A 53,746-nucleotide genomic window follows, 5' to 3' on the forward strand; every position below is an offset into this window, starting at 1 on the left:
GTTCGGATGGGAAGTTGAATGAGATATTGATAGATAAAGCGCAAGTAACCACCACGATAGGTAGATGAGATGCTCTTGTAGAACTGGGTAATGAGGCTTGAATTGAGGATACCTAAAAGGTATTTATCATCAGTGGGTATGATATAGGTTGTATTTACTGAATAGTATTTCCCTTCACAATCAAAAGTAAAATTCCCTCGTGGTGAGATGTCAGGGAGAATAATCTTCGGCTTATCGAATTCTTCGAAGTAATCAATGGAATCCTGGATTTCAAACCATTGGTATGAACCCGGTTTTCGACCTTTCCACTTCCCGTCCTTCTTTTCGTTCCATTCTTTAGGCTTCGGCTTGAGTTGGGTTTTGAAGGTTTCTAGATATCTCTCAATGGCTGGGTATTGTTTGATATTGATTCCTCTTCTAGTGAAAATCAAGTATCGCTCGGTTGATAATGTTCCATATCTTTTAATATCTGAACCCGCTAAGAATGGTTTGATTAACACTTTGTTCTTAGGGTCTTCTTTGATTAATCGCTTGCGAGTTTCGGCATCAATGACAAATGCCTCGTTGAGGCCAGTCAGAACGCCTCTGTATATTTTACCATTGACATATTCGCCAAGTGGTACTCCTGTGGTTTTGAGTTTTGAAAGCACCATCTCATCTTTTGAATCGGATAGTGACCAGCCTTCATCACTCAAATTAGATTGATTAACCTTGTATTTTAACTTCTTTACATAACTGGACAAATCATGAAAATCAAGTCTTTCAATTTTGGCTGCATCAAATTCTTTGTTTGGTTTTGCCTTTGTGACTTTTAATATGCACGGATATGTTGTCGCGCCTTCAAAGACTGGAAGATCGCCAAAATCGAGCAACTCCTCAATCCGCAATTTCTTCAACCAGCGCCTGAGAGGCTTTCCATAGTTAGCACGTAGCCATTTGTTAGCAACAATAAAACTGAACACCCCTTCCCCCCTAAGTATGCTTATTCCCTTCTCGATGAAATAAGCATAAAGATCAGCAGTCCCTGCATACACTTGGTATTTCTTTGCAAAGTACTCCTTTTGTTCTCCAAGCCCTTCCTGCCGCACATACGGCGGATTGCCAATCACCGCGTCAAAGCCGCCCTGCGGGCTCGAGGCATCCTCGACAGAGATGCAGATGGAGTTGAGCACCGGCTCAAGCTTCTCGCGGGAGACAAGGGGTTTAACTCCGGGAGGGACAAGGGGTTTAAACCCCTTGTCTAATAAACGCCCCTTGTCTAATGAGTGCTTAAGGTGATTGTTCTGCACGTAGTTCATCATATCAGTAAGCGCCTTATCGTCCTTTACAGGTTTGCGGTTGAATTTCTGCGCCCATACGTGCTGACCCTTTTCCCAGCCCTGCGCTTCCTGATAAGCCCTGGAACTATACCCCTTAATCTTGTGAACGAGTTCGTTAAGCTCCTCTTCAGATTCGGCGGCAATAATCATGTGAACGTGATCGGAAAGAACGTTCCAGGCCACCACCGGCACGTCGTGGCGACGGCAGGCTTCAGCAATCTTGGCGGCTATCAATAACTGCTCCTCCGGCGTGAATATAAAAGGCTCTTTCAGAGAGACAAGGGGTTTAAACCCCGGAGGGACAAGGGGTTTAAACCCCTTGTCTAATAAACGCCCCTTGTCCAATAGGCGCTGCGATATGCGCGAGTTGTGGGTCACGAAAGTCACAAGCCAGAGCTGGCGGCTTTTTCCCCGCATAATCTCGCCGAAGCCGTGCTCCTTGCTGTACCAGTCGAAAGCGTTTATGCGGCGCGATTCTTTGGTATCGAACAAATTGCCTTGCTCGTTATAAAAGTCGGGACCTATAAGCGAGTTGCCGCAGCGGATATTGCGGCTCAGGTCGGGCAGCAGCTTCTTTAGCCTTGCATCTCGGGCAAAGTCCAAAAGGTACTGGTGCGCGCTGGCCTCGGTCTCGTCCTGCAGGAGCTTGAGGTAGAGCGAAAGCTGGCAGACCTCCACCGCCTGCGGGTCAATATCCACGCCGTAGATATTGTTCAATAGTATCTCGCGCTTTTTTGCGAGCGTAAGGTAAAGCTTGCCGCCGCGCTCCACGCAGTCGGCCTTCTGCGCCTTATCGGGATGGTCGTTGTAGTAGTGGCCGTGGTAGTCCAGCAACAAATCGTACACGGCCAAAAGAAACGAACCCGACCCGCAGGCAATGTCGGCAAACCGCATTTTTGCAATCTCGGCGGGGGTCTTCCCCTCTATGAGTTTTCCGACCGTGTTGGCAACAATGTAGCGGACGATGTAGGAGGGCGTGTAGTAGACGCCGCCCGCCTTGCGAACCTCGGGCTTTTCTTCAACCCTGGCGCGCTTATCGGTGGCAACGATGACCTTGCCAAGAAAGCGCTCGTATATTGAACCGAGGATATGAATGGGGATTGAGTTGAAGTCGTAAGGCGAGTTGGCGTGCGCCAGGCTGTCGCGTATCTGCGAGAACGCCTTGTCGTCAACTTGAAAATCCTTGCTGTCCAGGATGTCGTGATGTTTGTAGACGATGCCGTTGTAGATGCCGTCGAGCCTGCGGCTGGCCGCGATGAAGTCGTGCCACGCCGAACCTTTCGCGCCGAAGTTTTCAACGAGACGCGCAGGCTCAATGCCCTTGTCCTCGAGGAACCGCAGGAACACGAGCCGGTCAAGCGTGCGCTGTGCTAGCTCTGTCAGCGTCTCGCTTTCAAGTTCGGGATTATTATTCTTGAAGTTCTTTGCGAGCGACATGCGGTGTTCGTCGAGTTCGGCGAGGAACGAGGAGTCAATGCTCTGGTAGCCGCCTGAGAATAACCCGCGCTGGACTGCTTTCCCGCGAGGCTTGGGTAGTTCGGCCGCCCGCTTCTCGATGGAGCCTTGCTCGACCGCCTCGTGCGAGAAGAGCCAGTATATCTTTGCGAACTTTTCCTTGTCCGTGTATTCTGTATAGTAATACTTCTGCAATACCTGATTCGTAGCGGAGCCGATGTCGGGCTTGTAGCGGCAGTCGAGGACAAGGAACTGCTCGAAGTCGGTGAGAACGGCAAGCGGCGTGTCGGAGTTCCATGCGTAGCGGATGAGCTGGAAACAGCTCTCCGGCGTCGCGATGTCAACAGAAGGCTTCTTTGCCTCGACAAGGAACTTGACGTCGTGGTAGTTTGGCGCAAGGTAGAAGGCGTAATCGGCCCGGCGCTGCTTGCCTTCTGTCGTGACGCTGCGCTCGACCTTCACCTCCTGCTCGTAAGGGTTGGTCTGCACGTCATGATTAACGTCCCAGCCGAGCGCCATCCAGAACTTATCTATGAAATCCTTGCGCGCCTGCGCCTCGGTGTACTTTGGGGATTTGTAGTGGTTCAGATTGCTTTCAAAAGCTTCAACAAGGGAAGCGACTTTCTGAAATGCAGCGTCAAACCCGCCCATAAAAGATATTATACTAAGCTCTTACGATGTCAAGCTGTGGCGCCAATATTATCACGAACAGGCTGGGTAAAAAAAGAGCCGGCCCTTGCGGCCGGCTCTGTGAATGAAGATATCTTAGTAGACCTCGGGGTCGATAACCACTACCTTGCCGAACTCACTGACGTTGCCGTCGAGGCCGGTCGAGTCTCCAAGAATCAGTATTATGAGGCTGTCGGGTTCAAGAAACCGCTCCGCGAATGCGGAGACGCTCTCGCGGCTCAAGGGTTCAATCTTTGCAGGCATCTTGTCCCAGAAATCTACGGGAAATCCGAACGCGGCGTAGTTCATCCGGCTTGAAAGAATCTGGCGCGGGTCCTCGTAGTATGCGGGAAATGTAGCAAGCCAGCTCTCCTTGGCCTGAACGAGCTCCGCTTCCTTTATTCCTTCTTTTTTGAGGTCCCTTATTATGCCGAGTATGAGCCTGGTCGCCTTTATTGTCGATGTAGACTTCGTAAGGCATAAGGCGGCGAAAGATCCGGGTGCGGTGTATCCCGACGATATCCAGCCGTAAGGCGAATACGACAGGCCGTACTGCTCCCTTATCGTCATGTTTATCCGCGACGTTCTGCTCGTGCCGTAAACCTCTGAAAGCATAAGAGCCTCAGGGTACTGCGGGTCGCTCGCAAGTATCCCGAGATGCCCAAGCCAGATGGCGCTCTGCACTGCACCGGGCCACTGAATGAAGTAGACCCCTGGTCCGGATGAATTGGATATGAGAGGATACGGCAGAGACGGTTCTTTTTCAGGTTCCTTCCAGTCGCCGAAGCATTGTTCGAGAAGCTCTAGCATAACCTTGGGGTCAAAGTCGCCCGAAACGCCAATCATGAAAAGGGAGGGTCGGTAGTTTGCCGCATGATACTCCTGCATGGCTTTCCGTGTAATGAGTTCAAGGCTCGAAGGCGTAATCTCGCGAGACCTCGGACTCTCCTTTCCGTAAAGAAGCTTGTAGAATGCGCGGCTGGCTATCTCTTCAGGTTCCGAGTTGCGCGACATGTATGCAGTAAGGTACTGGCGCTTGTTGAGCTCTATCTGAGACTTGGGAAGCGCAGGCTCACGTATTGCGCCCGCGACAAGTGGCAGGAGAGCGGGTACGCTTGAAGCAAGCAGATGAAGGTTGTATCTTGAGCTTTCATTTCCGGCTTCGCTTCTGAATGTCGCTCCTACTTTTTGAAGGCTGTCCTCGAACGCTCTCTTGGGAACCTTTTTGCTTCCGCCTTCTACTACTAGGTCGCAAAGCAGATCGGATAATCCCGACTCTTTGGGCGCAACACGGTTCTCCCCCGTCTTGACAAGGAAATCAATATCTACTAGCGGTAGCTCGTGGTCTTCCGAGAAGAAGACCTGTATGCCGTTGGAGAGCGTGAAGCGCTCAACGTTCTGGGGCGTGAACTCCAATGTAAGAGGAAACCGCATGGTGCGTGGATCTTTTTTTGCGCCTGCAGCGCATAACGTGGCTAGGAGAATTGATGCGACAATCTTTCTAGTCATTCTCCACCTCCAGGAGTCCGACGGTTCGATGGTCGGGGTTCAGGTACTTTTCAGCGGCCCGCATCAGGTCTTCGGAAACAAGCTCCTTCATCGCCTTGGGCCGCTCGAAGTTCCGGCGCCAGCCTCCCTCATACTGGTTCCCGACGGATAGAGTAGCGGCCATGCCCATGTTCGAAGAAAATCTGTCGTAAAGGCTCACCTCCCAGCGTGCGCGGGCGGCATCGAGCTCGTCCTGAGTAACAGGATTGGTTTTGAGCCCGGCAAGCTCCTCCAGAACCGCTTTCTCCAGATCGGCAGAGGTGTAGCCCTTCATGGGCGCTCCGTAGATTGTGAACGACCCGTCAAAGCGCAGCACCATGTGATAGGCACTGATGTAGCGGGCAATCTTGCGTTCCTCGACGAGTTTCCGGCAGAGACGAGATGTTCTTCCCGAACCCAGTACGCTTGCAAGCATCGAGAGAGCGTTCTCATCCTGATCCCATTTGGGAACCGTGCGGAACTCCATGCTCATCAGGGGCTGGCTTTTGGATTTCATCTCAATGCGCCTCGTGTTTTTCTGTTCAGGCTCTCTCGTTATCACTTCGGGAGGATCAGGTTTTTTGGGGATAGCAGCGAAGTATTCATCAATTACGGGAATAATCTTTTCTGCATCAACGTCGCCTACGATGGCTACGGTTATTTTCTGGGGCGCGTAGTACGTCGAGCAGAAATTCTCTACATCCCTGCGGCTCAGATGCTCAATATCGCTCATGTGGCCGATTATGGGCTGGCCGTACGGATGAGCCTTGTAACTTATGCTGTTGCACTCCTCCCAGAAGAGTCCGGATGGGCTGTTGTCCGTGCCCATGCGGCGCTCCTCCATTACGACGTCGCGCTCCTCGTAGAACTGCCTGAATACCGGATTCATGAGCCTTTCCGACTCCATGGCGGCCCAAAGCTCGAACCGGTTGGAAGGAAGCGTTACGATGAAGGAGGTGTTGTCGTAGCTCGTACCTGCGTTGAGCCCGCTTCCGCCGTTCAACTCATATATCTTGAAGAATTCTCCCTCGACGATGTAGGAGGCCGCTTTCGCCTTCTTCGCCTCGAAGTCGTCATGGAGTTTCTCGATATAGGCGGAGTCTGCATCAGAATCCTTCAGCCTCATGTATCTTTCGTATGCGGAATCCAGTTCCACCGTGGCTCTGTATTCCGCCTTGTAATCCCTTGTTCCTACACTTTTTGTTCCTCTGAAGGCAAGATGTTCTAAAAGATGAGCCACGCCCGTTTTGTTGGTGACTTCGTTTACCGAGCCTGCCTCCACGCTCATGACGCAGGAGAAAAGGGGCGACTCATGTCGCTCGAATATCAGGAACTGCATGCCGTTTGCAAGCGTGTGTTCTACAACCCTTGCCTCAAGGTCGCTCCACGTATCGGCTGTCAGGGGAAGAAAAATGAAGATAAGAAGCAGGCTTCCTGAAATAGTTTTCATACGTTACTCCTTTTGTTTCCGCTATATTATTCCGAAATCATGGAATGTAAACCTAAAAAAGGGAATATAATCTCTTGAGATGATTCGGATAGTTGAAAGGATGTATGTTTTTCCTTCCAAAAAAGACCCCCCGAAAGGGGGGCCTTAGGACACTAAGTAGCGGGGGCTGGATTTGAACCAGCGACCTTGAGGTTATGAGCCTCACGAGCTGCCAGACTGCTCCACCCCGCAGTGTGGGTTATTGTAGCTGGAAAAGTTGAAATGTCAAGAAAAAAGTCCATTCCGCACTGAAGAAAGAGCGTCAATAATGACGTTAACCTTTTAAGAACTGCCTGCAGTTCATCTTGTCAGGCAACCCTGTCTTTATGTCCTTATTCAAATATATTTCCGAAGAGGAACAATACATCTACGTACTTTACCTGACTTACTGAACTCCAACATATGAATGGCATCATACAATGGGGGACGTGAACAGGTCAGGACGTGTATTCTATAGTTACGTAGAGCGATTCGAAGCACGTTTCCAAAATCATCCCCGTAAGATGAAGGGGTGAATGTTCTTCACCTTGACACGCCTGAGCTTTCAATTAAACTTGAGGTTATGAAAAATATCTTGTCTGGAATACTTATTATGGTATCGGGGATGATAGCATCGAGCGCATACCCTGTCTCCCCCATGCCTTTAAGCGAGGAGTTAATTGAGGAGCTAAGGGCAACCGGCGAACTTGAATCGGTTGTCAATGCCCTAAAAACCTTCAACCAGCAGAGCTTGTTGACCATGATGCCGGCACCTGCGGCCCCCGTAACGTCGGGCTCAGGGGTCGCCATACTCGTGGATTTTGTCGATAACAAAGCGGATACGCTAAACCATCCGCCTGCAAAGTACGACACCCTTCTCTTCAGCGTAGGCAAATGGCCCACAGGAAGCATGAAGGATTTTTATATCGAGAACTCGTACGGTTTGTTCAAATTCACGGGCAAGGTCGCCCCGCCGCCTGCGAAGGGAAGAAAGTGGTACAGGCTTCCCGAAAGCTATACCTACTGGTCAGAAAACTACGGCTTTTCGCACTCGGGCGAGCTTGCAATAGCCGCAGCTCAGGCTGCTGATGCCGACATCGACTTCAGCCAGTTCGATAACGACGGACCCGACGCAAAGCCCAACTCGGGCGACGACGACGGGTACGTGGACGCCCTGTATGTCGTTCACGCAGGTCCTGGCTACGAGGAGAATCACTGCGGAAAGATATGGTCGCACATGTCCGGCACCGACTTTGAGACAAACGACAACGCCAAAAACGGCGGCAAGATACGAATCGGAAGGTACTCGCACCAGCCCGAGGAGCGCTGCGACGGCGCGCTAATCAACATGGGCGTCTACGCCCACGAGTACGGACACATACTGGGGCTGCCCGATTTGTACGACTACGGCTACGACGCGGAGGGCGCCGGACGCTGGACGATAATGGCTTCCGGTTCCTGGAACGGCGGCGGCGCCACGCCCGCCCATTTCGACGCATGGAGCAAGTCCCAGCTGGGCTGGATCGAGCCGGAGTTGATCAAGGACTATAAGGTAAACGCACCCATTCCTGCGGCAGAGTACACTCCCAAGGCCTACCGGCTCTGGACGGACGGCGATACGGTGCCCAGGCAATATTTTCTGGTGGAGAACAGGCAGAAGATAGGCCGTTTTGATAAAAACCTTCCCGGCGAAGGCTTATTGATATACCACGTTGATGATTACAAATGGAGCAACGACGATCAGTACATTCCGGGTGAAGGCTCCGCAGCCCTGCACTACCATGTAGCAGTCGAACAGGCGGACGGCAGGTTCGATCTTGAGCGCAACTCCAACCAGGGCGATCCAGGCGATGCGTTCCCGGGCACGAGTCTTCGCAAGGAGTTTGCGGGCTTCCTGCCTTATCCGACCAGCCGCGACTACCACGAGGAAGAAACCAAGGTTGCAGTGCTTTCGATAAGCAACTCTGACAGCGTCATGACCGCGAACCTGGATGTCGGACGGCATCTGCCTTATTTCAAGTTGGAGTCTTTAAGCCAGCAAAGCCCTGGAGCAGCGAGGATCGAAAAAGGCGAAACCGGTTCAATCTATATCACGCTGACCAACTCCTGGGGAAGAGGCGAAAACGTAGAGGCCGAACTTTTTATAGACAATCCCTACATCACAATTGGAAAAGCTACAAGCGTTATAGGTGCTGTAGAATCGGGAGAAACTGTTTCCAATAATTCGGATCCCTTCTCGGTTACGATCTCAGCGTCCTCACCGGGCTGCATAAAGACCGACGCAGAGATTGTATTGAGGGAATTGAATACCGGCGCGGAACAGAGCTTTACGGCCGAGATAGTCTTCGGCTGGCCCGGCGTCATTATCGTAAACGATGCCGACAACGACGATATTCTGTCGATGTACGAGGACGTACTCGACAAAATAGGCGTGCCTTACGAAATCGCTAATTCGGATGACCTCGATGGAATTGAGGAAATAGTCCTGAATCAGGGAATTCGTGATTCCGTTGTCGTATGGTTCACGGGCAAGAAATCGGAAACACTCGATGACGATGAGGAAGGGCTTCTTTCCGCACTCCTCGATAGCGGTGGAAAACTCATAATATCGAGCGAGAACCTTGGCGAGGAAAGGAGCGGATCCGCCTTCTACGACAACTACCTTCATGCGGAGTTCAGACACGCTAAAGAGGATGAGGTGCTCCTTGCAGGGACGCCCGGAAATCCTATTGTAGGTGAAGATGAAAAGATAGCCGTTCTGCCTTCATACTCGGATTCAAAAGACGCGGTATTCGGCCTCGAGGGTGCCGATGCCATACTCCAGTATTCCGACGGCGACGCCGGAGCGCTGATTGTCAAGAATGACACGTTCCAGGTCATTTATCTTGCCTTCCCGTTCGAGGGTGTCGGTGGGAATCCTTCCGTTGTCTTGTCGCAGGACGTATTGATGAAACGCTTCTTCGAGTGGTTCGGCTACCATATCGGCGTATCGGAACCGGCTGGACCAGGGAGCATGAAGAATGAAGCAACACTCCTTTCCTCTATCGTCTCGGGCTCAGATAAGGTTCTTATGAACATCGCAGTATCATCGGACATAAATCTGCGCTTTGCCCTGTACGACGCTTCAGGAAAGAGAATATCCAGTAAAAATCTCGGCATGCTACAAAGAGGCGTCCACAGACTGGAAATAACTACGGCTCCGCTACCTTCAGGCGTTTATTTCGCGACGCTTGATACAGGTAACTCCGTCTGCAAAGAACGCTTCGTTTTAATTAAATAGGCTAGCCGCCCAGCTTAAGGGACGTGAGGTATTCGTAAAGAAAGAGCGAAGGTGTAGGGTTCAGTATTACGCGACCGGACATCCTCTGGGTCAGGAGAATGTTTTCGAGCAGCGAGGGATGCGGAATACGCTGTGAGAGATTTGAAACAATCGAATCGAGCCTCTTCCAGCGCGGCCTGCGGCCGGTCTGCGACCTCAATACCCACTTGAATACAAGCATGAATGAGCCGATGATGACATCCAGTCCGGCCCTGTAGCCGAGCTTCTCCATGAGTCTGATTCTGTCTATTTCGGAAAGCGAGCCCTCAAGAAAAGCCATAACGTCTTCCGAGATAACGCTTGACTTGTCCGAGAGGAAAAGCAACGCGCGCTTGAGGTTGCCCGACGAGAAATCGGCTGCAGTGACAGCTTCGTCCTCACCGAAGCCCCTGTCAATTAAAACGTTCTTGACTTCCTCGTCCTCAAGCATATTGAACCTGACCATCTTGCATCGTGACCGGATGGTTGCAGGAAGGGAAAAAGGCCTCGAAGTGGTCAAGATGATTACGCTGTCGGCCTGGGGCTCCTCCAGAGTCTTGAGAAATGCGTTCGCGCCCTCGTCACGGACGCGGTCGAAATCGAATATCATCACTACCCTGCGGTTAAGCACGCGCGGAGGATAAAGCATCTCCTTGCGGAGCTCGCGGATTCGCTCGATTGAAACCACCCATGAAGGGTTCGGATCAGGCGAGATACTGCCCAGAGTGTAGCTTGACCTTTCTCCAACGAGGTCGGCAAGCCAGGATTCCTTTCCTGACTGGGGCTCAGCCTTGAACGGGAAAAGAACTGCCACATCGGGATGGGAAAGCGAAAAAATCTCTTGCGCCGCGCTCGGCGAATTGATTGAAGCCGCGAAGAGAAGGGCTGCCGTTCTCTTCCCCACTCCGTCCGGACCGTGAAATATGTATCCCCCCCTTGGAGAGAGCGCCGCTTTTTCGAGGAATGAAAGAGCCTGCCTTTGACCCGAAAGCATCCTGAGTACGGATGAGTTGGCTGCCTGCATTACTTCAGATAGTCAATCGGGTTGCGAGAAGACGTTCCCTGCCTGATCTCGAAGTGGAGATAGTCGGATGACGAACCGAGAGTCTGCCCCTGCGATACCGACTGGCCGTTCTTTACGCTGATGTTATCCAGGTTGCCGTAGATGGTGTAATAGCCGTCCTGGTGGTCAACGAGTACGAGGAGTCCGTAACCGCTCAAGTTCTCGGCGTACACGACCTTGCCCTTGTTTATGGCTTTCACGGTCTGGCCACCCGAACAGTCTATATCTATACCGTCGTTCCTCGTCTTCGTGTTGTATCTCGGGTGAACGTTTATGCCGTAGTTTGAGACTATTTTATGGCTCGTTACCGGCCACGGCATGCTGCCTCTCCCCTTTTCAATAACGGTGCCTGCAGGCTGCCGCGTGGGAGATGATGAGCTCTTCTGATCCATTGTGGCCAGAAGCCTTTCCAGCTGCCTTCTTTTTTCCTCGAGTTCATTGACTAGCTTCTCTTTAGATGCCGCCGAGCCTTTGATTTCGTTGAGCCTGCCCTCCTTGGACCGTCTTGCTGCAACAAGAGAGTCCTCCGCATCCTTCTTTTCGGAAAGAAGCGCCACCAGCTCGTTGTTGTATATCTTAAGGCTCGTCTTGCGGGAATCTATCGCGTCCTTTGCAGCCAGAAGCTTCTCGAACAACCTCTCCTCCGCTCGGGCGGCGTATCTCGTGAAGTAGATGCGGTCGTACACCTCGGCTGCGGATTTCGCCCCGAATATCAGCTCCAGGTCGTAGTACTGGCCCCGCTTGTATATGGAAAGAAGCCTTTGTCTCAGATTATCCTTGCTTCCGGATATCTCGACCTCGAGCCGCGAGACCTCCCTCTCCAGCGAATCTATCTCATGTCCGGTTGCCCTTGACGAAGCCTCGAGTTCTGCTATCAATTGTCTTGAAAGCTTCACCTGTTCACTCAAAAGGTCAATCTCCTGAACTACTCCCTTCTCCTGCGTTTTGAGAGAAGCTATCTCTTTTCTTACCGCACTGAGCCGGGAGCGGATGTTGTCCAGTTCCTTCTCCCTCTGCGCCCTTGACTGGGGCATCACGAGAAACGGAAAGAGTAAAACTGTGAGCCAGACTGCGAGGCGCTTCACGTCCGCTTCAGTTTGAAGGCGTCAATTGCAAGACCTGAGCCAAGCCATCCGAAGAGGACGCCGAGTCCCGCAAGAATTATGGCAATTTGAAGAGCCGGAAACCCGACGCCTAGATGGAGTCTTGCCAGGAGCGTATGCAGAACGAACACGATAACGTAGGAGATGATGCTTGCGAAGAAGCCTGCGTATATTCCCTCTATGACGTAAGGCGCCCGCAGAGTCCGCGGCGTAACGCCCATAAGCCAGTATATATCGATGATTCTGCGCCTGTCCAGTATAGCGAACCGCGTGGCCAGCATGGTCACGAGAACGGCTGAAAATCCAACAAGAAGAAGAATGAAAAAGTCGGCTCCCAGGATAACATATAGGAAGGTGTTGAGCCTTGATAAGAGGTTGCGGTCTATCCATACCTCCTCCACGCCCTTGAACAGCTTGAGCTTCTGTTCTAGCGCATCTAGCTTGGCTCGAGTGCGGTACTCGGGTGTTAGCCTCAAGCGTATGGATGGCGGAAGAGGGTTGGAGTCGAGTATATCAAGGAGCCTTGCGTCCCTTCCCAGCTCCAGTTTGAACTCGCTGAGCGCCTGCTCGCTCGTTACGGCTGAGCCCGAGGAAACACCCTCGAGGTTCGATATCTCTGAAAGAAGCAGGCCGGAATCCGCGTCATTAGAGAGGAAAATGACCGCCTCAAGCCTCTCCTCTACGGATTTCTTGAAATCCAGAAGGTAGAAGGTTCCGAGTGCGAATACGCCAACGATGGAAAGAACGACGGCGAAGATGGCGCAGGCGGCAAACGAAACCCTGCGTCCCTTGAAAAAGAGATTGGTCGCCTCCTTGAGAACGAAACCGGGGTTCATGAGAGTCCTTCCTTGCTCAAGGCAAGAACCCTGCCCGGCAGAAAATGCAGTACTTCGTGAACGTGGCTCGCGGCAAGAATCGTCATCCCTTTGTGATTGACCTCTCCAAGAAGCTTGAGCATCTCCCGCTCCTCCTTCTCGTCAAGCGCCGAAAAAGGCTCATCCATTAGCAGGATATCAGGCTCCTTTGCAAGGGCGCGGGCAAGCGCAATCTTCTGCCGCTGTCCTACGGACAACTCGTAGGGGCAGCGCTCCTGATAATCGGACATGCCCACCCGTGCCAGCCAGTCTCCGGCTCTGAGAAGGGAATCTTTTTTTGAAAAACCAAGCGCCCTCAGGATGAAGCTTATGTTGTCAATGGCAGACCTGTCATCGAAAAGACGGATATCTTGAAAAACCAAACCCAGCCTTTGTCTCAGCTTCGATAGAGGCTTTTCCTTGAGCGCATGTATATCTTCATCGAAGATGAAGACTTTTCCTTCGGTCGGTTTTTCGGCACCCCATATTGTCCTCAGGAGTACGCTCTTCCCTACCCCTGTCGCGCCTATAATCCATATCCATTCGCCTTTTTCAACACGAAGGGTTAATCCTTCAAAAACGCGCTGCTCCGGCGGGAAAACCTTGCTTAATGCTTCAATCCGTATCATGTACGGCGTCCAAGTATTTCCTTCACGTTTGAAGCCAGCTCCTCGGGCGTGAACCCGAAGTATTCCATAAGCTCGTCGCATGAACCCGATTCTCCGAACCTGTCCTTTACGCCTATCTTTGCGAGTCTGGTGGGTCTTTTTTCCGCAAGAAGGGATGCGACCGCATCGCCCAGACCGCCCACAACGGAATGCTCCTCAGCCGTGATAACAAGGCCGGTTTTTGACGCGGCGGCAAGCACGGCGTCCTCGTCCAGAGGCTTCACCGTATGCATGTCGATGACCCCTGCAGATATGCCCTCGGAAGAAAGGAGTTCGGAAGCCACGAGTGAGGGCCAGACGAGCGAGCCTGTGGCGATAAGGACGGCATCGGTTCCTTCGCTCAGCACCTTGGCCTTACCAATCTTGAATGTTTCGTTCTCGTTGTAAATCCTCGGAAGATTCGGCCTTGTAAGTCTCATGTAGGAGAGACCCTCGTGCCCTGCAAGCTCCATGACAAGTGCATAGGTAGCTATATCGTCCGCAGGCGCGATGACGGTCGTTCTCGGAATGATTCTCATCAGGGCCATATCCTCTATAGCCTGATGGGAGGCGCCGTCTTCGCCTACCGTTATTCCGGAGTGCGTGGCTACGATGTTGAGGGTGACGCCTGAATAGGCAGCCGAGTTGCGGACCTGCTCCCATGGCTTGCCCACCGCGAACATGGCGAAGGTCGAAACGAACACGAGCTTGCCGGTGGTTGCAAGGCCCACGGCGGTGTCTATCATATCGGCCTCGGCTATGCCCATATTGAAGAAACGGTCGGGAAACGCCTTGCGGAATCTTGCCGTCTGAGTCGACGACGAAAGGTCGGCGTCAAGAACGACTACATCCCTGCGCTTGCGTCCGAGCTCGAGCAATGCCTCAGAATAAGCCTTGCGCAGGGAAAACTTTTCTACTCCTGAAGTTCCGCCAGAGCCCATTTTAACTCCTCATCGGTAGGCGCCCTACCGTGAAATTCGAGATTGTTTTCCATGAAGGACACGCCCTTACCCTTAACCGTTCTTGCTATTATCGCTGTCGGGCAACCTCTCTGTTCCGATGCGAATCTGAACGCTGAAAGCAACTGGCTGAAATCGTGACCGTCTATAACGAGAACGTGCCACCCGAATGCCCGGAACTTTTCGTCAATCGGATCTATGTTCATCACTTCCGCTGTAGAACCGTCTATCTGCAAGCCGTTCTTATCGACGATTGCAGTGAGATTCGAGAGCTTGTAGTGGGAAGCGCTCATCGCAGCCTCCCACACCTCTCCCTCCTGGCACTCTCCATCACCCAGGAGAGCGTATATGCGGGACGTAAGGCCGTCAATCCTTACGCCGAGCGCCATTCCGTTGGCTAGCGAGAGTCCGTGACCTAAGGAGCCGGTGCATATCTCGATGCCTGGAGTGCTCACGCAGGGATGGCCCTGAAGGGGCGAACCAAGCCTGCGCAGCTTTTCAAGATAATCCCTTGGGAAGTATCCGCAGTCCGCGAGCACTGCATAAAGCGCAGGCGCTCCATGCCCTTTGGAAAGGACGAAACGGTCCCTTTCGGGCCAGGAAGGGTTTTCCGGCTTGTGTTTCATGACGTGATAGTAAAGAACTGTAAGGATATCGATAGCTGAAAGGGAACCGCCTGTATGCCCTGACTGCGCCTTTGAAAGCATAACGAGTATATCGCGCCTGAGCTGGCGGGCTTTCGCCTTGAGATTCTCGATGAGTTCTAAAGGCGGCTTGTCGTGAGGGAAATCGAAATTCTTTTCGTTCATCTAGTTCCTCACAAGCTTTTCCGCCATGCGGATAGCCGCCAGCATACTCGAGGGGTCGGCTTTATCCTTGCCTGCTATGTCGAATGCGGTCCCGTGAAGAGGAGACGTGCGCACGAAAGGCAGACCCCAGGTTATATTCACGCCTTCACCTGAAGCAAGGAACTTTGCAGGTATCATTCCCTGATCGTGATACTGGACAAGAAAGCCGTCGAAGTTTTGTATATTAAGATGAATCGTATCCGCCGGGAAAGGACCGCAAGCATCAATGCCTTCATTTCTTGCCCCGGCAATCGCTTGAGCTATAAATTTCTCCTCGCCTTCTGAGAACTCTTCAGCATGCGGATTAAGAGCGGTTACGCCTATCTTTACCGGTCTTGAATGATAGAAGGCCAGGAAATCGTTATAAAGTCTGAGCTTTTTGTAAACCTGCTCGGCGGTAATAGATTCGGAGACCGAGGAAAGACTCAGATGGGTTGTTACGAATGCAAACGACGCGTAGGGTGAATGGGCAATCATAAGGACGTCCGTAACCCCCAGAGCCTGGGCAAGATACTCCGTATGCCCCCTGAAGGAAGGAAAAGACATTTGTACTGCCTGCTTGCTGACAGGGCATGTAACCAGGGCATCGATTGCGCCGTTTTTTATGAATTCAATTCCTTTAACCAGAGCCGCCAATGCAGCTTCCCCCGCATGCTGCTGTACCTTACCGTACTCGAACTCGAAGTTTCCGGTGTCTACAACTCGCGGAAGTGTGAAGGTTCGGGATAGCATCATCTGCGTTGCCCTAAGAATACTCAAAGGGCCGATGATTGTCAAATTATTGAGCTCTCGCGGTATCCTGTCCAGAGCCTTGATGACAATCTCAGGGCCAATTCCAGCCACATCGCCAAGGGTTATCCCTATACGAGCCACGTATATATTCTATCCAATTTAGGAAAAAGGGCAAGCCTAATTGACGGGAATAAAAAGCGGATTATACTTAACTTCGTGGAAAGATACCTGTTTTCATCGAAATGGCTTAGCCTCGAGGTTGTGTGGAGCGGGGGCAGGGCGGTTCGGATTAATCTTAATCCCAAAAAAGGAAATCATGCCTCCAATCCTCCCGAAGAAGTATCCTCATTCTTCAAACAGCTCGAGTCTTATCTTGAGGGCAATAGGGTTAACTTCAAACTGCCGCTCGATTTTTCAAAGGCTTCCGGGTTTGGAATCAAGGTGCTCGAGGTGCTCGGCCGAACGGATTGCGGCGAAACGCTTAGCTACGCAGAACTTGCCGAGCGCGCTGGCTATCCGAAAGCGGCGCGCGCCGTTGGAAGAATAATGGCCAAAAATCCGTTCCCGATAGTGATACCGTGCCACAGGGTCATTGGGAAAAAAGGCGGTCTTGCGGGCTTTGCCGGAGGGATTGAACTCAAAAAAAGATTACTAGAACACGAAAGCGGGATGACTAAAAGGCTATGACCGAAGCGAGGGAGAGAGGTTTCTTCATAAACCTGGCAATTACTGTATGCGCGGCATCCGTTTTTCTTATCGCGCTCTTTGTTTTGAGATCCATCGAGGGCTTACGCTACATTCACATCGATTTAATAATAAAAGCCTTTCTTAGACTCTGAATAAAGGTTGACGTTTAACTCTCCCTGACCGTCAAATTACCATAGACAACTCATGATCCAAGGAGGCTAATTATGAGAAGAATCTTTCTGGGGTTCCTTTTGCTTTTGGGAATAACCCTCTACGGGTGCTCTTCCAGGAAAAACATCAAGGAGAAATCCTGTTCGGAAACGGCAAGTATCATGATCATCAAGCAGGACGGTGACAGTCTCTCTCTCAGGAAACATATTATCCTTAACGGCCCTGAGCTGACCCTTATGATGGATACACTTGTTGGTGATTCGGCTATTCTGTACGGCTTTGATGGGCTGACGTTCCTTGAAGGCGAATACGATTCGATGACCAAAAAGTATAAAATAATAATCAAGAGCGATACAGCGGATACTATCATTATTCCCATGATTGAAGGGCTCACAGGTTACCGCATTGAAAATGATAAGTGCATACTGGGCAAAGACACGATACTCATAGACAAAGAGCTGCTCAACGGAAAGAATTTTCCGACATTCGTAATCGAGGGAAATAAGTACATCGTCGGCAAGGATACGTTCCTGATGCCCAGATTCGAGGGCGATATCGTTATCATGAACGGCGACACAATAAAACTCGACAAATTAGAACTCGAAAAAGGAAAGTGCAAAAGCATCAAGATAATAAAGAAGATAGATGGCGACTCTACTGAGGTTGAAGTCGAAATCGAAGGCAAGGAATTAAAACCGGACGAAAAATAGTGATAGCCCGATAAACCTTATACCTCAGCCGGTCGCACGACCGGCTTTTCTATTGACAGAGGTTGATTTGTGGAGTAAACTTTGCAAGGAATCAAAAACCATAGGAGAAAAAGATGAAGAACATATTCTTAATTGCTCTTGCAGTAGTGTCATTTGGTTTCATGGCCTGTTCCGGACCAAATTTTGCCACAATCAAGATATACAACGATAACGATCTGCCTGTACCTTTCAATCTCTCGTATAAAAGCAATGTAGTCGACACATCCGGAATTGAAAGTTACGCCCCCAAGGAATATCAAATCGATGTCTATCCGAAAGGGGACAAGGTTTCGGCAACCGTATGGAAAACGTCACTCGACCAGAATGAACTGAAGATCGAATTGTACTACAACGGCAAACTGCAGGATATGGAAAAAACGTCCAGTATTCTGCTTCCGGCATACGTCGAATTCACAATAGAATAAACCTGCGATAGCTCGAATACGGGGAATAATAAGGGATTTTTAGGGTATAGTTTTGTATAGCAAAAGCAATTCCTAAAAGGAGGCTTGAATGAAAAGATTTTTTCCGCTCTTTTTGATTCTCGTTGCGCTCGTAGGCACGTTAGCATGCAAAGGTAAAACTCAAAACCAAGTCAACGAAACATCGAAGCTTCAACAGATGAAAGACCGCTATTATTCCTATAGCGGATCAGCGGATGAGTCCAAGCCCGCGCCCGCCGCATCCGGTGGTAAATCTGAAGTGCAGATGCTGCGTTCAACAGGCGGAACGAGCGAGGCTTCCGACCTCGACCTTCCTGCGAGCAGGATGGTCATCAAGACAGGATCTTTGGGTATCAGGGTTAAGGATGTTGATAAGGCATACTCTCAAACGCTGATGCTTGTCGAAGCCAAAGGCGGCTACGTGCAGAGCGGCACGGTCTCGGAATCCGGAGGCGCAAGGGCAGACCTGACAATAAAGGTTAATCCCGAAGGGTTTCTCGCTCTCGTCAGCGCTCTTGAGGAGCTGGGGAATGTTGAAACCAAGACCATATCGGGCCAGGACGTGACCGAGGAGTACTACGATCTTTCTGCGGAACTCGAGACGCAGCTCGAGATGAAGGCGCGCTTCTTTGAATTACTCAAGCAGGCGAAGAATGTAGATGAGGCAATCACGGTCGAGCAGCAGCTTGAACGCATCGGCTACAACGTAAACCGCATCAAGGGCCGCATGAAGTATCTTGAGACGATGGTCGGCGAATCCACCATTACCCTTTCCCTTTACAGCGAGTCAAGACCCGTATCCGAACCCTTCATAAACTGGTCAGAAGTCGGACACGGCTTCGTGGTTGCTGCAAGGGTACTCGTCAACATCTTCATCGCCATACTTTACGCACTAGTTGTTCTCATACCGCTCGCCGGAATCGGATTCCTTATCTTCCTTCTCGTTAGAAGCATCATCCGCTCAAGAAAAGCCAAAAAAACAAAGTCGTAAGTTTAACTAAAAGCGAACCACTTAAGGCCCCGGGTATCCGGGGCCTTAAGTCTTTTGCCAAAAAAAGAGGCCGGTAACCGGCCTCAAAATATTTGCTAAACGTATTATTCTTTGCCGTTGAAGGGCGGGTACTTGTCGGTCATATAGTTCATATAAGCGCCAACCCTGAGCATCCAGCGATTGTAGTTCACCACGAAGTTGAACATACCCTGGGGATACTTGCCCGTGAAAAGGATTGCCCACCATGCGATGAAGCTAATAAATCCTACGGCGATGGCAAGGAACATGAGAATAAAGTAATGGGGCAACGCACAATAGAGAGCGCCGAAGAAGAGACGAAGTATAAGAATACCGCGCGACAGCTTCTCCGGGTAGTCTATGTTATAATGAACCGGGTTTCCTTCAACCTCTTTGGTGGAGAAGGGAGGATACTTGTCGGTCATATAACCCATGTAAGCCATAACGCGCTGCATCCAGCGCTGGTAGCCCACCACGAAATTGAACATACCCTGGGGATACTTGCCCGTGAAAAGGATTGCCCACCATGCGATAAAGCTCACGAATCCTACGGCTATTCCGAGAAAGCCCAGGATAAAGAAGTGAGGGATACCGACATAGAGCCAGCCAAAGAAAAGACGCAGAATCAGTATGCCGCGCGATAGCTTCTCTGGGTAGTCTATGTTAAAGTGAAGAGGATGATCTGTACTCAATGCAACCTCCGTTGAAATTGAAGTGTTAACACGATGCGGCATTTTATACAAAAACTCACACTCTGTCAAGGACTTATTTATCAGATAAGGTGTGTTTTACCTGATTATAAAATCTGACTCATTACCCCAAAATCTCGGATATTTGTAAAGTATATGGATACTAAACTATGCCTCCGCCCAGAATGAGCCTTATAATTGCAATTACTAAGACCAATATAGATATGACGAATCCCGCTATTGCCACGCCTGATCTTTTCTTTTTCGCAATAGGAATTATTCCGAAGATAAATCCCAATAAGCCGAAGATTAAGGCAATCCAGTTAAGGACTCCGAGCAGTGGAATGAGCCCTACGACTCCTATTACGAGACCGATGATTGAGAGTATCAAACTTGCTACACCCATTAAACCTCCTAAATTTAATCTTTTGAAGTTCAAAAACCCAATCCGATAAGACTTGTGCGTCGGATTATTATAGGGACACCCCTTTTTTTGTCAACTACTTGTGACTCTAAGATTCTCGAATTCTTTAAAATTACCTGACACAAACTTCCAAGACGTGTCCTATATCTCAATCCGTTAGGGTTTCCCTTAAATTTCGAACGAAGATCTATCTAAAAAAATCACTCAGCTTTTTCAATATGTGAATCTTACCAACTGCATGGGTATCAGCCAAAGGATTAGTAAAACCGTCGCAAGCAAAACAAGTATGGAGATTACAAAACCTGCAACCGCCACTGAAGACTTTTTCTTTCGTACGATAGGGATGATCCCAAGAATGAAGGCTAATACACTGAGTGCTGGTGCCGCCCAGAAAAGGATCCTGCAAAAAACGTACGGTGCAAAACCGCTGAATCCTATGCTTACAACCAAGCAAACCAACGATGCAATAGCGGTCACAAAACACGTAATGCCCATGAATCCTCCTTTACTGTCGATGCTTACGTTAAGCCGTGGGAATAGATTAATTAAATCATAAAAAATATTATTTAAAGCATTTGAAGTTACGAGATATCTCACCCCTCTTTAATCGTTAATCTATGAGACTTAAAAGCCAATCGCCAATCAGACGAAGGTTCCGAAGAAAGGGTCGTAATCCTTGCGGTGCTTCTTAAGAAGGTCCGGATTGCGGTATTCGGGAATAAGTATCGGAGCATGCGATGATTCCGGGATACCTGCCTTTTCAAGCTCCTTGCGGAACGCACGCACGTGATCGAGGTGGAGCTTTGCAGGAGGCTTGACCATGAGGGATTTTGCCCTTTCGGCAGCCGCTATGCCTGAGCGCCTGCCGAACACGTTGTAGTCAAGTACGGAGTTGCCCATGAGACGGTTGCGGCCGTGCACCCCGCCCGTAACCTCGCCAGCGGCAAAAAGACCAGGAATGGTTGATTCGGTCTTGGCATTAATCTCTATGCCGCCGTTCTGGTAATGAAGGGTGGGATATACTAGCATAGGTTCGGAGTTTATGTCGATACCGAAGCGCTTGTACTGCCGCATCATGGCTGGAAGCAAAGCCTCTATGGCTCCAGGTCCGTTGAGCAGGTTAACTATAGGCGAATCGAGCCATACCCCTACCTTTCCCGTAGGAGTCTCTATTCCCAGGCATCGCTCGGTAGCCTCACGAATGAATGCGGAAGCTTCTACGTCGCGGGGTTCAAGCGGAAAAACGAACAACTCGCCTTCGCTGTTTACGGGCTGGCCTCCCAGACCGCGAACCTTCTCAGTGATGAGGAAACCGAGTATCTGCTCGGGGAAAACGGCGCCCGTTGGGTGATACTGGACAGAATCCATGTAAAGGAGCTTGGCTCCGGCGTGGTAGGCCATCACAAGACCGTCTGCAGTAGCGCCGTAATGGTTTGTAGTTGCAAAACCCTTGATGTGCAGACGTCCGTAGCCGCCAGTCGACATGATGACCGAACGTGCACGCACGACCTGGTACTCCTCGGTCTCCATGTTGTAAAGAAGGGCTCCGGCGGCTTCGCCTTTCTCGTCCAGAAGGAGCTCGACTGCGGGCGAATATTCGACTATCGTTATCTTGTCCGGGTGGTTCTTTACCTCGTCACGAAGAACGCGCTGAATCTCGGCGCCTGTATAGTCTCTGCAGGACATCATTCTGCAGCGTGAAGTTCCTCCGCCCGATTCCGTCTTGATTCTTCCATCCTTCTCCTTGTCCCACATGACGCCTAATTCTTCGAGGTAGGCGGCAATCATAGGACCGTCCATGGTCAGGATCTCGACGAGCTCGGGCCTGTTGTCGAAATGCCCACCGCCTATCGCGTCGAGATAGTGAATGGCTGGGTTATCGTGAGGATTCACGGCGGCCTGCATGCCGCCCTGCGACATCATGGAGTTGGAATCTCCAACGCGAAGCTTGGTAACAAGAACTGACCGCAGACCGGCGTTTGCAACCTGTATCGCGGCCATGCACCCTCCTCCTCCTGCTCCTATGATTAAAACGTCCGTATCGTAATCCGGCTTGGAGAGGTCGAATGCATCGGGGTTTATACGCGGGTAGGATTCCAAGAGGTCTACGACCCTGGAGGTCATCTGCTCGTTTTTATTAGGGCCGATACGTATTGGCTTGCGTGCGTCTAGAGCATAGTCGGGGTGGAATTTATTGAGAACCTCTTCGCGCTCGGCAAGCGTCATAGCTTTGACTACTTCACGTCCAGCCTTGGCCTTCTCAAGCCTAGCCTGTCTTGTAGCCCTTACCTTTTCCAGCGAAGGCTGCATGTATTCAGGATATCCGCTCATCATGCCTCCTAGAAGACCTTGAAGTCGAGTTTGCGTTCTGAGTAGCGCTTCTTAAGCTCATCCTTAGTAATCTTCTTCATCTCGCCGATCTCTTTCTCAAAATTACCGTCCTTGAGTTCTGCAATGCGTTCTTCAAGATGTCTGGAGCGCGGGAGAAGGTATCGTCCGGTAAGACGTCTTGCAAGAAGCGCAATGTTGTACTGCACCATCTCAGCCGGACAGCGAACGGCGCAAAGGCCGCACATAATGCAGTCGAACGAAAGATCGGCGGCTCTGGCAATATCTCCCCTCTTTACCGCCTGGATATATTCCATTACCTCTATCTCCTGCGGGCATGCCTTGGTGCAGGTATTGCAGGCCACGCAGCGGAAAACCTCCGGGTAGTAGCGCTGGATGGAGGTGATATCGGGCTTGAGCCTGGCGATGTCGTAGAGAGCCTTTACGGCCGGCGAGAACGGTATCTGAACGAGATACATATTCGGCTGAACGACCGTCTGGCAGCCAAGACCTGTCTTAAGCTTGTAGTCGCCTTCGAGCCGGTAGATGGTGGCGCATGCGCCGCAAAAGCCTTCGCGGCAGCCTATTGCCTTCTTGAACTGAAAGCCGACATATTCCATCGCTGTTACAATAGTCATAGAAGAGGGCACAAAGAACCTCTTGCCGTATATGTATACCGGGATTAAATCTTCGCTGGGCTTGTCATCCGGACACGCTGGACCAGCCTCAACTTTCGGTTTAACTTCCATAACATCTTTAGTTTTCTTAGCCATAGCTGTAATGATAGGCGATGGCTAAAAAAAGTCAAGGATTAAAAGATAACTCGTAAGGAATCGACTTTTTGTTTTATCTCGGTAATAGCATCGTCAATATTACTCATTATTTCGTTATCCCAGAACCTCAAGACCATGAATCCTTGCGAGATAAACCATTCGTCCCTTTTTTTGTCTTTGTCTGATCCAAGATGCTCAGCACCATCAACCTCGATTATCAGCTTTACATCAAAATCTACAATGTATTTCTCAAAGGGATACTGCCGCCTGAACATAACACCTGGTTGTTTATGGTTAAAACGTTTCCAGAGCTTATTCTCCGCATCCGCCATGTTTTTACGCAATGCTTTTGATAGAGGAGTACGTTTCCTTCTCATCATTTAAATGCAAGTGATTTAAGCATTATTGGGACCTCGAATAGGTATTTCACCTTGCCCCTAACCCCTCACCCTTGGCGGGGGAGGATGGGTGGGAATGTATGAGATTATCATCCGCTGTATGTTCATCTGAAAGGGATTAAACAAAAGAAATACTCCTGCTACAACCGACCCCAGTAAGCAAATCAATCAATGATTTAATCCTGGAAACACATGCTAAAACTATACCGTCCTGTCAGAATGTGTCAATATATGCAAGTTACAACGGAAAGATTCTAAGGTAAAAGTCTTGCGAAGCGCAGCTTGCCGACCTTGAGCACGGACGGTTCTGTGAGATTGAGAACGTGGTCGGGGTTCGTGATTTTAACACCGTCAATGCTGACCGCGCCCTGCTGAATTAGGCGGCGAGCCTCGGTTTTGGATGACGCGAGCCCGTTCAAGGAGATAATATCGGTAAGTTTTACGCCGGAGACGATCTTGATTTCAACCATCTCTTCCGGTATCCCCTTTTCCGAAAATACTTTCTTGAACCCCTCATCAGCCTCTCGTGCCGCATCCTCGGAATGGTAGAGCGCAACAACCGTCCGCGCCATCTCGGCTTTTATATTTCGAGGATTTTCTCCTGATGAAAGACGGCTACGGATTTCAGAAAGCTTTGCCTCGTCAGCAAGCGCGGCAAGCCAGAAATACTGTTCGATAAGACTATCGGGAATTGACATGAGCTTGCCGAACATATCGGATGGAGAGTCCTCTATTCCTACGTAGTTGTTGTAGGATTTTGACATCTTTGCTCCGCCCGCAAGACCTTCAAGAAGAGGCATCATCATGATTATCTGGGAAGGCTGCCCGAACTCTCGCTGCAGCTCCCTTCCTACGAGAAGATTGAGCCTCTGGTCGTAGCCGCCCAGTTCAACATCGGCCTTTACCGCTACGGAGTCGTATCCCTGGAACAAGGGATAGAGAAGCTCGTGCATGAACACGGGATTACCCTCGGACAGACGCTTGGAGAAGTCCTCACGCTGCAGAATCTGGGACACTGTATACTTGCCTGTAAGCTTGATAACGCCCGACGCTCCCAGAGGTTCGCTCCACTCGGAGTTGTACCGAATCTCGGTGCGCGAAGGATCGAGGATTCTGTAAAGCTGTTTTTCGAAACGTTTTACGTTATTCTGAATCTCCTCGTGCGTAAGCTGCGGCCTTGTCTTGGAGCGACCGGATGGATCGCCTATCATGGCCGTGAAGTCGCCGACGATAAGAACGGCAGTGTGGCCTTCATCCTGGAAATCGCGCAGCTTGCGCAAGGGTACGGCGAACCCCAGGTGGATATCAGGTCCTGTAGGGTCGATGCCGAGCTTGACCCTTAAAGGCCTTGCTTCTTTCTCTGCCGTCTGGAGCCGCAGCTTGAGCTCGTCCTCAGACAGACACTCCTGGACCCCTCGCATTAGCCTGGAGATAATGTTCGCAAGATCCTGCATGTTAAAGCTTAAAATCTCCGAAGTCTTCCGGCTCAGTGTTCCTCAGTTTTTCCTTGAGTTCCTCAAGCTTGAGGTGCTCGTCCTCGCTGATTACCTTGCCCTGAGAAGCCATCAGTTCATCGTCTATGAAGATAGGCGCTCTCAAATGAACGGCTATAGCCACGGAGTCGGATGGCCTGGCGTCTATCGCTATCATCTCGCCGTTTCTTGAAAGATGCAGACTGGCGTAGTATGTGTTGTCCTTGAGCTGAGTAATAAGAACACGCTCCACGCTTGCGCCGAGGGCTTCTATAATTCGTTTTATGACGTCGAGAGTCAGCGGTCTCTCGAAGGGTTCCCTTCGCACCGCATACGTGATAGAGGAAGCTTCGATTGGGCCCACCCAAATGGGCAGCACGCGATTGCCTTCCCTTTCCTTAAGAAGGAGTACTGGTGTGTTGTTCATGTCGAGCGAGATCCCCTGCACCTCCACCTCTACCATCTATACCTCCCCGGTCGGCTCCTGTTCTGCTGTAGCTTGATCTGCGGATTCGACTTCCTGAGTTTCAACGGGCCGTTGTTCCTGCGAATCGCTTCCTTCCGGTACAATCCAGACCTTTACGGTAGCTATCACATCGGCAAAGATGCGGATCTGAACGTCGTGTGCTCCGGCTTCTCTCAAGGAATGATCAAGCATCACCTGATGATGATCGAAGTACAAACCCTTTTCCCTGAAAGCAGCCGATATCTCCTTGGCGGTTACCGAACCGTATGCCTTGCCTGTTTCTCCGAAAGCGAGCGTCAATTTTACGTGTTCGCCGTCAAGCCTTGCACGCATCTCTTCCGCCGATATCTTCTGCTTTTCCATTCTTGCGCGCGTCTGCTTCATGATTTCGGTAAAGTGCCTTTTATTGGAATCATTGGCCAGGAGCGCAAGCTTTTTAGGAAAAAGAAAATTCCTAGCGTAACCTTCCTTAACCTTGACTAAGTCACCGCGTTTTCCTAGCTTTGTAATATCCTGGGTAAGAATCACTTCCATTTTTTATCCCTAACGCTCAATGTAAGGCAGAATCCCAAGGTTTCGAGCCTGCTTAATTGCCGATGTCAGCTTGCGCTGATGCCTTGCGCATATACCGGTTGTGCGGCGGCTTACTATCTTGCCCTTCTCGGTAAGAAATCCGGAGAGATAACCCGCGAAAGGCGTTATCTCTTCGCCGTGTTCTACACAAAACCGGCATTCTTTTCGTCTTCTCATCATATTCTTGTTAACTCCTTTTTTCAGAAGATGTTTAGTCTACACTTATTTGTTATAATGTCAACTCTCAAACGGGTCTTCATAGTCAGGAGCAGCCTGGCCCATGCCTTCATCGGCACCAGAACCTTGACTAGTTCCCGGCGCACTTTCAAGAAATTGAAGTCTCTTTGAAAGAATCTCGACTACGTAGCGCCGGCCACCGTCCTGCGCCTCATACGAACGCGAGCGCAAAGAACCTTCTATAAGAACGGCAGAACCTTTCCTGAGTCTTTCGCCTGCCAACTCAGCCATTCTGTCCCATACAACTACATTAAAGAAATCCGATTCCTTCTTGAATTCGCCTGAATCACGATCTCTGTAGAAGCGCGAACATGCAACACGAAAGGAACAAACGGCGGTACCTTTAGGTGTATAGCGCAACTCAGGGTCTGCGACAAGACGGCCCGAAAGAAGCACCATATTAAGATTCGGCAACCGCAGGTCTGACATCTCTAACCTTCCTGTGCTATTTCTGTTCCGGACTCCTGAGAAAAGTACATTTGTCTTAGCATTCTTTCATCGTGACGTATTTCGCTTTTTATTGAAGCAACCGAGCCGGGGTTCGCGTCAAATGCGACTCTCCAGAAGCGCGCACGCGGACGCTTTTTTATCGGGTGAGCAAGATCGCGAACATCGTTTTCGAGTTCCGAAACATTCTCGGCCTTTGCTCCCTTAAGAAGTTTGTTGAATACTTCACGGAAATCGCTAAGAGCCTTCTCTTCGATATCCGGATCGAGTATTAATACTGCCTGGTAACGTCTCAACGTTCCTCCTATCTGAATTTAATGAGCAGGACGTCTCCGTTCTGCACAATGTAATCTTTACCTTTTACTTTAAGGCGACCCGCAGCAGATGCTTCGTGCCACGAGCCAATCTCAAGCAATTCATTCACATTCAAAACCTCAGTCTTGATGAACCCATCGGCGATGTCGGAGTGTATCTTCTCGGCGGCGTTCAGAGCATTTAAACCGTCCGGCAGAATCCACGACCTGACCTCCGAGCCTTTTATCGTATAGAATCTTATAAGACCCAATTCCTCGAGACCTCTTTCAAGCAAACCTCTAGAACCCGAAGGATCAAGCATCGCCTCGCGCCTGAGTTCCTCCTTCTCTTGCTCGGGGAAATCGGCGAGTTCCTCCTCCAATCTTACGGATAGCCTGTAGGCTTTATCGAGAAGGATTTCCTGCTTTTTATCCGAGAGATTGAGGACATCCACTCTCGGCCTGGGTATGAGAAGCCCGAGGCTTTTAAGCCTAAGTCTTTCCTCAACGCTGTATGAACCGTTCAGGGAGAAGGAGCCTTGCGATATAAATGTCCTGAAGCGCTCAAGAAGAGTCAGTTCATCTTTAGCATCTGCCCTCTTGCGGTCGTAATCGAGCTTACGCTCGACAATCTCAAGGTCTGCAAGCGCGAGTTCCGCGAGCACAACTTCTCTGTCCTTGGCGGGATCTATCGCTATGCTGACATGGGCAACATCTGAATTCTCGAAACCTCTGATGACGTGAAATATCAAGTCGACGTCGCGTATGTGCCCTAGAAACTTGTTTCCCAGACCTTCGCCTTTATGCGCATCCTTTATGAGCCCTGCGATATCGATTATCTCTATCATTGCCGGTGTCAGTTTTTCGGGAGAGAGGAGATTTCCAAGACTAGCGAGAGACGGATCGGGTAAGGCTGCCATTCCGTGGTTTGCGTCTATGGTTGTAAAAGGATACGTTTCTACAGGAACACTGCCGCTCGTCAGGAGATTGAACAAGGACGACTTGCCCGCATTGGGAAGCCCGACGATACCGATTCTCATTGCTCCTGGTTCTTCGAGCGGTTTACTTCATTCATGGCGATATCGATACCTTCCTTGATTACCAGAAGAACCGCATCCCTTGAAATATCAACAAGCCAGGGCAGTTGTTTAAGCTCATCCCTTGAAAAGGATGAGAGCACATAATCAGAGAGATCGCAGCCTTCAGGTCTTGGACCTACCCCTACCCGCATGCGCGCGAAGTCCTCGGTCCCCATATATTCGATAACGGATGCAAGGCCGTTATGACCGCCGTCGCCTCCCTGTTTTCGAATCCTGAGTGTTCCGAAAGGAAGATCGACATCGTCAACTACGACCAGGTAGCCATCATTATTCCTCTTCAGATAATCCCTGACAACCCGGCCAGAAAGATTCATGTAGGATAGGGGTTTTACAAGGCTGAAGTTGCACCCTTTGTAGGAACCCTTGGAGACTAAGGCCTCGCCTTCAATCTTGAATCTTGAACGCATTCCGATAGCGACAGCATCGACGGTCATGAATCCGATGTTGTGGCGGCTGAGAAGGTATTCTTCGCCGGGGTTTCCAAGACCAAAGATTATCACTCCTCCTTTTTACCCTCCTCTGCAGCGGCCTCAGCACCCTCTTCTTTCTCGCCTTCCTCAGGAGCGGCTGCAACTTCCACGACTTTTTCCTTCCTCGGGGTAATAACGGCGACTATAATGCTTTCCGGAGAGGTCAGCACATCCACTCCTTCTTCGAACTTGATGTCCTTGACGCGTATCGAATCGCCTACATTAAGCCCGGAAATATCGAGTTCGATGTGCAGGGGAAGCTTAGCTACGGGTCCTTTTACAGCTACCTCGTATCTTACGTGTTCAAGAAGACCGCCCGTCTTAAGACCGGCGGGAGTCCCGTGCGTAAGCACAGGTATGCTTACATGAAGCACCTCTCCTGGATGAATCTTCTGGAAATCTACGTTGAGGAATTTCTCATTTACCGGATGTCTCTGAATCTCCTTGATGGCTGCGCTGAACTTTGTCCCGTCCTGGGATTCGAGTTCAGTTATCAGAAGCTTGCCGCGTAAACCTGAAATTACACCGCGGAACTCGTCCTCCGCTATCGTTACAGGTATGGATTCTTCGCCATGGCCGTAAACAACAGCCGGAATCTTGCCCTGCATACGCAACTTCCTGGTAAAGGACTTACCCGTTCCTTCCCTAGAAGTGAAATGAATTACGTTCTTTGACATTTTTCTCCTTCTATTTCACTGATAAACTTAAACAAATAATGCACTAACCGATTCTCCGTTGTGTATGCGACGTATTGTCTCTGCAAGAAGACCAGCCACTGAAAGAAGCTGGAACTTATCTCCCCGAAGGCGTTCACGAAGCGGCAGTGAATCGGTAACGACAACTTCTTTTATAGGAGAGGACGAAAGTTTCTCAATAGCCTCTCCTGCAAACACACCATGCGTAGCTGCGACCCTGACCTCTTTAGCTCCGCGTTTCATGAGAAGGCCTGCCGATTCAAGGAGAGTGTTACCCGTGCTGACAATATCATCAAAAAGAAGACACGTCTTTCCATCTACATCGCCGACGAGATTAAGGGCTTCAGGCCTGTCCTTTTCTTCCCTGCGTTTATCCACTATGGCCATCGGCAGACCGCCCAATCTGCGTGCGTATCCCCTTGCTCGCTTTGCGCCTCCCGCATCCGGAGCAACCACGACATAGGAAGAAAGGTTGCGTTTCTTGAAGAACTCGGCAAATACGGGCGTGGCGTAAAGATGGTCAACCGGGATGGAGAAAAACCCCTGTATCTGTTCGGCATGAAGTTCAAGCGCAAGCACCCTGCTGGCGCCCGCTTTCATTATGAGATCGGCCACAAGCTTGGCAGTAATCGGGACTCGCGGTTCATCCTTCTTATCCTGCCTTGCGTAACCATAGTAAGGTATGACTGCGGTGATTCTCGAGGCGGACGCTCTCATGCACGCGTCAAGCATCAAAAGAAGCTCCATAAGATTTTCGGAAGGCGGTTGTGTGGATTGAATGATAAATACATCCACTCCGCGAATATTCTCCTCGATTTTAACGCGAATCTCGCCATCCTTGAAATGATCTACTGTCGCCTGACCAAGGTCTATCTCAAGTTCATCGCAAATAGCTCTGGCAAGATGCGGAACAGAGTTACCGCAAAAAACCTTCATCTCGTCTCTTATCAAGATTCTCCTTTATTCAAACTGGGGCGCAGGGATTCGAACCCCGATAATGGGAACCAAAATCCCATGTCCTGCCATTAGACGACGCCCCATTTCTCTAACGTCTTTACACGCAATAAACATCCCGCTGTGCCTTCCGGCAATACAATCTCAACATCGGGCGGAAAGGCTGCATAGAGCGCCGAACCGCTCCCGGATAAACCTGCAAACCACGCACCTTCTTTGTAAAACCAGTCTATGATGTTAGAAAGTTCGGGGTGTCTTCTGTAAACTACTTCCTCGAAAGTATTGTAAAGCCACTTTCTGAGTTCTTTGTATCGCCGTTCCAGAAGAGCCTTAAGCAGAAGTTTACACGCATCTTCGCCGTTTGTCAACCGTTCAAGGTTCTTGTACGCCCACGGTGTAGATACACCAAACCCTGGAAGATAGAGCTGGAGATCGAAGGATTCGATTTCCAGATCAAAAAGGTCCTCCCCTCTTCCTAGAGCGAGCGACGGTTTCGGCGAAAGAAAAAAAGGACAATCCATTCCGACTTCTAGAGCCAGCGAGAACAATTCATCAATAGTAAGTTTTGCCGAAAACAATCGATTCAAACCCACAAGGGTAGCTGCGGCATCAGATGAACCGCCTCCAAGTCCATGGCCAACAGGAATTTCCTTTTGGAGTCTAATTATCACGCCTGATCTGACGCCGGTATATGTAAAAAAAAGGTCGGCTGCCTTCCACACAAGATTTGTAGAATCGCACGGTACGTGAGGTTCATCGCATAAAAGCTCAATTCCCTTTGTCTGGATAGTAAAACTCAACTTATCGAAGAGTTCTATAGGGATAAAAAGAGAACGAAGATCGTGGTATCCGTCCGGTCTCTTTTTTTCGACCCAGAGACCAATATTAACCTTTGCCGGTGTTCTTAACGTAAGCATACAAGGCTTCCTGCCAGGTTCGGATAGGTTCGGCGCTCATTTTTTCATATTTGACGCACGAAAGAACCGATTGTTTAGGCCTTTTTGCCACAAAACCCACTTCTTCGGAAGTAGCCTCCCAGGGGATAGCATCCGAACCAATCAATCTGAGAATCTCCTGACCCATCTGGTACCTGGTACAATATCCTGAATTCGTCAGATGATAAACGCCTATCGCGCCCGAAGTTAATAGCAACTCCAGGGCCGGAAGCAAATCGCTTATGTAAGAAGGACAACCTCTGTGGTCGCTTACCAACTTCAAAACCTTGCCTTCCGACACCGTATTTTTGACGAACGAAACAAAATCGCCCTTTCCTCCAAAAAGCCACGAAACCCTGATAATAAGATAATCGGTAAGCACCGATTTGACTGCCTCCTCCGCATCCAGCTTAGTTCTGCCGTAGACGTTTACTGGATTTGGTAGGTCGTCCTCGACGTAAGGCGAAGGTTTTACACCGTCAAAAACGTAATCGGTGCTTAATGCAACAAGTCGCGCTTTCATTTCATGTGAGATATCGGCTAAGTTAAGGGTTGCCAGATAATTATCCCTGTAAGCTTGTTCCGGATTTAGTTCGCACTTATCCACGTCCGTCATTGCTGCGGCATGTAATATCGCTCTTGGTTTAACCCTTTTCATGAGTTTTACCAAGCTATCCTTTTGGGCCAGGTCTGCTTCCTCACGCGAGATGCCGACCACATCTTCACCCTTCGATGAGAAGTACTGGTAAAGAGCTGAACCCAGTCTTCCTTTTGCACCGGTTACAAGAAGAGGCGACATATCGAAGTGTAACTCCAAATCAAGATGTGTCAAGAACAACAACAAGGGGACTTGACAAAACAATCCATACCTTTATAATAAGAATTGTGAACAAGTTAAATACTACAGTACGATATGCTGTAAGGGCTACGCTTGCTCTTGCGGACAGTAACGAAAAACCACTCTCAATAAAAAACATATCCGAGATTGAAGGTTTATCTGTTAAATATCTTGAACAGCTTTTCCTGAAGCTTCGTAAAGCAGGTTTAGTCAAAAGCTTAAGGGGAATGCACGGCGGATACTTTCTTGCCCGTTCAGCAGAAAAAATAAGCCTGGGCGATATCATCAGGGCTGTGCAGAACGATGGTATCTCAGTATCTCCATGTTCAAGAAGAAAGGGTAGTTGCGAACGTCAAAAGGAGTGCAGAGCCAGAAACTACTGGTGCAAACTCCAGGATCTGCTTGATGAATTCTTCAACAATACTACACTTGCCACGCTGATCCAATGAATTTTCTAGAAGTTCAGACAACCTTCTCAAGCAGGGAGGAGGCGGAGAAAGTGTGTAAGGCGCTTATTGAAGAGCGCTTGGCAGCATGCGTCAATCTCTACGATACGCGTTCGATGTACTGGTGGAAGGGAATGATTGAGGAAGAGGGAGAGGTAATAGCTGTCTTTAAGACAAGCGAAGACAAGTACGACGCCCTCTCCATAAAATTAAAAGAATTGCATAGTTATGAGATTCCGATGATAGTCGCTGTACCCATCGTAAAGGGGTCTCGAGAATACCTTTCCTGGCTCGAAGAAAGCCTTGAACAAGGAGTATAAGTGGTAACTAAATTGCAAGTTAGAGAAGCTCTCAAGAAAGTTATTGATCCGGAAATAGGGTTAAACATAGTAGATCTTGGACTTATCTATGACGTCCAGATAGAAAACGATGTAGCTCGCGTACGCATGACGCTTACAGTGCCGGGCTGCCCTCTGAGTGGAATGCTTACGAATCAGGCTGAGAAGGTCGTTCGGGAGCTTGACGGTATAAAGGACGTAAAAATTGAACTTACATGGGATCCGCCGTGGAACCCCCGCATGATGTCCGATGAAGCCAAGCGCAAGCTGGGCTGGGGCGGACAATAATCGTATAAGCTCCAATCTGACAATTACTTGAAAGCGAAGAACTTTTCGTAGTGCGGGGTCACCATAAAATTACTCCGTAATTTTATGGGGTAAAAAAGCTGGACAAAAGATGGTCAAAAGCCCCCCAAAAGATGGTCAAAAGTTGGTCAGAAGCTGGACAAAGAGCCACCGGGGGTGGCATTGGCCGAACGAGCGCTGGAAGCGCATGCCTTCAGCTAGAAGCCTACAGCTTCGGCAGACAGATTTCAGACCCGGGGTCCCCGCAAAGCTGCGCAGCAGATTTGCGGGGCAAAGGATTGATGGTTTTCAAGAAGCTCTCAAACAACGTCATTGCGAGACGGCTCCGAGCGGGCGAAGCAATCGCCTTAGCCACCACGAAACCTGACACGAAGAAAACCCCAAAAATAATCCTTTTTCATGTTGACTTTTTGCCAACGCCCGCTTAACATCCTCCACCACCAGGAGGATGGAATAAAAAAAGAAGATTTAATGCGTATTCAGCCTGATGACCCGAATCCCCAAAAACTTGATGAACAAGATTTGCTAGGGTTCATTGAAATAGCAGAGGAAGAAATTATACCCGAGATTGAAAGCTTTGAACCGCCTTTGATATACGGCATCTATGGCCGATGGGGAAGCGGAAAAACTTTTATGATGCGGGCGTTGGAGAAGTGTTTTAAAAATGGAAGTCGCAAAAACAAGTATGCCACAGTTTGGTTTGACCCATGGTGGTATGACCATGCGGATAAGGAGCAATTGTTTGTCGGTCTGCTCAATAAGATTCAGAAAACTCTCCAACCTAGAGGAAGCAAAATAAAAAAGGTTGGTTTGAACGTTGCTGCGGCGGGGCTATCTGCTGTCCGTCTTGCAACGGATATAGCCCTTTCTTGGGCGAGTGGGAAAATCGGTGCATCAGGTCCAAATACAAAAGATGCCGAAGAATACTTCAAGCAGTTCCAAAAACTATTGCTGAAGAATCAATTAGATGCGGTTGATGCAGTGGAAAAAACGCGGGATGCATTATGTAGTGCAATTAATGATGCCTTAAGCCCAAATAATGAAGTGCTAGTTCTTTTCATTGACGACCTTGATAGGTGTTTACCAGATAGAGCAATTTTGTTACTTGATCAACTTAAGAACTTCCTGAATTTATCGCGAGTAATAACTATTCTCGGCATTGATGACAAAGCATTTAGCGAAATGCTCCAATCACACTACAAATATTTTGAAAAGGGGTCCAAAGAGAATACAACAGAATCGTCAATACCAGAACCTACTAGGGATACTGCCCAACAATATCTAGAAAAAATTATTAGAAGACACTACCGGCTTGGTCCAGGAATTATTGGTAAACTTCTGGAAGGTTGCGAACAACTATCCGAGCTCAAAAATCATTACCAGACTATTGAAAGGATGCTTGCCTTTAGTGCTAACATACCTCTTTCTTTAAGGCAGATTAAAAGATCGTTGGAAAAGTTAGCATACATTTTTAATAATTGTTACTCTGAGAAAGAAGCAACCGAAGTTATATCCAGGTGCGGCATTGACCTCACAAGCAGATCGGTAATATATGGAATGTATCAAAGAATCATAGCGGAAAAAACATCTGAAGAAGGTTTACCTTCAATTCCCCAACCTCTACCTTTTAATATGGAGAATCTCTCCAGAGATCATATGACGGCTGTCTATGAAGGCATACTAGTTCATTTTTGGGGAGTTATAACTTTGTCAAACATCTATGACTTTCCACTCAACCCTAATACCTTCTCTAAAGGACCAATGAAAACTTTACGGCCACCTGCACATCAACTTAACAAGGTGTATGATTATTTTCGGGAAAAAGGGTGGCTCTAGTTTCGGCGATTGCTTCGTACCGCCGGAGGCGGTTCGCGGACTCCGTTCCGCCCATGCGCCCTCTGGCGGCTAGCTCGCAATGACAGTAAATTTCCCCCTCCCTGGTGTGAGGGGTATGATCCAGGGGAGCATTAGAAGGGGGCGGGGTAGCGTCAGGGGTGGCATTTGCCGAACGTGAGCGTTCGGCATACGCTTGTCTAGAGCGTACACCCCCTGCCAGCCTCCCCCATCGAGAGGGGAAAGAACTATTTTCATCTCCTCCCTATTCCGATTGTGGCGTATGCGGAGTCCCCGGACGTACACGGGCGATGTTATGTGGACGCCTGGGGTGTTACGCAGGGTCCCCGCTAAAGTACGAAGTAGTTTCGCGGGGCTTGAAGGGGTCCCCAAGCGAGTGCTCTGCAATCGCTTGGGGTATTACTTATATTGACATTTAGCGCGACATGGATATAGTTAGGTATGTCAATCGGGCGATTAGCTCAGTTTTGGTTAGAGTACTTGCTTGACATGCAAGGGGTCACAGGTTCAAGTCCTGTATCGCCCATTACTAAAAGCGGGGCAAGGCCCGGTGTCTGAAGCCAAGGAGCTTCTTAAACAACTTCAGTCCACTGACAAGAATATTCACGAGCTACAGACCCAGCTTGAAGCGATTCCCAAAAAAGTCGAAACCCTCGAAAAAGAGATAGAGAGACTGTACAAGATGCTCGAGGACTCCAAACAGTCGCTCGTCAACGCGCAGAAGGAGCTCAAGCTCTCGGAACTCAACTTGAAGAGCCAGGAAGAGGCAGTGGCAAAGTACAATTCCCAGCTCTTCAGCGCCCGCACGAACGAGGAGTACAAGGCGTTCCTGAAGGAGATTGAGACTGCAGAGACGCGCAAGAAGGAGACCGAGGATCAGATTATTGAGTGGATGGAGAAAATAGAGGAGATAGATGCAGATATTGCGAGGCGGCAATCGGAGATAAAAACGGAGGAAGGAACAAAGCGCGCCGAGATTGAACAGGAGAAAGCGCGCCAGGCCGATTTAGAGAAGCAAATCAAGGAGGAGCAGGAGAAGAGGGAGTCCCTTCGAGGAAAAACTCCTGCGGGTATGCTCTCGATCTACGACCGGATTGGAAAAAGCAAAGGCATTATTGCGGCCGCTCTGGTGCTTGACGACAACCGGTGTTCGGGATGCCTTAACCCCATACCGGCTCAGAAAGCGATTGAGGCTGAGCATTCCGAAGAAATATCGTTCTGCGAATACTGCGGCAGGATACTTCTTAAGTAAACACATGCTGGATGAGTGAGGAGGTGCAGTTTAATGAAGGAATTCATGATGAGCAAGCACACACTCCCTGAAAACGACAACTCGGCCGAAGCCTGGATAGACGGAGCGTCAAGCGGCAACCCCGGTCCTGCAGGCGCAGGCGCCGTGATTAAGGTAAGCGGCAGAAAAGCGGGTGAATGGCAGCTTGCGCTCGGCGAGACCACCAACAATATAGCCGAATACCAGGGCCTTCTGCTCGCTTTGAGAAAGGCTTTAGAGATGGGAATACATTCACTCGTCGTATACACCGATAGCGAGCTCCTGTTCAGACAGATGAAGGGAATATACAAGGTAAGAAACCCGGGAATTGCAAAGCTTTATCTTGAAGTAAAGGATCTTGAAAGAAGCTTCAAAATATTGAGGATAGAGCATGTCCCGAGGGAGCTTAACAAGGAAGCAGACAGGCTTGCCCGGAAAGCGAGGGGCGGATAGGGCAGATGAGCCGGGCCGCCAACCTTATCCCCTACCTTTCACTTATCGAACGCACCCTCCCCCGCTCTGCGCTTGAAGCTCTGACTGATTGTGCCGGAGGTCTTTTGTACGGACTGCAGAAGCATCGAAGATGTATAGTGGAGCGCAATCTGCATCTGCTGGGGCTGGGTATGGAATCAGAAAGGCTGGCAAGGGAGACTATCCGGAACTGGGCTGTATGCATATCCGACCAGTTGAGGAGTCTGTGGATGACGAAAGTCGAGCTTCTGGGAATGGTTGATGATGAAGCTTCACGAAATCTGGATGCAGCTCTAAGGAATCAAAAAGGCGTCGTGTTGATTACCTCCCATCTCGGCAACTACGAACTTGCCGGCTCCTGGCTTGCGGCACTCGGCTTTCCCGTGCATGCGGTCGTTGAGGAGATACCGGGAGGACATACGGATGCTATGTCCAGGATAAGGAAAAGATTCGGCATGAAGGTGATTGCGGAGTCGGATACCCGCGCCATGATGGACGTGCTCCGCAAGGGAAGGATACTGGTTCTGCTTGCTGACAGATGCTTCAGGGACGGAATGACTGCGGATTTCGGTCTTTCAAGGAGGAGGGTCCCTCTGGGACCTGCGCTTCTTTCCGCAAGAACAGGCGCTATCATTCAGACCGGCTATTTTGTTCTGTGCGGCGGGAAGAAACGCTACAGATGCCGCATTAATCCTGCGATGGATGTTCCGGCCGGAGGGGAATTGAGATTGAGGCTTCGTGAAACCACGACGAGGATTGTTTGCGAATTGCTTTCGGCGATAGTTCAATATCCCTCTCAGTGGTTCGTATTTCAGGACGAGTGGGAGAAAAACTTGACGAGCGGCGCTTGATGAGTATGCTTGAGAGAATGAACAAGGCACGTCTGGCAATACTCGCATCAGGCAGAGGAACGAACGCTGTCAGATTAATAGAAGCTTCAAAGGAAGGTTTCTTTCCTGCGGAAGTGGCAGCAGTAATCTCGGACGTCAAGGATGCACCCGTTCTCGCAAAGGCCAAAGAACTTGGCGTTGAAGCGCTTCATCTGGAACCGGGGCCCAAAAAGACCTACCTAGTTCCTGAAGTTGAGAAGGAGTGGGTAAGGGTGTTGAAGGAGTACCGCGTTGATTACATACTGCTTGCGGGTTTCATGAGGGTCTTAAAGCGGGCTTTTTTTGAAAGCTTCGCAAACCGGATAATCAACATTCATCCTTCTCTTCTTCCCTCTTTCAGGGGTCTTGACGCCCAGAGCCAGGCCTTGGATTTCGGAGTCAAGGTCTCGGGCGCAACCGTTCATTTCGTGGATGATTCGCTGGACTCCGGACCAATAATAATGCAGGAACCGGTTGAGGTGCGCGAAGACGATACCGTCCACACTCTTTCGAAAAGGATTCTGGAAGCCGAGCACAGAATCTATCCGGAGGCGGTAAAATTGCTTGTGGAAGGCAGACTCGAAATAAAAGGACGCAAAGTGAAGATACTTAAGGAGGAGCATGGCCGATAAACTAAGAATTGCGGTTGTCGGATGCGGCTCAAGGGCTCAAACCGTACACCTGCCGTATCTCAAGAAAAACCCCAGAGTCATCATCAGGGCTATATGCGATTCGGACGAGGCAAAACTTTCCTGGCTTGCCGACCGCTACCATCCTGAAGTTGCTACCACCGATTACAACGAAATCTTAAGGGACAAGGAGACGGATGCGGTGGTCATCAGTTCGCCGAACTACCTGCATCACCCAATGGCTGTAGCGGCGCTCGACTACTCAAAGCACGTGCTTGTCGAGATGCCTATGGCGCTCGATGAAGCGCATGCGCGCGAACTGATTTCTCATTCCAGGAACCGCAAAAGGGTTCTTGCAGTCGCCCATACCGAACATTTCAGACCCGACGCGATACTGATGCGACAGCTTGTTGAACGCAACGAAATAGGACAGGTGACGTACGCAAAGACAGGATGGCTGCGTTCTGCCCAGAAATGGAGTCTCGTGGGCTGGCGCAGGGAAAAGCTTTATTCAGGCGGCGGCGCATTCCTGACTCTTGGAGTACCGCTCCTTGATCTTTCGCTCTTTATACTCGGAGACAGGGAACCCTGCTCAATATCGGGCATGGCGTTCAAGCGCGATCCCGAGATGGAGGTCGAGGATTCAGCGGTCGCCCAGTTGAGGTTCGCGGATAACACCGTGCTTACCATTGAGGTAAGCTGGATAATACACGAACTGCGCGACATACTCTACTTCAATATCTACGGAACAAAGGGAGCCGCTCTGCTCGCACCATTCGAGATACACAAGGAGATGTTCTCAAGGCTCGTCAACGTAGCACCCGCTTTGAACAAGAAAAACGTGTATCCCTCATCATATCAGACACAGGCAAACGCCTTCGTCTCGGCTGCGCTCAAGAACACAAAATACCCGGTTCCTCTGGAGGACGCCCTGCTCCTCAACAGGATTACGGACGCTTTCTACAAATCGGTCAAGGAAAGAAAGGAAGTCTCATTAAGCTCCAGGAAACGCTGAACCGTTTCAAATGGGCTCTGGCCCTCGCCTCGGGGTTCATCCTGTCTTTTTCATTCGCTCCTTTTCCTACACGATTCATAGCCTTCGTTGCTTTTGTGCCCCTCTTCTGGATTCTCGACAACTCCAAGAAGGCTTTTCTATACGGCTGGCTCTTCGGAATGGGTCTTGCCGCAGGTCAAATGTGGTGGATTGTAACCCAGAATTATCCCTTAAGACCCTTCATACGCTTCCTCTTGATTGCAGGCGTGGTGCTGCTCGTCGCCTTCCTTGGACTCTTCCAGGGACTTTTCGCGTCCGTGACGAAAAGACTCGGGCTGTGGTCAGCCCCTTTAGCGCTGCCAGCCGTAGAGATGCTGAGGGAGCTTACCGATATCGCCTTTCCCTGGGAACTGCTGGGATACAGCGTTACGCCTTGGCCTTTGTTTACTCAGACCGCCTCTCTGTGGGGGGTATACGGTCTGGGTTCAGTAATAATGCTCGTGAACGTTTCCTTGTACAAGCTAATCAAGGAATGGGCAGACCGCAAACTCAGACTGAGATGGTCGTTAGCGCTTGCCGGAACCGTCCTGTTCGTTACAGGGTTCGGAGCCGCACGGCTTCTTAGCGTGCAGAGGAATTCAAGGGAGCTTAAGGTCGCCCTGCTCCAGCCGAACATACCCACAGTCATGAAAGGGTCGCTTGCAGAGCGGGACTCTCTGGTAAACGCAATGCTAGATCAAACAAGGGACGCGGAGAAAGGCAAACCCGATCTTATCTTGTATCCGGAAACCGCAACGCTCGCGGATTTAACAAGACCGTCCAGATACACCGACGGCTATCTCAGGCTGGCTGACAGCATCGATATACCAGTGGCTACCGGAATAATATACTGGGTCCAGGAAGCGACCCGCTGGAGATTTGCAAACTCGGCAACCGTTATCGACAAGGATGGAAGGATAGGAAAAATCTACATAAAGATCAGACTCGCCCCTTTCGGCGAAACGATTCCCTTCGAGAACGTCCTTCCGTTTCTCGCTAAGATTGACGTTCAAGGCGGACATCATTACAGAGGAAAGGAGTATGTGGTGTACGAGGATGCGCCCGTTCCTTTGTCCTTTCTCATCTGCTACGAATCCATATTTCCACTTCTAACGAGAAACTTCGTTCACAAGGGCGCAAGACTCCTCTGCAACGTCACGAACGATGTATGGTTCGGCCAGGCGGAAGGACCACGACAGCACGCGGAGATGGCAGTTCTGCGCTCGGTCGAGAACGGGGTGCCCTTGATAAGAGCGGCAAACAACGGCATTTCTATGATTGTAGACCCTTATGGAAGAGTGCTTAAGCAGAGCCCGTTGATGGTAAAAACAATAGTCGAGGGAAAGGTCCCCCTTGCAGTAGGTCCCACAATATACACCGTTTTCGGATTCCTTTTCCCCTACATTGCGGCGGCTGCCGTGATTTCTCTATTAGTCGTCAAGCGAGTCCGGAAAGGTGGACGAACCAGGCAGCAAGCTGCGAGAGAACAAGATTCCCCTCGACAATGGTCTCAAAGAAAACGTCGGAGTAGTTAGATTCGCTTCTGGTCAGCCATAATGCAATAAAGGCGTAAACCAGGTTGACTATGAGGAAAAGGGATACCGCAGAAGTCCAGCCAAGGATGAAGGAGAAGACCATAGAGCATGCGGACAGCGCGAGAACAAAAGCGCCGAGCCTTCTTGTCCTGCTTTCTCCGACGAGAACTGCCACAGTTTCCCTGCCGACCATCCTGTCGCCCTGGACGTCCCTGATGCTGTAGACAAGCGAGCGCGTGAATGCGAGGCTGAATACGAAGAACGCTGCGATTCCTGTGGCCGGAGTAAAGCGGGATCCGCTGGCTGGAACCACCAGCAGCGCGATTATTACGGTCCAAGCCATGCCGAGGAACAAGTCTTTTGAGCCCGGGATATCCATGAGCCTTCGCGGTCCGACTCTTCCTATCTTGAAAAGCTCCATGCGGTATACAAGACCGAGGAGGGACATGGCGAATATAATGATGAACGCCAGCGGGCCAAGGAAGTACGCGAAAACGAGTGACGATGCCGTCGCAACAATCCCGAGGGTCAAAAGAAGTCTTCTGAATCGCTCGTAGAATCCCACCCTTGCAGGATAGTTAATCTCCGTAGTGAAACGGTCTGTGAAATGGTTTAAAAGATGCATGGCAAAGATGTATGCGGCCACTATTATCTGATAGGGCAGTTCAGGTTCAATACCCTGAAGACGCGACGCGGCATACAACAGCTGCGCCGCTCCAAACGCAACCAGGATATTGCTGCGAACAATAAACCTCCAGAATTCAAGCAAGAACAATAGAAAAGAAGGTTTTACCGCGACCGTGACGTCGAGGGAATGAAGAATCCTTCTTATCATCCAAGATGGAGTCGAGGCTCCCGCGGCAACGCCAACGGTTTCGAAGCGAGCCAATTCCTTACGAGGCAGATCGGCTTCCGTTTCAACCTGGAAAGCAGGTATCCCTTCATTCTTCGATATCTCAACCAGTCTTTGAGTGTTGGCGCTCTGGAAACCGCCTACTATGACCAGAGCATCGACCTCCCTTGCGAGTCTGCGGACCTCATTCTGCCGCTCGTCCGTCGCACCGCATATTGTTTCATATATCTCGGCGTCAGGTCTTAGAGCCAGAAGATGGGTCACAAGCTCCTTCCAGAGCGCTATGTTCTGAGTAGTCTGGGCCATGAAGGAAATCTTATCTGAAGTCGGGATTGTTGAGATAACGGCATCTAGTTCTTTTCTGTCTTTTACAATGCTCGTTCTTCCCTCGGCATGCGCGGCAATCGCCTTCACTTCTGAATGCTCGCTGTCGCCGAAGAGTATGACGTGCATGCCCAATCTCACGGCTCTTTCGGCCAGTTGTTGAACCCTTGCGACCTTCGGGCATGTCGCGTCGATTATCTTTAAGCTTCTATTTCTGAGAGCCGCTTTAGCCTGCGGGGTCACGCCGTGAGACCTTATTATTACGGTTGCCGATTCTGGAATATCCTCTATCTTTTTTGCTATTCTGACCCCCCTCTGTTTAAGAATCTCAAGCACCTGCGGATTGTGAATCAGCTCACCAAGAGTATAGAGGTTGTCGCCGTGTATGGCCTCTTCGAATGCTAGGTTTACAGCGCGCCGAACCCCGTAGCAAAAACCTGAGGTTCTTGCTACTTTAATCTTCACGTTTTTTTTGAAGGTCTTGCAGAATTGCGTTCCGCAGCTATCGTGTCGAGGTCTTCGTCCGAAACTGGAGTGGGATAATCTCCGGAAAAGCAGGCTGTGCAGAAGTTCATCTTCCTGTCCCCGGCTACCGCTTTTACCATATCTTCGTAGTCCTGATATATCAATCGGTCGGCACCGATAAGACGCTCTATCTCCTTAACGGAATGGTCCTTTGCTATGAACTCTTCCCTTGTTGCCATGTCTATTCCGTACACGCACGGGAATCGAAGTGGTGAACCGTAGGTCGCATAATAGACCTCCCGAGGTCCTGCCTGACGGACGAGCTTAATGAGTTCGAGAGCGGTGTTGCCTCGAACTATAGTATCGTCCACTAAGAGAACGCGTCTTCCTTCCAGTTCGCTCCTGACAGGGTTGAACTTCTGCCTGACGGACGAACGCCTCTCGGTCTGAGTAGGCATTATGAAAGTCCTCTGTATATATCTGTTGCGGATAAGACCCTCGGAAAGACGCCATCCTGTTTCCTCGGATACTGCAATGGCTGCCGGTCTTGCCGTATCCGGAACCGCGGATACGACATCCGGCTTAATGCCTGCCTCCAGGCATTTTTTTGCAAGAAACGCGCCCAGTCTTCTTCTTGCTTCGAGAACGCCTATACCGTCCAGCACCGAGTCCGGCCTGGCGAAATAAACCCATTCGAAAATACAGGGTCTGTGTTCGCTTTCGGCGATTTTCTTCCGCGTCACCTTGCCGTCAGCTCTCACGTGTACGGCCTCGCCCGGTTCAACGTCTCCCTCGCTGTGAAATCCGAGGAAATCAAAAGTTACGGTTTCTGATGAAAAGATGACGGATTTATCCTTTCGGCCCATGACAAGCGGTCTTATGCCGTAAGGGTCTCTGAACGCAAGCAGGCTGCCGTCGCCCATCATTGTTATGACGGAATATGCTCCGCGAACGCGGTCGAACACTCCCTTGACCGCATCAAACAGGTTCTCCGAAGTAAACGTGTCGATGTCCTGATGAACCAATTCGTCCGCAAAAACATTCAGTATCGATTCCACGTCGCTAGTCGAATTGAGCTTCCTGCGGTGAACCTTTTCGAGTTCCTGCTTGAGCGAGAAGAAATTGCTGACATTGCCGTTATGAACCATCGCTATCCCGAACGGATAGTTTACATAGAAGGGCTGGGCATCCTCTGGCGAGCCGCGGCCGATTGTGGGATAACGGGTCTGGCCTATACCCGATCTGCCGCGCAGCCTTTCAAGGTTCCTGCGCTGAAATATAGATTGAACAAGACCAATACCTTTCTTCAAGTGGAGTATTCCGTCGAAAGTCGCTATGCCTGCGGCGTCCTGGCCGCGGTGCTGAAGGGTCAAAAGACCCTCGTAAAGATCGTATCCCGCCTCCTTTTCCGTGTTAAGGATTCCTACAACCCCGCACATCAGGTACTGCCTTTCGAGGATGAATCCGAAGCCTGTCCGGTCGAGGAAGCTGAATCCTTAGGAGTATCTTTTTTGACTGTGTCCCTGGGATCAAGCATCTGGAGTTTCTCCTTCGCCATTTCCCTCAAGAAATCGGGATCGGAATGCAGCTTCTGCACCTTCTGTCTGGTAAGCTCGATCTCGGCTTCAAGATGCGTAATACGCTTTTCCAATTCCGATTCCTTGCTCTTCAGTTGAATGAGTCTTACGAGACCGTTTGGACCTGCAAGAAAAAGGATGGATACGACCGCAACAACCGCTATCACAACAAGCCAGCGCCCTCCCTTCTTCATGCAAAAATCCTTGTTCCGTAGAAGGGAGCGGCCAGCTCCTCCTCAATCCTTAAAAGCTCATTGTACTTGGCTACTCGTTCTGACCTCGTCGGAGCGCCTGTCTTGATTTGGCTAACGCTGGCGCCAACCGCAAGATGGGAGATTGTAACATCTTCGGTTTCGCCTGAACGGTGCGAGAGCACGGTGTGGTATCCTGAATCCTGCGAAAGCCTTATGGCGTCAAGGGTCTCGGACAGAGTGCCTATCTGATTCGGCTTTATGAGCACGGCATTAGCGATTCCTTGTTCTATTCCTCTGCTTATTATCTCTGGATTTGTCACGAATATATCGTCGCCTACTAGCTGCAGCCTGTCGCCGAGACGTGTCGTCAAAAGCTTCCAGCCGTTCCAGTCATCCTCCGCAAGACCGTCCTCAATGGTAACAAGAGGATATCGTTCCAGGAGGGTCTCGTAAAAATCAATCAAACCGCCGGCATCGAGCTTTTTCTTTCCGAGAATATAGGAACCCTCCTTGTAGAATTGGCTTGCCGCAACATCGAGCGCTAAAAACACCTCTTCGCCCGGCTTGTAGCCCGCCTTTTTAATGGCTTTGACAAGAAGCGCGAGAGCTTCTTCGTTGTCCTTGAGATTGGGCGCGAATCCGCCTTCGTCGCCTATCCCTGCGCCGATGCCAATATCCACAAGCTCCTTCTTGAGCGTGTGATAAATCTCCGAGCCTGCCCTGATGGCGTCGGAAAAACTCTCGAAGCCTGCTGGCACGAGCATGTACTCCTGGAAATCAAGATTATTCGTGGCGTGCGCTCCGCCGTTTATCACATTGAGGAGGGGAACCGGAAGCATGTATCCGACTATGCCGCCGAGATAGCGATACAAAGGAAGACCGCAGCTTTCAGCCGCCGCCTTTGCTACGGCGAGAGAGGCGCCAAGGATAGCGTTGGCCCCGAGCTTGGATTTATTGTCAGTACCGTCCAGATCGAGCAGAATAGTATCTATGAGCATCTGGTCGTAAGGGGATTCTCCGACGAGTGAGTTTCTGATTGAAACGTTCACGTTTTCTACCGCTTTGAGCACTCCCTTTCCGCGATACCTCTTTTCATCTCCGTCGCGCATCTCCAAAGCCTCGCGCGCGCCGGTAGATGCGCCCGAAGGAACAATAGCGCGGCCAGTAGAACCGTCAGCAAGAATGCATTCGACCTCAACGGTGGGAAAGCCTCTTGAATCGAGAACCTCGCGGCCGATTAACTCTGATATCTCGGACATAATTCTCCTTTATGACTCGCCTGACAAGCTGTTATATTCAGCTCTGCGTTCAGGGTAAAGAGGAAAACTCTCGCAGAGCGCCTTGACCTGCGCCTTTACTCTGGGATATACGCTTTCATCATCGATGTCAGAAATAAGTTCATTTATTAATGCGGCGACCTGAGCCATCTCAGCCTCTTTCATGCCTCTGCTCGTCAGCGCAGGCGTTCCAAGACGTATTCCGGATGCGACGAACGGTTTTTCCGGATCGTACGGGATGGTGTTGCGGTTGCAGGTTATCCCGACTCTTTCGAGACGGTTCTCGGCTTTTCTGCCCGTAACGCCTTTGGGCCGCAGGTCGACCAGCATAAGGTGGGTGTCAGTGCCTCCGGCAACCATGCGGAAGCCGTGTTTAGTAAGTTCCTCTGCCAGTTTCTTTGCATTCAAAATGACCTGCTTCTGGTAGGCGGTGAAATCGGGTGACATGGCTTCCTTGAAAGCGACCGCCTTCGCAGCGATAACGTGCTCAAGGGGGCCGCCCTGCATTCCGGGGAAGCTGACCTTGTCTACGGTCTGGGCGTACTGTTTTTTACAGAGGATGATGGCTCCGCGAGGTCCGCGAAGGGTTTTATGCGTTGTAGTAGTGACAATGTCCGCATAAGGAACAGGAGATATGTGGAGCTTTGCCGCTACAAGACCGGCAATGTGAGCCATGTCAGCGACAAGGCTTGCACCTACATCGTCTGCAACTTCGCGGAAACGGTCGAAATGCATTGTGCGCGGATAAGCGGATGCGCCGGCGACGATTATCTTCGGCTTGACCTCGCGCGCCTGCTTTGCAAGCGCATCGAAGTTTATCTGTTCGGTCTCAGGGTCTACCTGATACTGGACTACGTTGAAGAATCTGCCTGAAAAGTTTATCGGATGACCGTGGGAAAGGTGTCCGCCGTGCGAAAGATTAAGGCCCAGAAGGGTATCCCCGGGATTACCCAGAGCGAAGTAGGCTGTCATGTTTGCCGTGGTTCCGGAATGAGCCTGAACGTTTGCGTGCTCGGCTCCGAAAAGCTCTTTTGCACGTTCTATGGCAAGGCGCTCGGATTCGTCCACGAATTCGCAGCCGCCGTAGTAGCGTCCGTACTTGGAGTAGTCCATCTCGCCCGATTCCTTATCCCATTGATAAGGGTAGCCCTCGGCGTACTTGTTCGTAAGAACCGAACCGAGTGCGGCAATAACGGCTTCGGATACGAAATTCTCGGATGCAATCAATTCAAGCCCTGAATGCTCGCGGTCGGTCTCCTTCTTTATTGCCGCAAACACTTCAGGGTCTGTTTCATACAATTTCTTAGCGTTCATCAAACCTCCTTATAGAAATCAACTCTTTTCTCAGAGAACTCATGCCGCGTGAACATCAAACACTATCACTCTATTTTTAACAAAATCTTGAACTCACATTTTATTCCCCTTACGCTTTAAGTCAAGTTCAATGTTTTATTAAAGTTGACAAAACTCCGGCCTTGGTTTAGAATTTATTCTATGTTTAATTGCGTATTGGTTCTTCTCTTCAATGCAGGCGGCTGGACGTCCGTACATGAATTCGAATCAAAACTGCATCCTTACAAAAGAACAGAGACAAGACTGATAACGGAAACCCGGCCGGGCGAGTTAACCCACGTAGTTTATGGTTTTCTGCCTCACTGGCGCGGTTCCGGAACATGGGATTTGAAGCTCAATCTTTTGACTCACCTTGCCTGGTTCGGCATAGAACTCGACTCTACAGGGCTCATCAAGGAATACAACGGCTGGCCAGAGGACTGGCAGTGGCTCAAAGAACACACTCAAGCCTCAGGTGTGAGATTCGATCTGGCGGTCACATGCTTCGACTGGAGCGGCAAGAAGGTCCATACGCTGCTTGCAGACAGCGCTGCAAGGGCAACCGCTATCCAGACAATACTTGCCGATGCTGAGGGATGCAACGGTGTAAACATAGACTTCGAGCGGCCTTCCATGGATGACCGCGACGGATTCGCGCAGTTTCTTGAAGACCTCAGGGATTCGCTTCATCAGAGGGGAATGACTCTTTCCGTAGACCTGACGGCGGTCAACTGGGGCGAGCGGTTCGACGTCGCGAGGATATCAAAAGCAGTGGACTATATCTTCATAATGGGCTACGACTTCCATTATCCGGGCAGCCCTAATGCTGGACCCGTGGCGCCTCTAGATGCGGAGACCTACAACATTAAAAAGACCGTCGACTACTATATCGAGCAGTCCGGAGGGCTTTCCGAGCGCTTCATCCTCGGGGTCCCTTATTACGGCTACGACTGGTCCGTTGCGGACACGGAACCCTATGCAGCAACCAAGGCTCAGGGCACGGCTTATATCTACAGCACTTGCGAGTCCCGCGCCGAGCAGTACGGCCGCAAATGGCACGAAGCGACCTCCTCGCCCTGGTTTTACTACAAATCGGCAGAAACACTTCGTCAATGCTGGTTCGAGGATACTTTAAGCCTTTCCCTGAAATTCGATTTATTGAAGGGAAAAAACCTCAGAGGCGCAGGCATATGGGCTCTCACTTACGATAATGGAAGAGACGAACTCTGGAATCTCCTGGCAAGATTTTTTACCACAGGAATAGCCGAAAAACCAGCGACGGATGCAGAGAAGATTCTCCTTCTGCCGGGCATGGTTTCGAGATCGGACGTAAGAAACTTTCTAACTGTTAATCCAGAGTATAAGGCCTACGACGTTTCGGGCCGGATGCTTGAAAATCCTCAAAGGGGCGTGATATTCCTGAGGAGTGACACAAGATCGATAAAGGTTGTGGTTACCAAATAAAAGCTCAGTCGAACTTACGAAGAGCCTGCAGGAATTCCATTGCTGCCTGCCGGGGATCTAAGGCTCCAAATATGGCGGAGATGACGGCTACGCCGTAACAGCCAGCATCCATTAGCTCCGCAACCTTGTCTGGCGTGATTCCTCCGATTCCGTAAACAGGGACCCTGCTTTCTCTGACCAGTTCCTTGAATATGGGTAAGTCGATGGATGCCTTTTCCTTGGTCGTCGAGGGATAAGGGCTGAGAAGACCTGTATATGAAACGTCTCCCTTCCCCAATCTTCTCATCTCCTCGATTGCGCCGTAGACGGATACGCCGATGATTGCAGAATGCCCCAGGACCCTTTTTGCCTCGTCTATGCAAGCGTCATCCGCACCGAGATGGACGCCATCTGCCGATATCTCGCGGCAAAGCTCAGGCGAATCATTAACCACTAGGAGTGCACCGTATCTCCGGGTAAGCTTCCGGATCTTGAAACCCAGGTCGAGCCGCTCCATAAATGGCGTCTGTTTGAACCTGAGCTGCAGGAACCGTACGCCTGCGTCAAGCACTGATTCAATGACTGGGGCAAGGCGCGTATTGGGCAGAACCTTTTCGTCCGTTACGGCGTAGAGACGAGGAAGATCCCCTGGAGGAGAAGGTTGAGAGCAAGAGCCCGAATTGGATTCTTTCGCAGACATTATTTCTGCTTCGGCAGACTTTATCCCCGCATTGCCCTGTCGAAGGCGGACCAGAACGGGTCAACCCTTGGATGTTCAAGCGCCTGCCGCCTGCCCTCGCGGATAGAGGTTATTCCGTCGGAAGAGGAAAGGAACCTTCCTATCTGGGTTATCGGAGTGTTGCGGCTCTCCATATGCCTGGAGAAAGCCTCCCAGTGTTCGGGTACTACTGCCAGAATGAGCGTTCCTTCGCTTATCGATATTTCAGGCTGCATTCCGAACATCTCGCATATTGAGCGCACCTCAGGATAGACGACTACCTTTTCGAATTCCAGTTCCAGCCCGACGCCTGAAGCCTCAGCCATTTCTATCGCCGCACCGATAACCCCGCATTCAGTTGCATCATGCATAGCTCGAACGCCTTTATCGCGCACGCCGAAGCGCGCAGCAGCCAGCGCATCGTCCACTGTGCTCATGAGATTGAATATCTCCCAGCCTTTTTTTGCCGTAGCCTCGCCGAGACGGTCCTTTATCTTATCCTGAAAGAGACGGCTGAATATCCCTACTGCCTCGACCGCCGCGCTCTTGGTCATGGCGAGTACGTCTCCCGGCTTGGCCATCTGAGGTGTTATGTAGGAATCCTCGCCGCCTACCGCGATGAAGGTGGCTCCGCCGACCATAGGATAATCCGTACCCGTGTACCGCGCAGTGTGTCCGCCTATTACTGCAGCACCGTATTTTTTTGACTCACGGTCAAACACCTTCCACACCTTTGCGAACTCCTCCTCCGTAATGCTCATAGGCAGATTGAAATCAACGACAACGTACGAAGGCGCTAATCCTGAGGTTGTAACGTCGGACGCCAGGATGTGCCATGCGAACCATGCCGCTTCCTCCCATCCGTATGGCGGTACGATGTATATCGGGTCTGTGGTGACAGCCATAACCTTTCCGGGAGAAGTGCGAACGATGGAAATATCCACCCCGTGGTGAGGTCCAACTAGAACCTCAGGACGGCTTGCTCCCAGTGAAGGATATATTACCGATTTGAAGAATTCAGGCGATATCTTGCCTATATCTGGAAATTTGGCTCCACGATTCAAATCTGCTCCTAGGTTAGTTGAGTTACAATGATGTAAGGCAGATTATATGGTCTTTTACGCTTTTTGTCAAAGAAAAAAGGGTGCGCGAAGCACCCTTTAGAAAATCCAATGGCCGATAGACTTACTTTACTATAGTCTTGGCTGATACAGCGCCTTGAGCGGTTTCCAGTCGGCAGAAGTAAACTCCGCTTGTCGCTTTTGAACCCGCGTCGGTGATGCCGTTCCAGCTGACGTTGTATTGACCGGCACTGTACATTCCATTGACGAGATTCTTTACGAGTGCTCCTGATGCGTCATAGACCTTCAGCGAGACAATGCCTGCAGTGGGAACTGAGTACGTGATTGTAGAACTGGCGGAGAGTATAGATGACACTGTGATTAATAAGGGAGAGGAGGAGGAGTTCTCCTCGATGCCGGCATAGAGAGGCTCGTTGCTTTGAGCGTGATATACCTCGGAGTCGCCGTCTGAGTTGTTAATGAAAACCATGTGGCCAATGCCCTGGGCATCGCATGTAAAGTAACGGCCAAAAATAACCGCATCGTTAAAGCTATTGTCGGTCACGCGGCCTATGCTCCATATCCCTGAGGCATTTGTCGCGTAGAACATCTCTGCATCCCCGGGCTCCGCTGCCATGTATGCAATGTGGGCTTTCGAGGACGGATCTATGAAGATGGTCGGATATAGATTGTTATAGCTTGTGCTGGTTACCTTGCTCTCCTGCCAGGTCCCTGTCACGTCGTTGGCATAGTATATCTGATTGAAGCTTCCATCGCTCTTCGCAAAGGCTACATGAGCCTTATCGTTTTTATCAAGAACGACGAATGGGTACGAGTTGGCGCCCATAGAACCTGCAACCATCACAGGCGCAGTCCAGATGCCTGCAGTTTTGTAAGTGTAATGAAGCTGGGAACCGTTTCTGTAGACTATGCGGGGATTGCCGCTTTTATCCAGGGCCATCCAGGGAAATTCATCATCCGAACCATTATCCGTTACCTGCTCGGATATCCACGAACCAGATACATTGTTGGCGTAGAATATCTCCTGGTCGCCGCCGATATTTTTCGAGTATACGACATGAACGAACCCCGAATTATCGAGAGCAATAACGGGTCTCTCATCATCATTGGCATCGTCTGTAATCCTTTCGGTACTCCAGCTCGCAGGACTACCCTTAGTGTATGATATCTCATTATCAGGAACGTCCTGCCACATATGAGCAATATGGGCGGTCTGTTCACCATATTTTGCAGCTATATCGTATCCGATATCGTTATGGCTGTTGTCGGTAACCCTCGAAGTTGTCCATGAACCAGAAAAGTTGTTGGCAACAAAAATCTCATAATCAGGGTCATGATTAACATACACAACCAACAAACCAGATTGGATTGCTGAAATAAAAGGATAGTCGTCATGAGATGTGTTATCGGTCACTTTATCTATTGTCCACGTAGCGGCAAAAGAGAAATGAACGAGCCCGGACATCAATAAACCTATTATTAAAAGACACTTACGCATTATATTCTCCTTTTTTATTGTTTATCCATACTTTCGCTTTCGCTGCGTCCTCCTTTTTGTGAATAATTATAAGGGAGGAATCTTTCAATGCCTCCTTCTTTTATATATGTTTATTTTAAAATAGCTTTGGCTGATGCTATCTTGCCTGACGTTTCAAGGCGGAAAAAGTACACACCGCTCGTGGCTCTGAGACCGGAATCGGTCGTGCCGTTCCAGCATATGTTGTATTGACCAGCGTTGTGCAGTCCATTGGCAAGAGTTTTCACAAGCGAGCCTGATGCATCGTAAACCTTTAAGGAAACACTACCTAATACGGGGACAGAGTATTGAATGGGCGAGTTGATTGATGAGAAAGGTCCAACCGTAATGGATGGAGAGTAGGGTGAGATAGGCTTTTCTTCTACTGCCACATAAAGAGCTTCGTTACTCTTAGCGTGGTAGATCTCCTGGTCGCCGTCAGAACTGTTATAAAAGAAGATATGACCGACGCCGGAGGCATCGCACGTGAAGAAGCGTCCGAACTGGGCCATATCATTTGCAGAATTATCCGTGACGCGGCCCGAGTTCCATACCCCGGCAGCATTCGTCGCATAGAATATCTCCGCATCCCCTGCTTCACCTGCGACATAGGCAATATGCATCTTGTCGTGCGGGTCGACGAAAAGAGTCGGATATATGTTGTTGTAGCTCGTGCTCGTTACCTTGCTCTCCTGCCAGGTTCCCGTCACATTGTTGGCATAGTATATCTGATTGAAGCTGCCGTCGCTCTTGGCGAAAACAACGTGGGCGAAATTGTTCCGATCAAGAAGTATGAAAGGGTATGAATCGACGCCCGCCGAGCCTGCGACAGATACAGGAGAGGTCCAGATGCCTGCTGTTTTGTGCGTATAATGAAGATGTGAGCCGTTTTTATAGACTATACTGGGATTGCCGCTATTATCGAGGGCCATCCATGGGTCATTATCGTCCGAAGCGTTATCCGTTACCTGCTCCGATATCCACGAACCTGAGACGTTGTTGGCGTAGAATATCTCCTGGTCGCCGCCTATCTGCTTTTTAAAGACAATGTGGACAAACCCTGATTTATCCAGGGCAATTGAAGCCCAGACGTCATCGTTTGCGTCATCAGTAATACGAGTAATATCCCAGCTTGTCGAAGAGCTACCTCTGCAATAGGATATCTCCCGGTCCGGAACATCATTCCACTGAAAAGCGATATGGGCTACCTGTTCGTCATACCTGGCTGCGATGTCGGTCACGCCATCCAGTCTATTGTTATCGGTAACCCTCGCTGACGTCCAGGAACCCGAAAAGTTGTTGGCAAAAAAGACTTCGTAATCCGGGTCCTGGTGTGCATAAGCAACCATAAGACCTGACGATACAGAAACAACCAACGGGTACACATCCGGTTCGGTGTTGTCAGTGACCTTTTCGACTGTCCAAGAAGCCCCGAAAGACGGTGTGGAAAACCCGACAATCAGGAATAAGGCTGTCATTACTAGATATTTACGCATGCTGTTGCTCCTTTTATGTTTTTTTTCCCATACTTTCGCTTTCGCTTTGCACTCCGTTCAGATACCACTTATAGAATACATTGGTTTTGGTCATTTGTCAAGGATTTCAAGGAGTTACAACTCTTCTTAGGATAAAAAAGGGGCATCCAATGGATGCCCTTTTTTATTAACTTGTAAATTTTACTTGAGGATTGTCTTTGCGGACACGCTGGTATTGCCTGTCTGTATACGGAAGAAGTATACTCCGCTTGTTGCTTTTGAACCTGCGTCGGTGATGCCGTTCCAGCTGACGTTGTATTGACCGGCGTTGTGCAGTCCATTGACGAGTGTCTTTACGAGAGAACCCGATGCATCGTAAACCTTGAGTGCAATACTGCCCGATTCAGGTAAAGAGTAACTTATACCGGAGTTCGATGAAAGGATGGAAGGAACCGAAAGAGTAACAGGTGAAACGGGAGCGACCTCTTCCAAGCCTTCAGACAAGGGTTCGTTGCTTTGAGCGTGGTATATCTCGTCGTCACCGTCGGAGTTGTTCCAGAAGAAGATATGACCGATTCTGTTTGCGCCAATGGTAAAGAAGCGACCTAAAAAAGCAAAATCATTAACGCTGTTATCGGTCACGCGA

General features: G+C 50.1%; 56 protein-coding genes and 3 tRNA genes. 19 read left to right on the forward strand and 40 right to left on the reverse strand.

The features are described from left to right. From GX441_05510 to GX441_05525, 4 genes are all read right to left on the reverse strand, one after another. A partial coding sequence (locus tag GX441_05510; GenBank protein ID NLI98102.1) for an N-6 DNA methylase occupies positions 1 to 3,425 on the reverse strand: 3,425 nt, incomplete at its 3' end. Positions 3,426 to 3,539: 114 nt separating this feature from the next. Then, positions 3,540 to 4,952: an insulinase family protein gene (locus GX441_05515; protein NLI98103.1), complete on the reverse strand. Its 1,413-nt coding sequence runs from the start codon at positions 4,950 to 4,952 to the stop codon at positions 3,540 to 3,542. Then, positions 4,945 to 6,420, reverse strand: a complete 1,476-nt coding sequence (locus GX441_05520) for an insulinase family protein (protein NLI98104.1) — start codon at positions 6,418 to 6,420, stop codon at positions 4,945 to 4,947. Before GX441_05520 ends, GX441_05515 begins: the two co-directional genes overlap by 8 nt. Before the next feature lie 157 nt (positions 6,421 to 6,577). Further along, positions 6,578 to 6,651 (reverse strand) — tRNA-Met (locus GX441_05525). A 370-nt stretch (positions 6,652 to 7,021) separates the two neighbouring features. Between GX441_05525 and GX441_05530 the strand changes: the two genes are divergently transcribed. Next, a complete protein-coding gene (locus GX441_05530; GenBank protein ID NLI98105.1) occupies positions 7,022 to 9,718 on the forward strand; it encodes a M6 family metalloprotease domain-containing protein in 2,697 nt (898 codons plus the stop codon). Position 9,719: 1 nt separating this feature from the next. Here the strand turns inward: GX441_05530 and GX441_05535 are convergent, their stop codons facing one another. Genes GX441_05535 through GX441_05565 form a run of 7 tightly spaced genes read right to left on the reverse strand, consistent with a single transcriptional unit; the run spans position 9,720 to position 16,083 of the window. Further along, positions 9,720 to 10,760, reverse strand: coding sequence for an AAA family ATPase (locus tag GX441_05535; GenBank protein NLI98106.1), 1,041 nt, complete (start codon positions 10,758 to 10,760; stop codon positions 9,720 to 9,722). Then, positions 10,760 to 11,884 (reverse strand): peptidoglycan DD-metalloendopeptidase family protein, encoded by a 1,125-nt coding sequence (locus GX441_05540; GenBank protein NLI98107.1) that lies wholly within the window; start codon positions 11,882 to 11,884, stop codon positions 10,760 to 10,762. The genes GX441_05535 and GX441_05540 overlap by 1 nt, the downstream gene beginning before the upstream one ends. After that, on the reverse strand, positions 11,881 to 12,738 hold the full coding sequence (locus GX441_05545; GenBank protein NLI98108.1) for a hypothetical protein: 858 nt from the start codon (positions 12,736 to 12,738) through the stop codon (positions 11,881 to 11,883). The genes GX441_05540 and GX441_05545 overlap by 4 nt, the downstream gene beginning before the upstream one ends. Beyond that, entirely contained in the window at positions 12,735 to 13,385 is a 651-nt protein-coding gene (locus tag GX441_05550) for an ABC transporter ATP-binding protein (GenBank protein ID NLI98109.1), read from the reverse strand. Before GX441_05550 ends, GX441_05545 begins: the two co-directional genes overlap by 4 nt. Further along, complete coding sequence (locus GX441_05555; GenBank protein ID NLI98110.1) at positions 13,382 to 14,344, reverse strand: transketolase family protein; 963 nt, start codon at positions 14,342 to 14,344, stop codon at positions 13,382 to 13,384. Before GX441_05555 ends, GX441_05550 begins: the two co-directional genes overlap by 4 nt. Next, positions 14,317 to 15,171: a transketolase gene (locus GX441_05560; GenBank protein ID NLI98111.1), complete on the reverse strand. Its 855-nt coding sequence runs from the start codon at positions 15,169 to 15,171 to the stop codon at positions 14,317 to 14,319. Before GX441_05560 ends, GX441_05555 begins: the two co-directional genes overlap by 28 nt. Next, the gene (locus GX441_05565) at positions 15,172 to 16,083 is read right to left on the reverse strand and encodes a 4-hydroxythreonine-4-phosphate dehydrogenase PdxA (GenBank protein NLI98112.1); all 912 of its coding nucleotides are present in this window, start codon (positions 16,081 to 16,083) and stop codon (positions 15,172 to 15,174) included. Positions 16,084 to 16,143: 60 nt separating this feature from the next. Between GX441_05565 and GX441_05570 the strand changes: the two genes are divergently transcribed. The 5 genes from GX441_05570 (at position 16,144) to GX441_05590 (ending at position 18,983) form a co-directional block, all read left to right on the forward strand. Continuing rightward, positions 16,144 to 16,629: a methylated-DNA--[protein]-cysteine S-methyltransferase gene (locus GX441_05570; protein NLI98113.1), complete on the forward strand. Its 486-nt coding sequence runs from the start codon at positions 16,144 to 16,146 to the stop codon at positions 16,627 to 16,629. Next, positions 16,626 to 16,781 carry a hypothetical protein gene (locus GX441_05575; GenBank protein ID NLI98114.1) on the forward strand — a complete coding sequence of 52 codons (156 nt, stop codon included), beginning with the start codon at positions 16,626 to 16,628 and terminating at the stop codon, positions 16,779 to 16,781. Before GX441_05570 ends, GX441_05575 begins: the two co-directional genes overlap by 4 nt. A gap of 72 nt (positions 16,782 to 16,853) precedes the next feature. Further along, on the forward strand, positions 16,854 to 17,510 hold the full coding sequence (locus tag GX441_05580; GenBank protein NLI98115.1) for a hypothetical protein: 657 nt from the start codon (positions 16,854 to 16,856) through the stop codon (positions 17,508 to 17,510). Between the two features lie 113 nt (positions 17,511 to 17,623). Continuing rightward, positions 17,624 to 17,974, forward strand: coding sequence for a hypothetical protein (locus GX441_05585; GenBank protein ID NLI98116.1), 351 nt, complete (start codon positions 17,624 to 17,626; stop codon positions 17,972 to 17,974). 88 nt (positions 17,975 to 18,062) lie between these two features. Then, entirely contained in the window at positions 18,063 to 18,983 is a 921-nt protein-coding gene (locus GX441_05590; protein NLI98117.1) for a DUF4349 domain-containing protein, read from the forward strand. 104 nt (positions 18,984 to 19,087) lie between these two features. On the opposite strand, the gene GX441_05595 is transcribed toward GX441_05590, so the two are convergent. From GX441_05595 to rfbD, 19 genes are all read right to left on the reverse strand, one after another. Beyond that, positions 19,088 to 19,693, reverse strand: a complete 606-nt coding sequence (locus GX441_05595) for a DUF4389 domain-containing protein (GenBank protein ID NLI98118.1) — start codon at positions 19,691 to 19,693, stop codon at positions 19,088 to 19,090. Positions 19,694 to 19,853: 160 nt separating this feature from the next. Then, entirely contained in the window at positions 19,854 to 20,096 is a 243-nt protein-coding gene (locus tag GX441_05600) for a hypothetical protein (GenBank protein NLI98119.1), read from the reverse strand. A 231-nt stretch (positions 20,097 to 20,327) separates the two neighbouring features. Continuing rightward, positions 20,328 to 20,609 (reverse strand): hypothetical protein, encoded by a 282-nt coding sequence (locus GX441_05605; GenBank protein ID NLI98120.1) that lies wholly within the window; start codon positions 20,607 to 20,609, stop codon positions 20,328 to 20,330. Positions 20,610 to 20,756: 147 nt separating this feature from the next. Beyond that, entirely contained in the window at positions 20,757 to 22,445 is a 1,689-nt protein-coding gene (locus GX441_05610; GenBank protein NLI98121.1) for an FAD-binding protein, read from the reverse strand. An 8-nt stretch (positions 22,446 to 22,453) separates the two neighbouring features. Then, positions 22,454 to 23,191, reverse strand: coding sequence for a 4Fe-4S dicluster domain-containing protein (locus GX441_05615; protein ID NLI98122.1), 738 nt, complete (start codon positions 23,189 to 23,191; stop codon positions 22,454 to 22,456). 62 nt (positions 23,192 to 23,253) lie between these two features. Beyond that, complete coding sequence (locus GX441_05620; protein ID NLI98123.1) at positions 23,254 to 23,595, reverse strand: DUF559 domain-containing protein; 342 nt, start codon at positions 23,593 to 23,595, stop codon at positions 23,254 to 23,256. A 272-nt stretch (positions 23,596 to 23,867) separates the two neighbouring features. Further along, positions 23,868 to 25,067, reverse strand: coding sequence for a tyrosine--tRNA ligase (locus GX441_05625; protein NLI98124.1), 1,200 nt, complete (start codon positions 25,065 to 25,067; stop codon positions 23,868 to 23,870). Position 25,068: 1 nt separating this feature from the next. Further along, complete coding sequence (locus GX441_05630) at positions 25,069 to 25,548, reverse strand: bifunctional nuclease family protein (protein ID NLI98125.1); 480 nt, start codon at positions 25,546 to 25,548, stop codon at positions 25,069 to 25,071. Further along, positions 25,549 to 26,085, reverse strand: coding sequence for a 50S ribosomal protein L9 (locus GX441_05635; protein ID NLI98126.1), 537 nt, complete (start codon positions 26,083 to 26,085; stop codon positions 25,549 to 25,551). It lies immediately after the preceding gene. Positions 26,086 to 26,094: 9 nt separating this feature from the next. Beyond that, positions 26,095 to 26,304, reverse strand: coding sequence for a 30S ribosomal protein S18 (locus tag GX441_05640; protein NLI98127.1), 210 nt, complete (start codon positions 26,302 to 26,304; stop codon positions 26,095 to 26,097). Positions 26,305 to 26,361: 57 nt separating this feature from the next. After that, entirely contained in the window at positions 26,362 to 26,790 is a 429-nt protein-coding gene (ssb, locus tag GX441_05645) for a single-stranded DNA-binding protein (GenBank protein NLI98128.1), read from the reverse strand. Between the two features lie 2 nt (positions 26,791 to 26,792). Then, the gene (gene rpsF, locus GX441_05650) at positions 26,793 to 27,104 is read right to left on the reverse strand and encodes a 30S ribosomal protein S6 (protein ID NLI98129.1); all 312 of its coding nucleotides are present in this window, start codon (positions 27,102 to 27,104) and stop codon (positions 26,793 to 26,795) included. An 8-nt stretch (positions 27,105 to 27,112) separates the two neighbouring features. Further along, on the reverse strand, positions 27,113 to 28,141 hold the full coding sequence (ychF, locus tag GX441_05655) for a redox-regulated ATPase YchF (GenBank protein ID NLI98130.1): 1,029 nt from the start codon (positions 28,139 to 28,141) through the stop codon (positions 27,113 to 27,115). Beyond that, complete coding sequence (locus GX441_05660) at positions 28,138 to 28,701, reverse strand: aminoacyl-tRNA hydrolase (protein ID NLI98131.1); 564 nt, start codon at positions 28,699 to 28,701, stop codon at positions 28,138 to 28,140. Before GX441_05660 ends, ychF begins: the two co-directional genes overlap by 4 nt. Next, the gene (locus GX441_05665; protein ID NLI98132.1) at positions 28,698 to 29,348 is read right to left on the reverse strand and encodes a 50S ribosomal protein L25; all 651 of its coding nucleotides are present in this window, start codon (positions 29,346 to 29,348) and stop codon (positions 28,698 to 28,700) included. Before GX441_05665 ends, GX441_05660 begins: the two co-directional genes overlap by 4 nt. Positions 29,349 to 29,375: 27 nt before the next feature. Then, positions 29,376 to 30,302 carry a ribose-phosphate pyrophosphokinase gene (locus tag GX441_05670; GenBank protein ID NLI98133.1) on the reverse strand — a complete coding sequence of 309 codons (927 nt, stop codon included), beginning with the start codon at positions 30,300 to 30,302 and terminating at the stop codon, positions 29,376 to 29,378. Between the two features lie 33 nt (positions 30,303 to 30,335). Continuing rightward, a tRNA-Gln gene (locus GX441_05675) sits at positions 30,336 to 30,406 on the reverse strand. Next, the gene (gene ispE / locus GX441_05680; protein ID NLI98134.1) at positions 30,392 to 31,237 is read right to left on the reverse strand and encodes a 4-(cytidine 5'-diphospho)-2-C-methyl-D-erythritol kinase; all 846 of its coding nucleotides are present in this window, start codon (positions 31,235 to 31,237) and stop codon (positions 30,392 to 30,394) included. The genes GX441_05675 and ispE overlap by 15 nt, the downstream gene beginning before the upstream one ends. After that, on the reverse strand, positions 31,206 to 32,054 hold the full coding sequence (gene rfbD, locus GX441_05685; protein ID NLI98135.1) for a dTDP-4-dehydrorhamnose reductase: 849 nt from the start codon (positions 32,052 to 32,054) through the stop codon (positions 31,206 to 31,208). The genes ispE and rfbD overlap by 32 nt, the downstream gene beginning before the upstream one ends. 86 nt (positions 32,055 to 32,140) lie before the next feature. Between rfbD and GX441_05690 the strand changes: the two genes are divergently transcribed. The 12 genes from GX441_05690 (at position 32,141) to lnt (ending at position 40,844) form a co-directional block, all read left to right on the forward strand. Continuing rightward, positions 32,141 to 32,542 carry an Rrf2 family transcriptional regulator gene (locus tag GX441_05690; GenBank protein NLI98136.1) on the forward strand — a complete coding sequence of 134 codons (402 nt, stop codon included), beginning with the start codon at positions 32,141 to 32,143 and terminating at the stop codon, positions 32,540 to 32,542. Next, positions 32,539 to 32,859: a divalent-cation tolerance protein CutA gene (locus GX441_05695; protein NLI98137.1), complete on the forward strand. Its 321-nt coding sequence runs from the start codon at positions 32,539 to 32,541 to the stop codon at positions 32,857 to 32,859. Before GX441_05690 ends, GX441_05695 begins: the two co-directional genes overlap by 4 nt. Beyond that, the gene (locus tag GX441_05700; GenBank protein ID NLI98138.1) at positions 32,860 to 33,165 is read left to right on the forward strand and encodes a metal-sulfur cluster assembly factor; all 306 of its coding nucleotides are present in this window, start codon (positions 32,860 to 32,862) and stop codon (positions 33,163 to 33,165) included. Between the two features lie 131 nt (positions 33,166 to 33,296). Next, positions 33,297 to 33,611 (forward strand): hypothetical protein, encoded by a 315-nt coding sequence (locus GX441_05705; GenBank protein NLI98139.1) that lies wholly within the window; start codon positions 33,297 to 33,299, stop codon positions 33,609 to 33,611. After that, on the forward strand, positions 33,583 to 35,019 hold the full coding sequence (locus tag GX441_05710) for a hypothetical protein (GenBank protein ID NLI98140.1): 1,437 nt from the start codon (positions 33,583 to 33,585) through the stop codon (positions 35,017 to 35,019). The genes GX441_05705 and GX441_05710 overlap by 29 nt, the downstream gene beginning before the upstream one ends. A gap of 468 nt (positions 35,020 to 35,487) precedes the next feature. Then, positions 35,488 to 35,563: transfer RNA gene (locus tag GX441_05715), tRNA-Val, on the forward strand. A gap of 24 nt (positions 35,564 to 35,587) precedes the next feature. Continuing rightward, the gene (locus GX441_05720; GenBank protein NLI98141.1) at positions 35,588 to 36,289 is read left to right on the forward strand and encodes a hypothetical protein; all 702 of its coding nucleotides are present in this window, start codon (positions 35,588 to 35,590) and stop codon (positions 36,287 to 36,289) included. Between the two features lie 48 nt (positions 36,290 to 36,337). Further along, positions 36,338 to 36,760 carry a ribonuclease HI family protein gene (locus GX441_05725; GenBank protein ID NLI98142.1) on the forward strand — a complete coding sequence of 141 codons (423 nt, stop codon included), beginning with the start codon at positions 36,338 to 36,340 and terminating at the stop codon, positions 36,758 to 36,760. A 5-nt stretch (positions 36,761 to 36,765) separates the two neighbouring features. Beyond that, positions 36,766 to 37,629 carry a hypothetical protein gene (locus GX441_05730; protein ID NLI98143.1) on the forward strand — a complete coding sequence of 288 codons (864 nt, stop codon included), beginning with the start codon at positions 36,766 to 36,768 and terminating at the stop codon, positions 37,627 to 37,629. 17 nt (positions 37,630 to 37,646) lie between these two features. Beyond that, complete coding sequence (locus tag GX441_05735; GenBank protein NLI98144.1) at positions 37,647 to 38,279, forward strand: phosphoribosylglycinamide formyltransferase; 633 nt, start codon at positions 37,647 to 37,649, stop codon at positions 38,277 to 38,279. Then, positions 38,269 to 39,291, forward strand: coding sequence for a Gfo/Idh/MocA family oxidoreductase (locus GX441_05740; protein ID NLI98145.1), 1,023 nt, complete (start codon positions 38,269 to 38,271; stop codon positions 39,289 to 39,291). The genes GX441_05735 and GX441_05740 overlap by 11 nt, the downstream gene beginning before the upstream one ends. A gap of 95 nt (positions 39,292 to 39,386) precedes the next feature. Continuing rightward, positions 39,387 to 40,844, forward strand: a complete 1,458-nt coding sequence (gene lnt, locus GX441_05745) for an apolipoprotein N-acyltransferase (GenBank protein ID NLI98146.1) — start codon at positions 39,387 to 39,389, stop codon at positions 40,842 to 40,844. Here lnt and ispH read toward each other — a convergent pair. The 5 genes from ispH to GX441_05770 are packed head-to-tail and all read right to left on the reverse strand — an operon-like array spanning position 40,747 to position 46,848. Further along, the gene (gene ispH, locus GX441_05750; protein NLI98147.1) at positions 40,747 to 42,486 is read right to left on the reverse strand and encodes a 4-hydroxy-3-methylbut-2-enyl diphosphate reductase; all 1,740 of its coding nucleotides are present in this window, start codon (positions 42,484 to 42,486) and stop codon (positions 40,747 to 40,749) included. The two genes, lnt and ispH, sit on opposite strands and share 98 nt — an antisense overlap. Next, complete coding sequence (gene purF / locus GX441_05755; protein NLI98148.1) at positions 42,483 to 43,925, reverse strand: amidophosphoribosyltransferase; 1,443 nt, start codon at positions 43,923 to 43,925, stop codon at positions 42,483 to 42,485. Before purF ends, ispH begins: the two co-directional genes overlap by 4 nt. Further along, complete coding sequence (locus GX441_05760) at positions 43,925 to 44,257, reverse strand: septum formation initiator family protein (protein ID NLI98149.1); 333 nt, start codon at positions 44,255 to 44,257, stop codon at positions 43,925 to 43,927. The genes purF and GX441_05760 overlap by 1 nt, the downstream gene beginning before the upstream one ends. Then, positions 44,254 to 45,516 carry a phosphopyruvate hydratase gene (gene eno, locus GX441_05765; protein NLI98150.1) on the reverse strand — a complete coding sequence of 421 codons (1,263 nt, stop codon included), beginning with the start codon at positions 45,514 to 45,516 and terminating at the stop codon, positions 44,254 to 44,256. The genes GX441_05760 and eno overlap by 4 nt, the downstream gene beginning before the upstream one ends. Before the next feature lie 9 nt (positions 45,517 to 45,525). Beyond that, positions 45,526 to 46,848 (reverse strand): serine hydroxymethyltransferase, encoded by a 1,323-nt coding sequence (locus tag GX441_05770; GenBank protein ID NLI98151.1) that lies wholly within the window; start codon positions 46,846 to 46,848, stop codon positions 45,526 to 45,528. Between the two features lie 180 nt (positions 46,849 to 47,028). Here GX441_05770 and GX441_05775 point away from each other — a divergent pair, with 180 nt between their 5' ends. Further along, positions 47,029 to 48,330, forward strand: coding sequence for a hypothetical protein (locus GX441_05775; protein NLI98152.1), 1,302 nt, complete (start codon positions 47,029 to 47,031; stop codon positions 48,328 to 48,330). 4 nt (positions 48,331 to 48,334) lie between these two features. On the opposite strand, the gene thiE is transcribed toward GX441_05775, so the two are convergent. The 5 genes from thiE to GX441_05800 all read right to left on the reverse strand — a co-directional run. Beyond that, the gene (gene thiE / locus GX441_05780) at positions 48,335 to 49,009 is read right to left on the reverse strand and encodes a thiamine phosphate synthase (protein ID NLI98153.1); all 675 of its coding nucleotides are present in this window, start codon (positions 49,007 to 49,009) and stop codon (positions 48,335 to 48,337) included. A gap of 20 nt (positions 49,010 to 49,029) precedes the next feature. Next, a complete protein-coding gene (locus GX441_05785; GenBank protein NLI98154.1) occupies positions 49,030 to 50,091 on the reverse strand; it encodes an AIR synthase in 1,062 nt (353 codons plus the stop codon). A 121-nt stretch (positions 50,092 to 50,212) separates the two neighbouring features. Further along, positions 50,213 to 51,607 (reverse strand): T9SS type A sorting domain-containing protein, encoded by a 1,395-nt coding sequence (locus tag GX441_05790; GenBank protein NLI98155.1) that lies wholly within the window; start codon positions 51,605 to 51,607, stop codon positions 50,213 to 50,215. Positions 51,608 to 51,717: 110 nt separating this feature from the next. Next, a complete protein-coding gene (locus GX441_05795) occupies positions 51,718 to 53,121 on the reverse strand; it encodes a hypothetical protein (protein ID NLI98156.1) in 1,404 nt (467 codons plus the stop codon). A 180-nt stretch (positions 53,122 to 53,301) separates the two neighbouring features. Further along, positions 53,302 to 53,746: T9SS type A sorting domain-containing protein (locus tag GX441_05800; GenBank protein ID NLI98157.1), on the reverse strand; the 445-nt coding region annotated here is incomplete at its 5' end.

Source organism: bacterium (assembly GCA_012517375.1).
Classification (GTDB): domain Bacteria; phylum Hydrothermota; class Tepidihabitantia; order B3-TA06; family B3-TA06; genus JAAYVC01.

What these genes read in the sequence shown, in the direction of transcription:
- GX441_05515 (NLI98103.1), bottom strand. Translation starts at nt 4,952, where the DNA reads ATGACTAGAAAGATTGTCGCATCAATTCTCCTAGCCACGTTATGCGCT.
- GX441_05520 (NLI98104.1), bottom strand. Translation starts at nt 6,420, where the DNA reads ATGAAAACTATTTCAGGAAGCCTGCTTCTTATCTTCATTTTTCTTCCC.
- GX441_05530 (NLI98105.1), top strand. Translation starts at nt 7,022, where the DNA reads ATGAAAAATATCTTGTCTGGAATACTTATTATGGTATCGGGGATGATA.
- GX441_05535 (NLI98106.1), bottom strand. Translation starts at nt 10,760, where the DNA reads ATGCAGGCAGCCAACTCATCCGTACTCAGGATGCTTTCGGGTCAAAGG.
- GX441_05545 (NLI98108.1), bottom strand. Translation starts at nt 12,738, where the DNA reads ATGAACCCCGGTTTCGTTCTCAAGGAGGCGACCAATCTCTTTTTCAAG.
- GX441_05550 (NLI98109.1), bottom strand. Translation starts at nt 13,385, where the DNA reads ATGATACGGATTGAAGCATTAAGCAAGGTTTTCCCGCCGGAGCAGCGC.
- GX441_05555 (NLI98110.1), bottom strand. Translation starts at nt 14,344, where the DNA reads ATGGGCTCTGGCGGAACTTCAGGAGTAGAAAAGTTTTCCCTGCGCAAG.
- GX441_05560 (NLI98111.1), bottom strand. Translation starts at nt 15,171, where the DNA reads ATGAACGAAAAGAATTTCGATTTCCCTCACGACAAGCCGCCTTTAGAA.
- GX441_05575 (NLI98114.1), top strand. Translation starts at nt 16,626, where the DNA reads ATGACCGAAGCGAGGGAGAGAGGTTTCTTCATAAACCTGGCAATTACT.
- GX441_05580 (NLI98115.1), top strand. Translation starts at nt 16,854, where the DNA reads ATGAGAAGAATCTTTCTGGGGTTCCTTTTGCTTTTGGGAATAACCCTC.
- GX441_05585 (NLI98116.1), top strand. Translation starts at nt 17,624, where the DNA reads ATGAAGAACATATTCTTAATTGCTCTTGCAGTAGTGTCATTTGGTTTC.
- GX441_05590 (NLI98117.1), top strand. Translation starts at nt 18,063, where the DNA reads ATGAAAAGATTTTTTCCGCTCTTTTTGATTCTCGTTGCGCTCGTAGGC.
- GX441_05600 (NLI98119.1), bottom strand. Translation starts at nt 20,096, where the DNA reads ATGGGTGTAGCAAGTTTGATACTCTCAATCATCGGTCTCGTAATAGGA.
- GX441_05605 (NLI98120.1), bottom strand. Translation starts at nt 20,609, where the DNA reads ATGGGCATTACGTGTTTTGTGACCGCTATTGCATCGTTGGTTTGCTTG.
- GX441_05610 (NLI98121.1), bottom strand. Translation starts at nt 22,445, where the DNA reads ATGAGCGGATATCCTGAATACATGCAGCCTTCGCTGGAAAAGGTAAGG.
- GX441_05615 (NLI98122.1), bottom strand. Translation starts at nt 23,191, where the DNA reads ATGGAAGTTAAACCGAAAGTTGAGGCTGGTCCAGCGTGTCCGGATGAC.
- GX441_05620 (NLI98123.1), bottom strand. Translation starts at nt 23,595, where the DNA reads ATGATGAGAAGGAAACGTACTCCTCTATCAAAAGCATTGCGTAAAAAC.
- GX441_05625 (NLI98124.1), bottom strand. Translation starts at nt 25,067, where the DNA reads ATGCAGGATCTTGCGAACATTATCTCCAGGCTAATGCGAGGGGTCCAG.
- GX441_05630 (NLI98125.1), bottom strand. Translation starts at nt 25,548, where the DNA reads ATGGTAGAGGTGGAGGTGCAGGGGATCTCGCTCGACATGAACAACACA.
- GX441_05635 (NLI98126.1), bottom strand. Translation starts at nt 26,085, where the DNA reads ATGGAAGTGATTCTTACCCAGGATATTACAAAGCTAGGAAAACGCGGT.
- GX441_05640 (NLI98127.1), bottom strand. Translation starts at nt 26,304, where the DNA reads ATGATGAGAAGACGAAAAGAATGCCGGTTTTGTGTAGAACACGGCGAA.
- ssb (NLI98128.1), bottom strand. Translation starts at nt 26,790, where the DNA reads ATGTCAGACCTGCGGTTGCCGAATCTTAATATGGTGCTTCTTTCGGGC.
- ychF (NLI98130.1), bottom strand. Translation starts at nt 28,141, where the DNA reads ATGAGAATCGGTATCGTCGGGCTTCCCAATGCGGGCAAGTCGTCCTTG.
- GX441_05665 (NLI98132.1), bottom strand. Translation starts at nt 29,348, where the DNA reads ATGTCAAAGAACGTAATTCATTTCACTTCTAGGGAAGGAACGGGTAAG.
- GX441_05670 (NLI98133.1), bottom strand. Translation starts at nt 30,302, where the DNA reads ATGAAGGTTTTTTGCGGTAACTCTGTTCCGCATCTTGCCAGAGCTATT.
- ispE (NLI98134.1), bottom strand. Translation starts at nt 31,237, where the DNA reads ATGCTTACGTTAAGAACACCGGCAAAGGTTAATATTGGTCTCTGGGTC.
- rfbD (NLI98135.1), bottom strand. Translation starts at nt 32,054, where the DNA reads ATGTCGCCTCTTCTTGTAACCGGTGCAAAAGGAAGACTGGGTTCAGCT.
- GX441_05695 (NLI98137.1), top strand. Translation starts at nt 32,539, where the DNA reads ATGAATTTTCTAGAAGTTCAGACAACCTTCTCAAGCAGGGAGGAGGCG.
- GX441_05705 (NLI98139.1), top strand. Translation starts at nt 33,297, where the DNA reads ATGGTCAAAAGTTGGTCAGAAGCTGGACAAAGAGCCACCGGGGGTGGC.
- GX441_05710 (NLI98140.1), top strand. Translation starts at nt 33,583, where the DNA reads ATGTTGACTTTTTGCCAACGCCCGCTTAACATCCTCCACCACCAGGAG.
- GX441_05725 (NLI98142.1), top strand. Translation starts at nt 36,338, where the DNA reads ATGAGCAAGCACACACTCCCTGAAAACGACAACTCGGCCGAAGCCTGG.
- GX441_05730 (NLI98143.1), top strand. Translation starts at nt 36,766, where the DNA reads ATGAGCCGGGCCGCCAACCTTATCCCCTACCTTTCACTTATCGAACGC.
- GX441_05735 (NLI98144.1), top strand. Translation starts at nt 37,647, where the DNA reads ATGAACAAGGCACGTCTGGCAATACTCGCATCAGGCAGAGGAACGAAC.
- GX441_05740 (NLI98145.1), top strand. Translation starts at nt 38,269, where the DNA reads ATGGCCGATAAACTAAGAATTGCGGTTGTCGGATGCGGCTCAAGGGCT.
- purF (NLI98148.1), bottom strand. Translation starts at nt 43,925, where the DNA reads ATGTGCGGGGTTGTAGGAATCCTTAACACGGAAAAGGAGGCGGGATAC.
- GX441_05760 (NLI98149.1), bottom strand. Translation starts at nt 44,257, where the DNA reads ATGAAGAAGGGAGGGCGCTGGCTTGTTGTGATAGCGGTTGTTGCGGTC.
- eno (NLI98150.1), bottom strand. Translation starts at nt 45,516, where the DNA reads ATGTCCGAGATATCAGAGTTAATCGGCCGCGAGGTTCTCGATTCAAGA.
- GX441_05770 (NLI98151.1), bottom strand. Translation starts at nt 46,848, where the DNA reads ATGAACGCTAAGAAATTGTATGAAACAGACCCTGAAGTGTTTGCGGCA.
- GX441_05775 (NLI98152.1), top strand. Translation starts at nt 47,029, where the DNA reads ATGTTTAATTGCGTATTGGTTCTTCTCTTCAATGCAGGCGGCTGGACG.
- thiE (NLI98153.1), bottom strand. Translation starts at nt 49,009, where the DNA reads ATGTCTGCGAAAGAATCCAATTCGGGCTCTTGCTCTCAACCTTCTCCT.
- GX441_05790 (NLI98155.1), bottom strand. Translation starts at nt 51,607, where the DNA reads ATGCGTAAGTGTCTTTTAATAATAGGTTTATTGATGTCCGGGCTCGTT.
- GX441_05795 (NLI98156.1), bottom strand. Translation starts at nt 53,121, where the DNA reads ATGCGTAAATATCTAGTAATGACAGCCTTATTCCTGATTGTCGGGTTT.